General features: G+C 66.8%; 32 protein-coding genes. 13 read left to right on the forward strand and 19 right to left on the reverse strand.

Going from position 1 to position 43,031, the window contains the following annotated elements:
- From tatB to HR086_RS10775, 3 genes are all read right to left on the reverse strand, one after another.
- Positions 1–203 (reverse strand): Sec-independent protein translocase protein TatB (tatB, locus tag HR086_RS10765; protein WP_174465536.1); only part of this gene is annotated, 203 nt, incomplete at its 3' end.
- A 131-nt stretch (positions 204–334) separates the two neighbouring features.
- Complete coding sequence (locus HR086_RS10770; protein ID WP_141644277.1) at positions 335–1,618, reverse strand: MFS transporter; 1,284 nt, start codon at positions 1,616–1,618, stop codon at positions 335–337.
- A gap of 43 nt (positions 1,619–1,661) precedes the next feature.
- Positions 1,662–3,719 (reverse strand): methyl-accepting chemotaxis protein, encoded by a 2,058-nt coding sequence (locus tag HR086_RS10775; protein ID WP_174463241.1) that lies wholly within the window; start codon positions 3,717–3,719, stop codon positions 1,662–1,664.
- A 120-nt stretch (positions 3,720–3,839) separates the two neighbouring features.
- On the opposite strand from HR086_RS10775, the gene HR086_RS10780 reads away from it, so the two are divergent.
- A complete protein-coding gene (locus HR086_RS10780) occupies positions 3,840–4,868 on the forward strand; it encodes a histone deacetylase (protein ID WP_174465537.1) in 1,029 nt (342 codons plus the stop codon).
- Between the two features lie 93 nt (positions 4,869–4,961).
- Positions 4,962–6,791 carry a hypothetical protein gene (locus HR086_RS10785; protein ID WP_174465538.1) on the forward strand — a complete coding sequence of 610 codons (1,830 nt, stop codon included), beginning with the start codon at positions 4,962–4,964 and terminating at the stop codon, positions 6,789–6,791.
- Positions 6,792–6,808: 17 nt separating this feature from the next.
- Here HR086_RS10785 and HR086_RS10790 read toward each other — a convergent pair whose 3' ends face one another.
- Together HR086_RS10790 and HR086_RS10795 are read right to left on the reverse strand one after the other, a co-directional pair.
- Positions 6,809–8,101, reverse strand: a complete 1,293-nt coding sequence (locus HR086_RS10790) for a threonine/serine exporter ThrE family protein (RefSeq protein ID WP_174457535.1) — start codon at positions 8,099–8,101, stop codon at positions 6,809–6,811.
- A gap of 152 nt (positions 8,102–8,253) precedes the next feature.
- Positions 8,254–9,654, reverse strand: coding sequence for a hypothetical protein (locus tag HR086_RS10795; RefSeq protein ID WP_174465539.1), 1,401 nt, complete (start codon positions 9,652–9,654; stop codon positions 8,254–8,256).
- 227 nt (positions 9,655–9,881) lie between these two features.
- Here HR086_RS10795 and HR086_RS10800 point away from each other — a divergent pair, with 227 nt between their 5' ends.
- Entirely contained in the window at positions 9,882–11,384 is a 1,503-nt protein-coding gene (locus tag HR086_RS10800; RefSeq protein ID WP_174465540.1) for an arylsulfatase, read from the forward strand.
- A 50-nt stretch (positions 11,385–11,434) separates the two neighbouring features.
- Here the strand turns inward: HR086_RS10800 and HR086_RS10805 are convergent, their stop codons facing one another.
- Positions 11,435–11,830: a response regulator gene (locus HR086_RS10805; protein ID WP_141644284.1), complete on the reverse strand. Its 396-nt coding sequence runs from the start codon at positions 11,828–11,830 to the stop codon at positions 11,435–11,437.
- 243 nt (positions 11,831–12,073) lie between these two features.
- On the opposite strand from HR086_RS10805, the gene HR086_RS10810 reads away from it, so the two are divergent.
- Both HR086_RS10810 and pyrF read left to right on the forward strand, forming a co-directional pair.
- Positions 12,074–12,835: an SDR family NAD(P)-dependent oxidoreductase gene (locus tag HR086_RS10810; RefSeq protein WP_141644285.1), complete on the forward strand. Its 762-nt coding sequence runs from the start codon at positions 12,074–12,076 to the stop codon at positions 12,833–12,835.
- Positions 12,836–12,863: 28 nt separating this feature from the next.
- Positions 12,864–13,718: an orotidine-5'-phosphate decarboxylase gene (pyrF, locus tag HR086_RS10815; protein ID WP_174465541.1), complete on the forward strand. Its 855-nt coding sequence runs from the start codon at positions 12,864–12,866 to the stop codon at positions 13,716–13,718.
- 141 nt (positions 13,719–13,859) lie between these two features.
- Here pyrF and HR086_RS10820 read toward each other — a convergent pair whose 3' ends face one another.
- Together HR086_RS10820 and HR086_RS10825 are read right to left on the reverse strand one after the other, a co-directional pair.
- Positions 13,860–16,430 carry a penicillin-binding protein 1A gene (locus HR086_RS10820; RefSeq protein WP_141644287.1) on the reverse strand — a complete coding sequence of 857 codons (2,571 nt, stop codon included), beginning with the start codon at positions 16,428–16,430 and terminating at the stop codon, positions 13,860–13,862.
- A gap of 32 nt (positions 16,431–16,462) precedes the next feature.
- Positions 16,463–17,419: an RluA family pseudouridine synthase gene (locus HR086_RS10825; protein WP_141644288.1), complete on the reverse strand. Its 957-nt coding sequence runs from the start codon at positions 17,417–17,419 to the stop codon at positions 16,463–16,465.
- Positions 17,420–17,463: 44 nt separating this feature from the next.
- Here HR086_RS10825 and HR086_RS10830 point away from each other — a divergent pair, with 44 nt between their 5' ends.
- From HR086_RS10830 to HR086_RS10850, 5 genes are all read left to right on the forward strand, one after another.
- Entirely contained in the window at positions 17,464–18,930 is a 1,467-nt protein-coding gene (locus HR086_RS10830) for a pentapeptide repeat-containing protein (protein WP_174457538.1), read from the forward strand.
- A gap of 1,388 nt (positions 18,931–20,318) precedes the next feature.
- Entirely contained in the window at positions 20,319–26,864 is a 6,546-nt protein-coding gene (locus HR086_RS10835; RefSeq protein ID WP_174465542.1) for an RHS repeat-associated core domain-containing protein, read from the forward strand.
- Positions 26,865–26,870: 6 nt separating this feature from the next.
- On the forward strand, positions 26,871–27,197 hold the full coding sequence (locus tag HR086_RS10840; protein WP_174465543.1) for a hypothetical protein: 327 nt from the start codon (positions 26,871–26,873) through the stop codon (positions 27,195–27,197).
- A gap of 180 nt (positions 27,198–27,377) precedes the next feature.
- Positions 27,378–28,013 carry a hypothetical protein gene (locus tag HR086_RS10845; RefSeq protein ID WP_174465544.1) on the forward strand — a complete coding sequence of 212 codons (636 nt, stop codon included), beginning with the start codon at positions 27,378–27,380 and terminating at the stop codon, positions 28,011–28,013.
- A gap of 234 nt (positions 28,014–28,247) precedes the next feature.
- Complete coding sequence (locus tag HR086_RS10850; RefSeq protein WP_174465545.1) at positions 28,248–29,147, forward strand: alpha/beta fold hydrolase; 900 nt, start codon at positions 28,248–28,250, stop codon at positions 29,145–29,147.
- On the opposite strand, the gene HR086_RS10855 is transcribed toward HR086_RS10850, so the two are convergent.
- Positions 29,140–29,805 (reverse strand): hypothetical protein, encoded by a 666-nt coding sequence (locus HR086_RS10855; protein ID WP_174465546.1) that lies wholly within the window; start codon positions 29,803–29,805, stop codon positions 29,140–29,142. The genes HR086_RS10850 and HR086_RS10855 overlap by 8 nt on opposite strands.
- Entirely contained in the window at positions 29,805–31,544 is a 1,740-nt protein-coding gene (locus HR086_RS10860; RefSeq protein WP_174465547.1) for a hypothetical protein, read from the reverse strand. The genes HR086_RS10855 and HR086_RS10860 overlap by 1 nt, the downstream gene beginning before the upstream one ends.
- Before the next feature lie 34 nt (positions 31,545–31,578).
- On the opposite strand from HR086_RS10860, the gene HR086_RS10865 reads away from it, so the two are divergent.
- Entirely contained in the window at positions 31,579–31,911 is a 333-nt protein-coding gene (locus HR086_RS10865; protein WP_174465548.1) for a hypothetical protein, read from the forward strand.
- Here HR086_RS10865 and HR086_RS10870 read toward each other — a convergent pair.
- The 4 genes from HR086_RS10870 to HR086_RS10885 all read right to left on the reverse strand — a co-directional run bounded on the left by HR086_RS10870 (position 31,908) and on the right by HR086_RS10885 (position 35,605).
- On the reverse strand, positions 31,908–32,489 hold the full coding sequence (locus tag HR086_RS10870; RefSeq protein WP_174465549.1) for an MOSC domain-containing protein: 582 nt from the start codon (positions 32,487–32,489) through the stop codon (positions 31,908–31,910). The two genes, HR086_RS10865 and HR086_RS10870, sit on opposite strands and share 4 nt — an antisense overlap.
- 35 nt (positions 32,490–32,524) lie before the next feature.
- Positions 32,525–33,502 carry an MBL fold metallo-hydrolase gene (locus tag HR086_RS10875; RefSeq protein ID WP_174457542.1) on the reverse strand — a complete coding sequence of 326 codons (978 nt, stop codon included), beginning with the start codon at positions 33,500–33,502 and terminating at the stop codon, positions 32,525–32,527.
- 90 nt (positions 33,503–33,592) lie between these two features.
- A complete protein-coding gene (locus tag HR086_RS10880) occupies positions 33,593–34,546 on the reverse strand; it encodes a DMT family transporter (protein ID WP_371817333.1) in 954 nt (317 codons plus the stop codon).
- A 75-nt stretch (positions 34,547–34,621) separates the two neighbouring features.
- The gene (locus HR086_RS10885; RefSeq protein ID WP_174465550.1) at positions 34,622–35,605 is read right to left on the reverse strand and encodes a GNAT family N-acetyltransferase; all 984 of its coding nucleotides are present in this window, start codon (positions 35,603–35,605) and stop codon (positions 34,622–34,624) included.
- Positions 35,606–35,797: 192 nt separating this feature from the next.
- Between HR086_RS10885 and HR086_RS10890 the strand changes: the two genes are divergently transcribed.
- A complete protein-coding gene (locus HR086_RS10890; RefSeq protein WP_141644297.1) occupies positions 35,798–36,358 on the forward strand; it encodes a cytochrome c oxidase assembly factor Coa1 family protein in 561 nt (186 codons plus the stop codon).
- 86 nt (positions 36,359–36,444) lie between these two features.
- Here the strand turns inward: HR086_RS10890 and HR086_RS10895 are convergent, their stop codons facing one another.
- From HR086_RS10895 to fsa, 4 genes are all read right to left on the reverse strand, one after another.
- Positions 36,445–37,410, reverse strand: coding sequence for an electron transfer flavoprotein subunit alpha/FixB family protein (locus HR086_RS10895; protein ID WP_174465551.1), 966 nt, complete (start codon positions 37,408–37,410; stop codon positions 36,445–36,447).
- 28 nt (positions 37,411–37,438) lie between these two features.
- Positions 37,439–38,236, reverse strand: coding sequence for an electron transfer flavoprotein subunit beta/FixA family protein (locus HR086_RS10900; RefSeq protein ID WP_141644299.1), 798 nt, complete (start codon positions 38,234–38,236; stop codon positions 37,439–37,441).
- A 151-nt stretch (positions 38,237–38,387) separates the two neighbouring features.
- Positions 38,388–39,524, reverse strand: a complete 1,137-nt coding sequence (locus tag HR086_RS10905; protein ID WP_174457544.1) for an acyl-CoA dehydrogenase family protein — start codon at positions 39,522–39,524, stop codon at positions 38,388–38,390.
- 156 nt (positions 39,525–39,680) lie between these two features.
- Entirely contained in the window at positions 39,681–40,334 is a 654-nt protein-coding gene (fsa, locus tag HR086_RS10910; protein ID WP_174457545.1) for a fructose-6-phosphate aldolase, read from the reverse strand.
- A gap of 145 nt (positions 40,335–40,479) precedes the next feature.
- On the opposite strand from fsa, the gene HR086_RS10915 reads away from it, so the two are divergent.
- The gene (locus tag HR086_RS10915) at positions 40,480–41,544 is read left to right on the forward strand and encodes an SIS domain-containing protein (protein ID WP_174465552.1); all 1,065 of its coding nucleotides are present in this window, start codon (positions 40,480–40,482) and stop codon (positions 41,542–41,544) included.
- Positions 41,545–41,778: 234 nt separating this feature from the next.
- Here the strand turns inward: HR086_RS10915 and HR086_RS10920 are convergent.
- Positions 41,779–43,031 (reverse strand): hypothetical protein (locus tag HR086_RS10920; protein ID WP_254626277.1); only part of this gene is annotated, 1,253 nt, incomplete at its 5' end.

Consider the following 43,031-nt stretch of genomic DNA (forward strand, 5'->3'; position numbering starts at 1 on the left):
GGCGGGGTGGGGTCGCGGTTCAGCTCGTGGTCCATGGTGTAGAACTCGCGCTCCACCACGTTGCGGACCTCGTCCGTCTGGCGACGGAACTCCCGCATGAACTTGCCGATGGCACGCGCCAGCTCGGGCAGCCGCTGCGGCCCGAGGATGAGCAGCGCGGCCACCGCGATGAGCACCATTTCGCCTGCGCCGATGTTGAACATGTCCTGACGGGCTCCCCGAAGCAGCCCGGTTTATCGCGCCCCGGGCCCCCTGGCGCAACCGCTCGACGCTTCCGGACGTCCGCCCGTCACCGTGGGCGGGGGGCAACCGGGCCCACCACCGGGCCCACACACTACTGGTGTGGGTGTGCCTGGGGCGACAAGGGGACGGCCAGGCCCTGCTCGGCAGGCACCGCCAGCGCCCGGGCCTGCTCCTTCGAGCGGACCTGACGCTCCACCACCCACAACACCGGCGGCAGCAAGAGCGACATGCCCATGGACACCCCGGCCACGAGCCCCATTCCGCCCAGCGTGCCGTCCGGCAGGTCCGTCAGGAGCTGCGCGCTGAGAAAGGCGCCCAGGGCCGCGGCCATGTGCTGGACGGCGGACTGCAACGACATGAAGCGCGCGCGCACCGGGTTGTCCGGCACGCGCGAGGTGAGCGTGTTGTAGGACACGTTGCGCACGCCCATCGCCGTCATGAAGAGCACGAAGAGCAGCGGAATCGGCAGCCACTGGGGGTAGCGCACGAAGCCCACGTAGGTGGCGACCAGCACCAGCAGCGAGCCGGCCGTGCCGACCTTGAAGGCCCCGAGCCTGTCCACCAGCGGCCCCGCCAGTCGCAGGGTGATGAAGCTCACGATGCCGCCGACGAAGTACGGCAGCCACAGCAGGTCGCGCGGGTAGCCCAGGTTCTGCTGGAGGTAGGCGGAGATGTTGGGGATGAGGACGAAGCCCGCCATCATCACCACCGCCGTCATGAGGTAGGACAGCTGCACCTCGCGGCGACCGAGCAGCTCCAGCACGCCCACCGTCTGCACCGGCCCGCGACCGTTCACCAGGTGTCCTCGCACCGGTGGCAGGAAGAAGATGGCGCCCAGCGCCACCAGCAGGCCCAGGCCCGCCACCACGAAGAAGGGCAGACGCCAGCCTCCGTGCTCGGCCAGCTTCAGCGCCATGGGCACCCCCGCCACCGAGGCGATGGAGAAGGCCCCCATCACCGCGCCCAGCGCCCTGCCCCGCCGCTCCACCGGAATCAGGTCCGCGATGATGGACAGGGACAGCGACGTGGCGGGCCCACCGAAGATGCCAGCGACGACGCGCGCCATGAGCAGCGTGGACATGCCCGTGGCCAGTCCTCCGGCCGCCGTGGCGAGGACCAGGCCCAGCATGGACACCGCCAGCGCCTTGCGCCGGTCGAACCTGTCCAGGAAGTAGCCGCCCGCGAGCCCCGCCACGCTGGCCGCCGCCGTGTACGCGCCGCCGATGGTGCCGATGTGAGAGGAGGCGATGCCCAGCCCCTTCGCGAAGTCGGGGCCCAGCGGCATCACCATCACGAAGTCCAGGATGTTGACGAACTGGACCGCGCCAATCAGGAAGACCACCCAGCGCTCGGAAACCTGTCGCTCTGTCGGCATGCCGACCCAGTCCTAAGCCATTCGCGGGCGCAGCGCACGACTCCTACACGCGGAAGCGACGCACCTCGCCCCGGAGGATCTCCGCCTGCCGCTGGAGGTTGTCGATGGCCTCCTCCAGTTGCTTGACGGAGCGTGTCTGGTGCTCGGACACGCCCTTGATGGTCTCCACGGCCTTGAGCACCTGCTCGCTGCCCTTGGTCTGCTCCTTCTGGGCGCGGTTCAGGTGCGTCACCATCTCGTTGATGCTCTCGATGGAGCGGGTGATCTGCTTGCTGCCGTGCGCCTGCTCCTGGCTGCTGCGCTGCACGTGGGCGGTGAGCGCCTTCATCTTCTCCGCGCTCTTCATGATCTGCTCGCCGCCCTTGGCCTGCTCGTTGGAGGCCTTGGAAATCTGCTGCACCGTCTCGCTGATGCGGTGGATGGAGGCCGTCACCTGCTTGCTGCCGCGCGCCTGCTCCACGGTGGCGCGAGCAATGGCCTTCACCATCTGCGTGGACTTCTGGGTGCTGTCGTTGATTTTGCGCAGCGCCCCTTCCGCCTCGCGGCCCAGTTGCACGCCCTCGTCCACGTTGCGCGCGCCCTGGTTCATCACCACCACGGCGTTGCGGCTCTCCTCCTGGATGCTGCGGATGAGCTCGGCGATTTCCTTGGTGGACGCGCCGGTGCGCTCGGCCAGGTCCTTGATTTCCTCGGCCACCACCGCGAAGCCCTTGCCGTGGTCTCCCGCCTGCGCGGCGATGATGGCGGCGTTGAGGGCCAACAGGTTGGTCTGCTCGGCCACGTCGTCGATGACGTTGAGGATGTTGCCAATCTCGGAGATGCGCCGGCCAAGGCTGTCGATGACGTCCGCCGTCGCCCGGCTGGTGTCCTTGATGCGGTCGATGCCGGTGAGCGTCTTGCGCAGCGCCTCCACGCCCGTCTGGGCGTCGTCGAAGACCTGCTCGGACAGACGCGCCGTCTCCTTCGCGTTCGCCTCCACCTGACCGATGGCCGCGTCCATCTGGCTGATGGCCGAGGACGTCTCCTCCGTGGAGGACGACAGCTCCTGGATGTTCTTGGCGACCTCCTTGATGGAGAACGTCATCTCCTCAATCGCGCTGGTGGTCTCCTCCACGCTGGCGGCCATCGCCGTGACGTTCTCCGCCACCTCGTCGTTGGTGGCGGCCATCTCCATGATGGAGGAGCTGCTCTCCTCCGCGCTCTGGTAGAGGACCTCCACGTTCTCCGCGATTCCGCGCAGCGAGGCCATCATCTCCACCATGGAGGAGGACGTCTCCTCCACGCGGGCCTGGACGGTGCTCGCGCCAGAGGACACGGTGGTGCCGGTGCGGTGGATCTGCTCGATGACCCCGGCCACCACGTCCGACACGCCGCGCACCCGGCCCAGCGTGTCGCGCCAGCTCTGGGCGATGCGGTTGAGCGCTTCCGCAAGGAGGCCCAGCTCGTCTCGCGAGCTGATGTCCACGCGACCGGTGAGGTCCGCCTCCGCGAGCCTCCGCGCCATGGTCATCATCGCGTCCAGCGGCACGAGGATGAACGTGCGGGAGATGAAGAAGGCCACGACGAGGAAGAGCGCCAGGCCGATGCCGAACGCCAGCAGCACCACGTGGCGCAGCGAGGTGACGACCTCGTCCAGCGACGAGAAGTTCACCGCCACCAGCACCTGGCCTGGGCCCTCGCGCAGCACCACCGGGCGCACAATCGCCCGGTTGCCATTGTCGAACAGGGCGCCATCCAGGGGCGCGCCGGGACTGCCCTCCAGCCGCTGCCTCAGGTTCTTCAGCAGCCACGCCTCCGCGCCAGGGGGATGGACGGCCTGCATCCGGCCGTCGGCGCCGAGGACGGCGATGAGCGCGAAGTCGTCGTCTCCTCCGTGCAGGGCCTCCAGCAGCGGAGGGAGCACGGAGACGGAGGTGTTGGCCAGATCTCGCGCGGCCTGGAGGGCCTTGTCGTCGCCGTGCTTCGTCAGGCGCGTCTCCAGGAAGTCCTCCACCCGGGCGGGGACGACGAAGAAGAGCGTCCCGAGGATGATAGCGAGCACCACGGCGAAGGAGCCGAGCAGGATGCTGCGCAGGCCGGGTTTCTTGAAGCGCGGAGCCAAGGCGAGGCACTGTAGGAATGGAAACACCGACAGGGCAAGAACCGGGGTGGAGCCCTCGTCCGCCCCTCCGCCCGGCGGGAGCCTGACTTCCCCCCGTCTGGATGCGTAAGGTCATACCCGATGAAGCCCACCCTGCTGCTGACCGACCCCCTCTTCCTCCAGCACGACCCGGGAGAGGGACACCCGGAATCCCCCGCGCGCCTGCAGCGCATCCTCGGGGTGCTCGCGCGCGCGCCGGTGCGGGGCACGGTGATGGCGTCCCCCCGCTCCGCGACGGACGCGGAGCTGATGGCGGTCCACACCCCGGAGCTGCTCACGCGCCTGCGCAAGCTCAGCGGACACCAGGCCCAGATTGACGCGGACACCCACGTCTCTCCGGACAGCGTGGATGCGGCACGGCTTGCGGCGGGCGCCTCGGTGCAGGCCGTGGAGGCCGTCATGGCGGGACAGGCGCGCAACGCCTTCGCGCTGGTGCGTCCTCCCGGACATCACGCGGAGCCGGACCGCGCCATGGGATTCTGCCTGCTGAACAACGCGGCCATCGCGGCGGAGGCGGGGCGACGGCTGGGCGCCGAGCGCGTCCTCGTGCTCGACTGGGACGTCCACCACGGCAACGGCACGCAGGCGGCCTTCTGGGGGCGCCGCGACGTGATGTACCAGTCGGTGCACCAGTTCCCCTACTACCCGGGCACCGGCGCCACGCCCGAAGTGGGCCGGGGCGCGGGTGAGGGCTACACCGTGAACGTGGGCCTGCCGGGCGGCAACTCGGACGCGGACTATGGGATGCTCTTCGAGGAGCTGCTCCTGCCAGTGGCCGAGGCCTACCGTCCCCAGTTGGTGCTGGTGTCGGCGGGCTTCGACCCGCATCAGCACGACCCCATTGGCGGCATGGACGTCACGGAGCGGGGCTTCGCCGCCATGTGCTCCGCGATGCGCGCGCTCGCCGAGCGCGTCTGTGACGGCAAGCTGGTGCTGCTGCTCGAAGGGGGCTACTCGCTGGAGGGCCTGTCGCAGTCCGTGCATGCCTGCATCGAGGTGCTCGCCGGACGCACCGACAGCTTCCCCACGGGCGACGTCCACACGGACGCGAAGGACGCGCTGGCCGCGAGCCGTCAGGTGATGAAGCCGTATTGGAGCGCGGTGTCGTAGTCGGGTGTCGACGTGACGCTGCCCCCGGGTGCGATGCCTGGAAGCGCGCGCGTGGCTACCTCCTGACGGACCCGCCGTGCCCGGGAGGGCTTCATGTCCGTCGAAGCGCCCCGGGCGTCGCGCGCCCCTCCCTGGTTTCGCGCGCGGCGAGGCCGGTGGCGCCTCCTCCTGGGCTGGGGGCTCGTGGTGGTGCTGGCCCTCGAAGGGCTGTTGAACCTGGTGCTCAATGTCGGGCTGGTGCCCGCGCAGCTCGCCAGGGCCACGCCGAGGACGCGGGTGGAGTGGCGCGGAGGCTGGTGGTTGTGGCCCGGGCCCGTGCACCTCCGAGGCTTCTCCGTGTGGCAGCGGGATGCTCGCGTGGAGTGGCGCATCGACGCGGAGACCGTGGAAGCCCACGCGTCCCTCTTCGCGCTCCTGTCCCGGCGGGTCCACGCGCAAGGGGTGCGTGCCCGAGGTGTGAGCGTGCACGCGGAACCCATGCCCGCGCTGGAGACCACGCCCACGAGACGCCGGCACTCGCATCCGTGGGAAATCGAGCTGCGGGACATCGAGCTGGAGGACCTGCGCGAGCTGACGTTGAAGCCGGTGCGCTACGTGGGCCCGGGTCAGGCGAAGGGCTCGGTGCGGCTGGTCACCGGCCAACGACTCACCGTGACGCTCGACACGCTCCACCTGGAGGACGGCGCGCTGGAGCAGGAGGGACGGACCGTGGCGCGCGTGCGGGAGGTGTCGGGCATGCTGGACCTCGATGCCATCCGAGCCGCTCCGGAGGAGCCGCGCCGGGTGGCGAAGTTCGACGGACGGCTGGGCGTGCGCTTGGAGATCCTCGACCTCGCCTGGCTCGGGGCGCTGCTGTCCCGGGAGCATCCTGACCTGCTGTGCGAGGGCGCCGGACAGCTCGACGCGGAGGTGCGCATCCAGGGAGGACACCTGGCCGCGGGCAGTCGCGTGGATGCGAGCGGTGCTCCGCTGGAGCTGCGGGTGGGCCCCGTGCGCGCGCGTGCCCCCTGGAGTGTTCACGGCGAGGTGACGGAGGACGGAGGCACCGGGGCTCACAGCGTGCTGAAGATGCGCTTCGCCCCTGTCCACGTGGAGGGCAAGGCGGGACGCGTGCTCGAGATACCGGAGGTCTCGCTCACGCTGTGGGCGAAGACGGATGCCCCCGACGCGAAGCCCCAGGTGAAGCACGAACTGCACGTGATGCGCAGTCGGCCCGTGGACCTGCGGATGCTCAACGCATGGATGGGGAAGACCTTCCACGTGGAGTCGGGTCACGCCACGCTGGAGGCGTCGGACAGCACGAGCGGACACGAGGACTCACAGCGATTGCGGCTGAACCTCTCTTCGAACCTCGTGGAAGGACGGTGGGCGGGAATCCTCATGCTCGGCAAGGCCTCCGCCGAAATCGACGCGCGGCGTCTGCGCCTGCACGGCAAGAGCCTGGGCCTGGATGGCTCGGCGATTCACCTGAACCACGTCTCAGCGGACGTACCGCACATCACGATTCGCGGATGGAGTGGGCGATTCGACCTGCCCCACGCGCGGTTGACCCTGGAGCCCGTCGAGCTGGAGGCACACTTCTCCGCGCACTTCTCCAACGCGGACCCGTTCGTCGCGCTGCTCACGGCCGAAAAGAAGCTCCCGGGGTTCCTGTCGCCCTTGCTGGAGGCACGGGACTTGAGGGTCACCGGCCAGGCGCGGATGAGCGACGCGGGATTACAGGTACGCGCGCTGCACGCGAAGGCGGACGGGCTCGAACTGGAGGGCCGCCTGGATACGGCACGGGGAACCACGCACGCGCTCATCTACGCGAAGGTGGGAATCCTCTCGGGGGCCATCGAAGTGAAGCCCGGTGACACCCATGTGCAGCTCAAGGATGCACGGCGCTGGTACGAGGAGCGGCTCCCGACGCCCTCTGACTGAGGGAGCACGTGAAGCCGTCACACGTGCCGGGACGACTCCGCCGGCTTCGCGCGCCTGGCGTCTTCCGTGCGCGTCCGGGCGTCATGCGACAGCCCGAGCATGAAGGCGAACATCAGGCCCATCACCAGTTGCAGCGCCACGAGGAGCATCTGGAACACTCGGGCGTCGTCACCCTGCCCCGGCACACCGAGCAGTGCCAGGATGGCCCGCGTGCCGACGAAGCCCGGCGCGAGCTGGAGCAGACCGGGCATGATGATGGTCGACGGGAGTCGCTCCGGCAGTCGACTGTAGAGCTGGCCCGCCACGCCCAGCACGAAGGCGGAGATGAGCGGGCTGCCCTTGTCGCCGAACACGCCCTTGGTGAGTTCCTGAACGCCCCAGGCCAGCAGCACCGCGCCGACAATCCACGGCGTATCGCGCCGCCTCGCGGACATGCAGAGCGTCAGCGCCAGGCCCCCCACGGCGATGATGACCAGCACCACGGCATCAGGGAGCGCGTTCGCATGCATCTGCACCGGAAGCGGCCCGAACAATCTCCAGAGCGTCCCCGCGGCGCCGATGCCCACGGCCAGCATGAGGAAGCGCAGCAGTCCATAGGTGAGCCGTGAAATCCCCGCCTCCACCGACTCGCCCACCAGCTCCGCCGAGCCCAGCGTCACCACCATCGCCGGCACGAGCAGCGTCACGCCCCCGAAGAGGGCGCGCGCCGCATCGAACGTCGGCAGCACGAAGGTCAGACCGAACGCGAGCAGTGTCCCTAGAAACGCGGCGAGGAAGCTCTTCTGCAGGTCCAGTCGCTCGGACTTGAGCGTGCCGAAGTGAATGCCACCCGCGAGCACCCCCACCACGAGCGCCGCCACCAGCTCCCACCAGCCGCCGCCGACACGGGCGGCGACCGCCGCGCCATACACGCCATACGCGAGGTAGACGAGCCACTCGGGGTGCAGCTGATGGGGCGCCATGATGCGGTCCAGCTCGGCGCGGGCCTCGGCCACCGTGCGCTTCCCCCGTGCGATGGACTCCGACAGCAGGAGCAGCGAGGCGGCACGCGTCAGGTTCCAATGCGGATTGAAGGGCAGCCGTTGGAAGTCGACGCGGCGACTCGCGCCCGAGCGCACCTCCGTCAGCGCGAGCGTCTGGAGGGTGAAGACCTCCACCTCCAGCCCCCAGGCCCGCGCCGCCTTCTTCACGCGATTCTCCACGCCGAAGGAAGGCACGTAGGACAGGTGCAGCGCCCGCGCCAGGTCGAGCAGCAAGGCCACGGTCGCGTCCTCGTCGAGCAGCGCCCCGGACTCTGGTGCCTCGCTCATGCGCGCCGCCCTCCTGGCGACCTGCCCTTCCGACGGAAGCCCGTCTCCCTTCGACGAACCCGAACCGCCCGCACCTGGAGGTGGGGACCCGTCAGGCACGCGGAAAGCAGCCCTCCGGGGCAACGCCGTGTCGCGCTCCATGCGAAGCCGCGTCACCGCATCGACGGGGCCTCGTCATCGGCGTCCTCGTCGGGACTCTCGTCCTGCTGCGCCAGCGCGAAGCTCGCGCCGATGATGACGCTGAGCTGGAGGAAGCGGACCTTCTGGCTCGGGGACAGGGGCTGGAGGCCCGCTCGCTGAAGAGCGTCGGCAAGGCGCTCGGTGACCTCCTGGCCCCAGGCCACATTGCCGCCCACCGTGAAGCGGGCGCGGCCCGCCGTGAAGTGCAGTCCGGTGGCGACATGGTAGAGGTCCCAGCCCGCCAGCAGCGCGTTCATGCGAGATGTCGCTGTCACGCCACTGAAGTCCGTGTGCGCGCTCACGTAGGCGCGCAGCCGGGACCCCAGCCGCTGCTCCACGCCCAGCGCCACGTTGACCAGCGGCGCGAGCGCGAAGTCGACGTCCGGGTCGATGACCTCCTGGGAGTCCCGGGGAGAGAACGACGCGGCATCGACCAGCGTGAAGGGCTTCACCCGGGCGAAGCCTTCCGCCGCCAGGTACACGGACGTGCCCCCCAGCGTCCCACTCACGCCGAGCGCCACCGCCCAGCTCGACTGGAACCTCGCGGCGAGCCCCTCCTGGAAGTCGAAGGCGGACGCGGGCGTCGACGACAGCCCGAAGCCCCGCTCCAGCACCGCGCGCTCGAAGCTCGATTCACCCTCCCCCCACAGCGCCACGCTCGGCGTCGTCACGGTGAGGCCCGCGGACATGGACTCCCGCTGGTAGCTCACCCCCAGCTTCGCGAGCAGCCGCACGTGGCGCAGGTGGAAGTCGCGGCCGAGCGTGGACAGCAGCGCGCTTCCTCCGGCGCCCGAGCCCTGCGCCAGCACCTGGATGTTCGTCTCCTGGTCCCTCACCGCCACGAAGGGACTGACGCCCACGCCCACGTGTCTTCCCAGGGGAAAGGACCACGTGAGCCCCGCCCAGTACTCCCCCACGTCCTGGTCCAACCGCACGTCCGCCGCGAGCTGGTCCATGCCTGGCACCCCACCCAGGTCCGTACCCGTGCCCTGCTCGCGAGACTCCAGCGACGCGATGAACCCCTGCCGCGTCAGCAGCGAATAGGCGAGCCGCGACCTGCCCAGGAAGCCCCAGCGCAGCGAACCCGCGATGAGGGAGGGCAGCACGTCGACCCTCGACTCGGTGAGGCCCTCACCGTTGCCCAGGCCGTTCTGGACGGAGAGGCGCGTGGACTCGAAGACGGTTCCCGTCAACTCCAGCTCCGGCGTGCGCAGGAGCGCGAGCGCACCCGGGTTGTAATAGACGGCGCTGATGTCACCCGGGTTCGCGATGAACGCGCCGCCGAGCAGCCACGCCCGGTTGCCGAACTGTCGCGTCCAGTAGTGCGCGTCCTGTGCCCGGGCCAGGGGCGACATCAGGAGAAGCAGCAACAACCCCCACGGCCTGACTCCTGGCATCCATCCACCCGGGACTCGCGGAACGTCGCAAGGTGACCACCGGCCAGCGCCCGTGCCATCGCCCTCCGAACGCAGTCCGGTGTCCACGAGCCACGAAGTCGGGCCGGGCCGTCGCACCGTCGGCCTGTCCCCCCGTCCGCCCCGTCTTGTTCCCCGGGGCCGCCACGCTCACTCCTATTCCACATTCACGTCCGGGGGATTCGATGGCGGCCCAGAAGAAGAAGGAAACGAAGAAGCAACCCAACATCCTCGTCATCTTCGGTGACGATATCGGCTACTGGAACGTCAGTGCCTACAACCTCGGGGTGATGGGGTACCGCACGCCGAACATCGACCGGCTGGCGAAGCAAGGCGCTCTCCTCACCGACTACTACGCGCAGCAGAGCTGCACGGCGGGGCGCGCGGCGTTCATCACCGGCCAGTGTCCGTTCCGCACGGGGCTCACCAAGGTCGGCATGCCGGGCGCCAAGGTCGGCCTGCAGGCCGAGGACCCGACCATCGCGGACCTGCTCAAGGCCCAGGGCTACCGGACCGCGCAGTTCGGCAAGAACCACCTGGGAGACCGCGACGAGTTCCTGCCCACCGTCCACGGCTTCGACCAGTTCTTCGGCAACCTCTACCACCTCAACGCGGAAGAGGAGCCAGAGAACCCCGACTACCCCAAGGACCCGGCCTTCAGGAAGCGCTTCGGTCCGCGCGGTGTGCTGCGGTGCAAGTCGGATGGCAAGGGCGGCCAGAAGGTGGAGGACACGGGCCCGCTCACCAAGAAGCGGATGGAGACGGTGGACGAGGAGTTCCTCTCCGCCGCCATGGACTACCTGGACGACGCGAAGAAGTCCGACCAGCCCTTCTTCATGTGGTTCAACACCACGCGCATGCACGTCCACACGCACCTGAAGCCGGAGTCGCGCGGCAAGACGGGGCTCGGCCTCTACCCGGACGGCATGGTGGAGCATGACGGCATGGTCGGGCAGCTCCTCGACAAGCTCGACTCAATGGGCCTGTCGGAGGACACCATCGTCGTCTACACCACGGACAACGGCGCGATGACGTGCATGTGGCCCGACGGCGGCATGACGCCCTTCCGCGGCGAGAAGGACACCAACTGGGAGGGCGCCTTCCGCGCGCCGTGTGTCGTGCGCTGGCCCGGCGTGATTGAGCCCGGCACGCAGATCAACGAGCTGTTCTCTTCCGAGGACTGGCTGCCCACGTTCCTCGCGGCCGCGGGCGACCCGGACATCGTGGACAAGCTCAAGAGCGGCCATGAGGCAAACGACAAGAGCTTCAAGGTCCACCTGGATGGCTATGACCAGCGGGAGCTGCTGTCCGGCAAGGGGCCCTCCGCGCGCACGGAGTTCTTCTACTTCGGTGACGACGGAGAGCTGGTCGCCGTGCGCCACGGGCGCATGAAGCTCGTCTTCGCGGAGCAGAACGCCAAGGGCATCGAGGCCTGGGGTGAGCCCTTCACCATCCGCCGCGCGCCGCTCGCCTTCGACCTGCGCGCCGACCCGCTGGAGCGCTCGCAGGACGCCGTCGGCTACCAGTCCTGGCTCATCGACCACGCCTTCTACTTCGTGCCCGCGCAGCAGGCCGTGGCCCGGTTCCTCTCGAGCTTCCGAGAGTTCCCGCCGCGTCAGCGGCCGTCGAGCTTCTCCGTGGATCAGGTCGTCGCGAAGCTGGAGAGCGCGCCCTCCGGCATGCACTGAGCGCATGAGCCAGGCCCGCGTCGTCCAGTGCGACGGCGCGCGCCTCCGGCTCACACGGGCTGGGGGTGCTCCTGCTCGGCGAGCACGTAGCGCGAGATGGCGCCGAGCAGCTGCTCCACGTCCACGGGCTTGCGCAGGTAGTCCTCCACGCCGAGCGCGGCCACCTCGCGCGCGCTCACGCCCTGTCCGGAGATGACGACTACCGGGATGGGCGCCAGCGAGGCGTCGGCGAGCTGCCTGTCGCGAAACTCCCAGCCATTGACGTCCGGCATCATCAAGTCCAACAGAATCACGGAGGGGCGCGCGCCATGGCGCAGCAACTCCAAGGCCTCGCGCCCTCCTCGCGCCAGCAGCACGCGATGCCCCTCCAGCTCCAGCACGTCCTTGAAGGCCAGCAGGATGTCGGGGTCGTCGTCTACCGCGAGCACGTAGTTCGAGGGCGTCATGTCCGAGTCTCTCCTCGTGTAGACAAGGTGCGGACGAACAGGCCCCGCGTCATCGCCCTGCTGCCTGGCGAGGCACGCCCGGCGGGGCCAGTGCGTGCACGCTCGTCAACAACGCGGCGCCCCGGTTCCAACCGGACAGACGAGGCCCCGCCCCATCGCCGGGGCCGCCGCGCGGCATGGATTTGTGTCCCAATTCCGCCGCCAACCGTGCGAGAAGCAGCCACGCAGCCAGGAGGAGACACCATGGCGGAGATGAGCTACCGGACGGCGCTGGTGACGGGCGCCTCGAGCGGGCTGGGACGGGGCCTGGCGCTGTGGCTGGCCAAGCGAGGCCTGCGCGTCTTCGCCGCCGGGCGCCGGCTGCCGCAGCTGCAAGCCCTCGCCGCCGAGGCCCAGGCCGCTGGCGCGACGGTGGAGCCGCTGGAGCTGGATGTCACGCGCACGGAGGCCCATCTGGAGCGCCTGCGCGAGCTCGACTCGGAGTGTGGCGGCCTGGACCTGGTCGTGGCCAACGCCGGCGTCGGCGGAGTCACGCACGGCAAGCGCCTGGACTGGGACAAGGTGCGCGCCATCATCGACACCAACGTCACGGGCGCCGCCGCCACGCTGACGGCCGTGCTGCCGCGCATGGTGGAGCGCCGCCGCGGACACGTGGTGGGCATCTCCAGCCTCGCGGCCCACCGGGGGCTGGCGGGCCACGCCGCGTACTCCGCCTCGAAGGCGTTCCTCGCCACGTTCATGGAGAGCCTGCGCGTGGACCTGAGCAGCACCGGCGTGCGCGTCACCTGCATCTACCCGGGCTTCGTGAAGAGCGAGATGACCGCGGACAACCACTTCCCCATGCCCTTCCTGATGGAGACGGACGCGGCCGTGGAGCTGATGGGCACGGCCATCCTGCGCGGCGAGACGGAGCTGTCCTTCCCGTGGCAGTTGGCCCTTCCCTCGCGGCTGGCGAAGGTGCTGCCCAATCCCCTCTTCGACGCCGCCGCCCGTCGGCTGCGCTGACCCTTCCTCTTAGCCAGGAGCTGGAACGATGACGTCCCCTCAATCCTTCGCCCAGCGCTTCGCCCGCCTCGCCGACGAGCGCTCCCCGTTCTGCCTCGGCGTCGACCCGTCGAAGGACCTGCTCGCGCGCTGGGGGCTGCCCGACACCGCGAAGGGCCTCTCCGACTTCTGCGAGCGCATCTTGGATGCGGCCGGTGACAGCGTCGCGGTGGTGAAGCCGCAGAGCGCGTTCTTCGAGCGCCACGGCCCCTCGGGACTCCTGGTGCTCCAGTCGCTGATGTATCGCTTCAAGGATGCGGGGACGCTCACGCTGCTCGACGTGAAGCGCGGTGATATCGGCACCACCATGGACGCCTACGCGGAGACCGTCTTCGGCGCGGGCAGTCCGTACGAGGCGGACGCGGCCACCTTCACCGCGTACCTGGGCCTGGGCGCGCTGGTGAAGACGATTGAGCGGGCGCGGGCGTCCGGTGCCTGTGCGTTCCTCGTCGTGCGCTCCTCCAACCCGGAGGGCACGTCGCTCCAGACGTCCATGGGGGCCGATGGCCGCACCGTGGCGGAGGTGCTCGCGGATGGCCTGCGCGAGCTGAACGAGAAGGCAGGGCCGGGCGAACTGCCCGCTGGCGCGGTGATGGGCGCCACCCTGCCCGCTTCGGACCGGGGCGTCGTGAAGCGGCTGGGCGGCGCGCTGATGCTGACGCCAGGAATCGGTGCGCAGGGCGCGGGCTTCGACGACCTCAAGAGCCTGTTCGCCGGGCGCGAGGCGCAGGTCATCCCCACCGCCACGCGCTCCGTGCTGGAAGCGGGGCCCGATGTCGCCTCCCTCCGAGCGGCCATCCAGCGCCACGTGGAGCCCGCGCGCCGCTTCCGCATGGGCGCCTGACGAGGAAGAGGCGCCCTCCTCGCCGCGCTGACGCGTCGCGGGGATGCCCACTATCAGCACCGCGCGGGAGCCTGAAACGACTCGGGCCCCGCGTCCTCCCGAGGGAGGCGCACGGGGCCCGGAGGTCCACGGCGGTGAGCGCTACTGCGCGCCCATCATGAACTGGTCCACGTCGACAGTGTTCTTGTCGGGCACGGCGTCCTTCGGCTCGGTGCCCTTCTTGAAGAACATCAGCTCGGAGCCCTTCGCGCCGGGGCTCGCAATCTTGCCCGTCTTCTTGTCGATGTGGAGCCGCACCAGGTCCATCGACTGCCACGGGTAGAACTCCGACTGCGGCCGGCCCTCCAGCGCGCGCTTCATGTAGTTGAGCCAGATGGGCAGCGCCGCGCGGCCACCCGTCTCGTAGCGGCCGAGCGGATGCGGGTTCAAGTCGTAGCCCACCCACGCCACCGTCACGAGGTCCCGCGTGTACGCCGCGAACCACGCGTCGAAGGAGTCGTTCGTCGTCCCCGTCTTGCCAGCCGCGGGCTTGCCCAGGCGCGTGGCCGGGCCACCCGTTCCCTGGAGCACCACGCCGCGAAGCAGGTGCGTGAGGATGAAGCCGACCTCCGCGCTCATCACCTGTTCACCGGGCTCGAAGAGGCGCGCGTAGCCGGCGGCCACGCGGTCCTGCAGCGGCGCCCACGCGTCGTCGAACGCGGTGTGGTCCTCCAGCGTGCGGCCAAAGCGGTCCTCCACCTTGCGCACGAAGTACGTGGGCTTCTTGCGGCCGTAGCGGTTGAACGTCGCGTAGGCGTTGGCCAGGTCCACCGGGTACACGCACGAGGAGCCGAGCGCCGCGGAGAAGTCCATGTTCATGGGCGTGGTGATGCCCAGCTTCGTGCTCCACGCCGCCATGTTCTTCACGCCCACCGCGCCGAACGTCTTCACCGCGGGGATGTTCATCGAGTTGACGAGCGCGGTGCGCAAGAGCACGTCGCCCACGAACTCCTCGCTGTAGTTCGCCGGCTTCCAGGACACCTTGTTGTCCGGGTCGTGTTCCACAATCGGCGAGTCGACGATGACGGAGGCCTCCGTCCAGTTCAGCTGCTCCAGCGCCGCCGAGTACACGAAGGGCTTGAACGAGCTGCCCGGCTGACGGCACGCCTGGAAGGCGCGGTTGAACTCGTTGTCGTCGAAGTCGTACCCACCCACCATGGCCGTGAGGTACTGGCGGTGGGGGTCCACGGAGACGAGCGCGCTCTGGGCCTCGGGCGTCTGCTCCAGCCGGAAGAGCTTCACGCCCTCCTCGGGGATGTCCTCGGCCAGCTTCTTGTCCCACTGCTCCTTGTCGTCCGTGAGGTCCTTCTTCGTCACGTGACGCACGACGACGAGGTCGCCCACGGCGATGGCCTTCTTCACCGACGAAATCATCATCGCCGGGTAGTAGCCCTCCGGGTTCACCTTGCGCGCCCAGCGCATGCCGAGCAGCGGCAGCCGCCCCGCATGCGGGCCCACCTGGATGTCCGCGCCCCTGCCGTCCGAGTCAAGCTGCGTGACGGCGGCCACATAGAGCCGGCCCTCGGTGAGGTCCTCCTTGCCCATGTACCTCTTCGCGCGCTCGATGAAGGCCTTGAGCGCCTCCGGCGTGAGCTGCTGCACCGGCCCGCGCCAGCCCTGACGCTTGTCCACGGAGAGCAGGCCATCCATCACCGCGTCCTGCGCGGCGCGCTGGCGCTCGCTGTCCATGGTGGTGAAAATCTTGAGGCCGTCCTTGAGCAGCACGGGGTTGCCGTACCGTTCCACCACGTCCTTGCGCACCTGCTCCACGAAGTACGGGGCGAACTCGTGGAAGACGTCCTCCACGGGGAACACGTTCACCACTTCCGCGTTGGCCGTGTCGTGCTCGGCCTGCGAAATCATCCCCTCCACCAGCATGCGGCGCAGCACGTAGGCGCGGCGCTTGCGAGCGGCGTCCGGACGCAGGAAGGGTGAGTAGCGGCTGGGCGCCTGGGGGAGGCCCGCGATGAGCGTCATCTCCCCGAGCGTCAAATCGCGCACGTCCTTGCGGTAGTAGTTCTCCGCCGCGCTCTGCACGCCGTAGCTGTGGTGCCCGAGGAAGACGTTGTTCAGGTAGAGGTAGAGAATCTCTTCCTTGGTGAGCGACTGCTCCAGCCGCAGGGCGAGGATGGCCTCGCGAATCTTGCGGGTGAGCGTCTTCGCCGTGGCGGACTTGTAGCCCTCGGCGGAGATGAGCACCGCCTTCGCGGTCTGCTGCGTCAGGGTGGAGCCACCCTGGATGCCGCCGGAGCGCAGGCCCAGCTTCGAGCCAATCGTCTTGAAGGCCGCGCGCGAGGTGCCCAGGATGTCCACGCCGAAGTGGTCGAAGAAGCTGGAGTCCTCGCTGGCGATGAACGCCTGCACCAGCCGCTTCGGAATCCGCTCGTAGGGGACGACCTTGCGCCGCTCGTTGTAGAACTCGCCCGCGAGCACCGCGTCGTCCGTGTAGACCTCGGTGACGATGGGCGGCCAGTACTCGTCCACCTTGGGGATGGCCGGCAGTCCGTCCGAGTACACGTAGTAGATGGCCACCAGGCCCACCGCGCCCGCCGTGGCGCCCGTGAGGGCCAGCCACCCACCCAGCTTCAGCAGCACCTTCCACCAGCGCCCGGGGGGAACCCCCTTGAGCACCAGCTTCGAGCGGCTTCGGTCAGTCGTCTTGGAGTCGGACATACGTGTATCGGAACCTCGCGGGCGTCACGGCCTCAGGGCAGCAATGCGGCCCGCTTGAGCACGTCTCGGAGCTCGGGGGGGATGGGGGCTTCCACGGCCACCTTCGCCCCGCCTTCGGGGTGGGGAAATTCGATGCGCTCGGCGTGCAGGAACAACCGCTTGAGCCCCCAGCGCGCCTGCACGTCGCGATTGAAGGCGAAGTCACCGTATTTCTTGTCCCCGACCACGGGGTGGCCAATGGAGGCCAGGTGCCTTCTTATCTGATGGGTGCGCCCGGTCTCGATGGAGCAGGACAGGAGCGCCACCTCGCCCGACTGCTTGACGACCTTCCATCGGGTGAGGGCCTCCTGCATGTTCACCCCGCGACGGGCCTTGGACTCGGCCGTCTGCTGGTGCTCCGACAGGGGCAGGTCGATGACCCCGGACTCCTTGGGCATCTTCCCCTTCACCAGGGTGATGTAGCGCTTCTTGGAGAGGCCATGGGTGAAGACCTCCGTGAAGTGCACCATCGCCGGGCGCCGCTTGGCGACCAGGATGACGCCGGAGGTCTCCCGGTCCAGGCGGTGGGCGGGTGACGCCGTGAAGTCGTTTCGGACGGCCTTGGGTCCCAGATAGGCGCGCACGTAGTCCACCAGCGTGCCGCCGGTGATGCCGCTTCCGGTATGGACGGCCATCCCGCTGGGCTTGTCCACGGCCATCAACCAGTCGTCCTCTCTCAGAATGACCAGCCGGCTGGGGTCCACCGGCGGGGGTGGACGGTCCACTTTCGGACGGTCCTCTCCCCTGAGCGTCTGCTCGTCTCCACGGATGGTGAGCACGTCTCCGTCCGCGAGCAACTGCTCGGGCTGGGCACGTTTCCCGTTCACCCGCACCTTCTTGGTGCGAATCATCTTGAACAGGTGGCTCACGGGGACAGTGGGGAGCCGTTTGCGCAGGAGCTTGTCCAGGCGCATCCCGGCGGTGTCGGTCTCGATTCGGTACTCGATCATTTGTGCTGGCGCGCGGACCAGACCATACGAATAATCCCCGGTCCATGCCGAAAGCCCCCAGTATCGAGAAGCTCCTCCAGAACGGGTCGGCCGAGTGGAACCGACTGCGCAAGGGCGGTCAGGTCCCGACCGAGCACACTGGCGCCACCTTCACGCAACTTTTCTCCGCCAACGCGGACTTGTCGGGCCTCGGGCTCGTCGGCTCCGAGTGGGAGCGGTGCGATCTGTCGAAAATCAACTTCCGGGACACGGACCTGTCGAACGCCTATTTCCACGGCGGACGGCTCCAGGACTGTGACTTCCGGGGGGCCAACCTCGAAGGGGCGACCTTCGAGAAGCTGAAGCTGCTCCGCTGTGACTTCACGGGCGCCAAGGGTCTGGACGACGTGGAGATGGACGATGTGGACATGGACCGGGTGGTCGGTCTGGACGGAGAGGAAGCGCCTCCGCCGCCTCCGCCTCCGGCCCAGGGCATCACCGCGTTCACCCGCGAACAGCGGGAGAAGGCGCTGGGCGTGCAGGCCGCGGCGCTCATGATGGGAGAGCCGGCGGAGGAGCTGCCGCCGTTCAAGCCGCAGGACCCGCCCGGCTCGCTCTTCTTCCGGGGCCTGAAGCGCCTGGCGATGCCGCCGTTGTGGGTGCTGGATGTGCCGGGGTTGCGGCCGCTGGTGCCGCAGCGGATGCCTCCGGGCAGCTCGCTGGAGACGCTCTACCGCGAGGCGGTGAAGACGCGGCTGGAGAACAAGAAGCCGTCGGCGGACCCGGGCGTGGTGGAGAAGGCGCAGAAGGCGCTGCGGATGGGTGCCAAGGACGCGGCCGTGTCGGCCATGTACCTGCGCGAAGTGGGCGTGTTGCCGCTGTTCCGCTTCTCCGCGGCGCAGGTGTTGAAGGCGGCGCTGCGCGAGGAAGTGGACGTGGATGACCTGACGGGGTCCATCGACCCTCGGACGACGGGCGCGCTGTTGGAGCTGCGGCTGACGCACGAGGTGGTGGAGCACCTGCAGGAGGCTCGGCGGCGACTGGCGGCGACGCAGTTGTACACGTCGCTGCTGGAGGCGGGCTTCAACCCGGACAACAACTGGGACGAGGCGCTGGAGTCGAGCGAGGCGGCGCTGGAGCTGGCGCACCTGGCCACGGGCGACAACCGCGACACGCTGTTCGAGGGCTTCCAGGTCTTCTCGGCGCTGCCCGAGGAGGCGCGGTTGCGCCGGCTGGCGTATCTGGCCGAGTCGGTGTCCAACCTGGAGCTGGTCAGCCGGCTGCCGGAGGGGATGGAGCCGGCGTGGCTGCATGGGCCGGAGACGCGTGAGTGCCACGAGCGGGAGATGACCTACGTCCAGTCGCTGAAGGCCGAGGACATCCCGACGAAGGTGGCGGCGCTGGCGAAGGCGGAGCTCGGCGTTCCCGAGGGCTCGGTGCCCGAGGAGAGCGACGGGGATTTGTTCATCCACCTGCGCTGTGACGTGTGTGGCAAGGAGAAGCTCATCGTTCAGTCGCCCGACGCGGAGTGACGGCGAGTTGAACGGTGGGGCCCTCGGGGCCGCTGGAGTCCTCTTCGGGACTCGGCGGCCCCGAGGTGTTTCTGGAGTCCGGCTCGGGATACAGCCCGCGTCACTCGACAAGCACGTTCGCACCGAGTCCGGCAACGTCAGGACGCCCCCGGCCCTCAAGTCCTTCACGGGGCCAGAACCGTGACGTCGCACTTCGGGCCTGTTCACTTCTGAACAGGCCCAGATTAACTCCGCGCGGCGTCACCTTCCCCCAGAACAGGAACTTCCTTGCCATGAGATTTGCGTTCGCGCTCTTGATTCCTCTCATTTCAGTCGCCGAGCCCCCATCTCCAAGCACAACCATGGCCTGCACGGACGGAACAATCAATTACACCACACACGCCAATGGCTGTCGCGAAAAACGGGTTTGCAATGACGGCGCATGGGACTCCGATGGCTGCAGCGGAGTCGTGGCCTGTACGGGATGTGGCGGGAAACAAGGAACCCAGACATGCTCGGACTCGTGCGACGTCAACGGCTGCAATGTAGGAGCGGAAATCTGCAACAACTGCGACGACAACGGGGACGAAATCATCGACAATGCCCCCACAAGTCTCAACTTCTACAGCCTGACGGAGACTTGTAATCCGAACTCCTGCGGCATCGCGGGAACGCGGACCTGCACAGCAACGGGCTGGAATGCGTGTTCCGGCTGCGGTGGCACGGTGGCATGCCAAGGCTGTGACAACAAGACGGGCACCCGTGCGTGTTCTGCGAATTGCTCCGTTGGGGCAGGTTGCAACACAGGCGTCGAGACCTGCAATAACTGCGACGACAACGCAAATGGACAAGTCGACGAGGAAGTGTTTCGAAACACGTGTAGCAGCACTGCCGGATGTGGTGGACGCGAAAAGTGCCTCGGCGGTCAGTTCACATGCCAGTATTACACAGGGACTCGGCGTGCCTGCCTTGAGTTGACGGATTCCTGCCCCCAGTCGACGGCGGAATGCCGTGCAGATGGAAGCTCTGGCCCATGTCAGCCAACGACCGCACGCGCAGAAGACTGCAACTCCTGTGACGACAACCTCGATGGAGTTGTCGACAACCTCCCCGGAGGCGGAGTCGGAAGCATCACCAAGCCATGCAGCAATTCGCTCGGACTCTGCCCCGGAATCAACCAAGTCTGCGAAGTACGCCCGGTCAACAATGGGACCTGGCTGAACAACCGCTGGACCGCCTGCGTCGCCCCCCCTGAGACGTGCAATGGCGAGGACGACGACTGCGACGATGGGATCGACGAGGGTGAGGTCTGCCTCACGGAGAGCTCTCCCGTCTGCCCCCAGTCGCCCTGACAGCGACTCGGGATGTTCCCTGAGACTTTCGACATAGCCATTTTTGAGGCAACCATCTTGAAACAAAAATTCCTCTCACTACTCCTACTGACTATCGCCCTCGGCTCTTGTGGGCCGGACAGTAACAAGAAGTCTCCCCCACCACCCCAACCCACTACGGGCCGCCAGCAACAACCCCTGGCGCTCCCAACGACCGTCATTCTTCCAACGGAAGTCAGCGCGCAAGGCACCGCCATTGGAAGTATCGACAACTCTTCGGGCGCAACGGCAGACGGTGTCGCGACTTATCGCATTCCGCTCTGGACTCCAGCAGGCAGAGCGGGAATCCAGCCGGACCTGTCACTCACCTACAGCAGCGATGAGGGCAATGGACTGATTGGCGTGGGTTGGAGGCTGTCTGGTACCTCCCGCATTACCCGGTGCGGAAGAACCGTCGTGCAAGACGGTGAGGCCTCGCCCATCACCTTCTCGACATCGGATGTCTTCTGCCTCGACGGCCAGCGTCTGGTCGCGGTGCAGGGGGATTACGGCGCGTCGGAAACCGAATACAGGACCGAACTCGAGAGCTTCACCAAAATCCTCTCCCTCGGTGCAGATGAGTATGGGCCCGAGCGCTTCGAGGTCTACCTCAAGGACGGTCGGGTGCTTTCCTACGGGCTTGAGAATGGCTCGAGCCTCATGGGGCGAAGAATCCAGGTTCGCCCCGGGGAAGACACCAACATCGAGACCACGCTCGAACCGGCACTCAACCGCTATGCATGGGCCCTCGCCAAGATCTCAGACCGGGTTGGCAACTTCCTTTCGTTCCACTACACACTGACGTCTCCTCCAGGAGACCACGGCTACGAACACCTCCTGTCGCGAATCGAATACACCGCCTCATCGATTGCGCCGACCACCCCCGCCACTCGCTTCGTCCACGTGAAGTATCAACCCCGTCCGGACACGCGGTCTCAATACGTAGCGGGCCTCAAACTCGTTTCTACCCAGCGTATCGAGTCCATGGAGATGCACGGCCCCAAGCCCTTCTCCGCCGGGCTGCTACGCAGCTACCGGTTCACCTACGCACTGAGCACCCTTCGAGGCAGCAGTGAACTGCGCACCCTCACGGAATGCGATGGGAGCCAGGTCTGCAAGCGGCCCCTGATGTTCTCATATGCGCCGGATCAAACTGTGTTCAGTGAAATCAATACGGGAGCTGCCGACCTGACGGACCTCCCAAACTCTGACGGCAATCGCGACAACTGGTTGCTGCAAACCGCCGACATGAATGGAGATGGGCGCGAAGACCTGATCTATCGGAAGTCCGCGGGCGCACAAGACCCATCCAATGGATACTCGCTCTTCAAGTGGGTGGTGCGCCATGCCCTGCCACAAGGAGTGGGCGTGGGCCCCCCCGTCGACACTGCGCTCCCCACCACGTGTGCGTCCCCACGGCTGGGGGAAAATGGCCGATGGCTCGATCTCAATGGTGACGGCCTCACCGACATCAGCCTTGTTCAGAAATTCGGCTGCGACCCGCAGAGCACACGACAATTCAACAACTACCTGAACAGCAGCACTGGTCTCCAGTTGGTCGACACCGGAAGTGCTAGGGACATGTGGTTCGCGGACCTTGAGGGGGATGGCCTGATGGAATCTCTCCAGGTCGTACCCACTCCTGCTGGCGAGCAGCTCTCCTATAGACCCAATATCAACGGGGTGCTCCAGCCGCTTCTTCCCATCAGCACCTCCTATCTCAACGACAACGTCGCGTTCAGCTTGGACCTCCATGCCACCGGTCGGATGGGACTGCTGATCACCGATAAGGATGTGCCCCCCGGAGGGGGGCTCGGAGTCATGTGGCAGCGCTACTGGGCCGTCGAGAAATCCAACGGGCAGTTCCACAAGCAAGCCACCACTTTGGTTCGAACGGAAGTCAATGACAAGGTCTACTTGTTCGCGGACATCAACGGCGACAAGTTGCCAGATGCCATCCGGTCTCCCACGACAGGTGGAACGGGGCTGGAAACCCTCATCAACACCGGCAATGGCTTCGCGGAGCCAGTGCCCCATACGCTCCCTGCGAATGCAACGTTAGGCCCCTGGAGCCGGGACAACGGCGTCCGAATCGTGGACTTCGACAGGGATGGGCGTGACGATCTGCTCCTGCTGGGGAGCCACCCGCAGCGACCGAGTCCCGTCGTTCTGCTGTCTCGCGACAACTCATTCATCGTTCATCCGCTTGCCATCCCGTTCGGGCGCACGACCCTCTCGGGCTATGTATTGTCACAGACGCTCGATCTTGACGGAGATGGGCGCATTGACATCGCGCAGGTGGTGGATGGAACGTTGCGCATTTACAAGCAACAGAACACCTTGCCCGGCATGCTCGTGCAGGCGGAAAACAGCCTGGGGTCAAAGGTCAACTTCGTCTACAAGCCTCTCACCGATTCAACCGTCTACCAACCTGGTACGAATTGTGGACTTCCTCGGCCATGCGTCAAACGGGGGAAGTGGGTGGTCGCCGAGCATCAAACCGATGCGGGAGAAGGGCATCCCACACGGGCAACGCGATACAGCTACGAGGATGGCCGGATCGATTCAGCCGGGCGTGGATGGCTGGGATTCGCAGCCGTGGTCACGACGAACCTCCAGACTGGCTCCATTCTTCGCACCGAATACGACAATCAAACCAAAGTGGGGACCCTGTACCCCTACATCATGAAGCCGATTCGGATGCGAACCCAGGTCGTCGAAGGGGACTTGCATACGACCATCGAGCAGTTGATGACCTATCAGAACAGCGTACGCGTGGGAGCTGACGGAGTCTCACGCATTACCACCGTATCGCTCGCAGGAGGCCAGGACAGCGAAGTCACCCATTCTCAGTCAGTTCCGGCTTCCTCTGGGTTCACTCGAACGACCACCACCACGCTTCAGCACGACCCCGTCTACGGAAACCTCCTCTCGAAGACACAACAGACCGTCGGTGGTGACTCATCGACAGTGACAGTCGAGTATTCCAATACCGCTTCGACCTGGAGGATAGGACTTCCTACTCGGGTCCAGGAAAGCAACACGGTGGGCGGATTGACCACCACTCGCACCAAGCGAATGGAGTACGCGCCAAGCACCGGGCTTCTCGAGAAAGAAGTCACTGATCCCGACAGCCCGAGCCAGAAGCTCATCGTTCACTACTCAAGAGATTCCGACGGTCTGGTATCCCAGATTGCGCGAGAGGTCGCCGGGCTTCCTTCTCGCACCACCACCTTCACGCATGACCTGGTCGACAGAACGTACCCCGCCTCCGTCACCAACGCAGTCGGGCATACGATTCAGTATGCCTATCATCCGGGACTGGGAGTTCTCGGGGTGACCGTCGACGAGAATGATGTTCGCACGGAATGGCAGTACGACGGGTGGGGACGTGTCCGGAGGGAGAACGGCCCTACCCTCGCGGACACCACTGTGAATTATACCGCGTCCTCAATCGCGGGGCAGGCATTCCAGGTTCACACCCGACAGGACGGCGGAAAGGAAACCTGGACAGGGTATGACCGACTGGGAAGAATCGTCACAGAACGAAGTCTCGCCTTCGCGGCCCAGACCTATACGGATCTATCCAGGGAGTACGATGGATTGGGACGACTGGTACAGGTCAAGTCACCCAATCCTCGAGGGGGCACCAACCCGGTGACCACGATGTTCCAGTACGACAAGTTGGGGCGAACCACCAAGACCCTGAATCCGGATGGTACATCCATCTCGACGAGTTTCACGGCGGCCCCCGAAGGGCTCTGGATTCGTACGGTCGATGAGAAGGGCAATGTCTCACGGGTACTCGTGGACGCAAACAGCCGCACGGTCCGAAGCGAGGATGAGAAAGCCCCAAGCGCTATCCTCGCAACCACTTACGAATACGGCCCCTTCGGAGTGTTGCGCAAAGCGCGGGACAGCGCGAACAATGAGGTACTCTTCGAATACGACTCCTGGGGGCGGCGAACACGCCAAGTAGACCCTGATTCGGGTGAAGATCTCACGACGTTCAATCCCTTTGGTGATGTGGTCCAAACCAGGGATGGAAACGGAACTGTCACACAATTCCAGCACGACGCACACGGCCGAGTCGTGCGGTTCGACAGCACCAAGGACGGACGGTCCACGTTCGAATGGGACCAGGGTGCTCATGCCAAGGGGAGGATGACCACCAGCACCCGCCACGGAGACCTCTCCACCACACTGGACGACATCGTTGTGGGGTATGCCTTTGACAGCCAGGGGAGACCCGAAACGGAAACCTGGAGCATTGAAACCCGGCTCTACACGCTAAGCAGGACCTACGACGCCCATGGGCGCCCGTCGCAGCTCACCTATCCCTCTGTCCAGGGGCAGGCGCTCCGGGTTGAGCATGGGTACTCCTCCTGGAACGGGCAGCTCACCGTCGTCAAGGAGCCAGGCACGTCTGGCACGGTGCATTGGCGCGCCGATGCCGTCACTAAGTTGGGACAGCTCTCACAGGAGACGTTTGGAAATGGAGTGGTCACACGTCGGCTATACGATGTCCTGGGGCGGCTCAAGTTCATCGACAGCAAGCTCCAACCTGCTGGCACCCCCATCCAGGCGCTGGCATATGACTATGAATCGAATGGCAATCTCCGAACTAGGCATGACCGCATCGCCAAGACCTCCGAGAGCTTTGCCTACGATGCGCTCGACCGGATCACACGCTGGTCCGTCACACAAAACTGCAACACCTCGATACTGAGCTACGGATACGACGACCTGGGCAATTTGACCTCGCGTACCGTTGCGCAAGGTACAGGGGTCGGTGGCACCTATACCTATGGTGCGGGGACAGCGGGTCCCCACGCAATCACGGGCTCCGCCGAGGGTACGTACACCTATGATAGTGGAGGCAACCAGCTTGAAGCGCCCGGCCGCTCGGCACAGTTCACGGGCTTCCGACTGCCCTCATCGATAACAGACGGGGTGAAGACGGTGTCGTTCCGGTACGACGCGCTCCAGCGACGTGCTGTGAAGCAAAGCACGGATGGCTCTGTGACCAGCTATGTAGGCGGACTTTACGAAGAGCGCCGGACGCTGGATGGGACAGTTGTCCATGCGTTCCTGGTGCAAGGTGCGGGACGGGCCGTAGCGCAGGTTGTCTGGAAGGCCGTTGCCGGCAATCCGACATTGGAGAAACGGTGGTTCTATCTCCATCAGGACCACCTTGGCTCGCTGGAAAGTCTGACCGATGCTTCTGGCGCCGTCGTGCTCAGGTCGAAACACGAGCCCTTCGGACAACGAAGGCAGCCCGGCAACCTGACGGCACCGGAGACCACTTCGCCCGGAGACATGCGTCTCGGCTTCACGGGACACGAACACGACGACGAACTACGCCTCATCAACATGCGCGGGCGAATGTATGACCCCCAGACGGGGCGATTCCTGAGCCCAGATCCAAGCGTCCAGGCTCCCCTCTTCGGACAGTCATTCAATCGCTACAGCTACGTCCTGAACAACCCTCTGCGGTTCTCGGACCCATCTGGATTCGTCACGTCGGAGCGGGTGACCTACTACGACAGTTGGTACGGTGGCTATGTTTCGCGAGACTTCGCTGCCGGCACCCCTGCATCGTCCTTTTCCCCTGACCTCGGCTGGGGAACCATGGAGGGATTCTTCGCCGCACTTCATGGCCGCAGTCTGGACCCAATCATTCGGACGGAGTCGTCCACTGAAGGCTCTTCCAGCACGTCATACACCAATCGCTCACATGAAGGAAAATCCATGCTAGGGACGATTGTGCGTGAACTACGCTATGGGCCTGCACCTAGCGCCTCTGCGCTCAGTGGGTACCTACTTCTCGTCTACTATCACTGGACTCAATCCTACACTGGGGTGCTCATGGGTGCGACCTATGGAGCAATACCTTTCTCGAATCTTTTGCCTCTCCCCGACGGAATGTCAGACGACGCACGATTTGGCTTCTCGCTAGGACTGGGAGCCGCCAGCGCGGTGGAGTTCCTCACCGGGCTCGCCTCCATCGCTCGCGGAGTGGGTGAATCAGGCACGGCTATGGGCTCCATGCTATTTACTGACGTCGGCATCCTTACCGCACCACTAGCCATTGACGGCGCTGCAGCGATTTACACCGGACGAGTGCTAGTGCTTGATTCGTCCCTAAAGGCCAGCCGGGCATTGAACATATTAGCTGGCGACATCGTAGCACATATGATGAGCGGATCCGGTGGCCCGGGATCGGGCGGAGGTTCAGGATCGTCTGGAATGACCATTGGTGGACGCCCGTGGCGAGCACACAAGGTTGGAGACACCGCGTGCCAAAGCGGTTGCGAAGATGTCGCCACGGAGATCCAGAGAAGAATGGGTGGCGACATCAAAGTCATCACACAACCGCATGGGCATGGATACCTTGGCGGAATGAGAGATCCGGGCGGCATTGAATTCAAAAATCCTGCTGGCCACCAACCGCCCTGGACGTTTCATGTCGTCGTCACCAAGAATGGACGCGTGTATGATGCTTTTACGGGGCCCGCTGGCGAAGCATTCTCAGCATACAAGGCTCGATGGGAATTCGCCGATGTCATCAATTTTGGATTCTAGCGACACATGACCTCTATTTTTGATTTTCTCCGGCAGGTTGAACAGCGCCCATCCATGTATCTCGGATACATGAACAATCAACGAGAGGAACAACTCTCCAGCCTGGAATTCGTCATCATGGGATACACCTGCGCCATTCAACAACACCAACTGGTTGAACCCACTTTGAACTTCCGAGAAGACTTCGGGAACTTCCTACGACAAAAGTATGGATGGAGCATGTCAACTGGGCCTATTGGTGCCGTGCTACGGGAGTACTCGGACAAGGAAACATCATGGAAAGTCTTCTGGACGCATGTTTGGGAGTTTGAGCGCAGCCTTATGGCGCATTGAACTACCCGCTGCCCTTATTCAGTCGCCCGACGCGGAGTGACGGCGAGTTGAAGGGTGGGCCCCTCGGGGCCGCTGGAGTCCTTTTCGGGACTCGGCGGCCCCGTGGTGTTTCTGGGAACCCGGAGCCGACGCACGGCGGCGTGCGTTGACCTCGAAGCGGGCGTGAGTCCACGCTAGGTCATGGTCGACCACGCGCAGGTGACGGCGGCACCGCTGGAGCGGAGTGCTTCGTGGGCCCTCATGGCGCAGGTGCTGCTGACTGGCGCCCTTTTCGCCGCGGTGCCGTATGCGGCGTCGATGGTGCCGTTCGAGCGCATCTACATCGACGGTCCCTACAATGCCCCGCATGCGCAGGACCCGCTGTATCCGGTCCGCACGGCGCTGATTGTCGCCGGACTCGTGATTCCGGTCCTCGCGCTGCCCTTCGCCGTCATTGGCTGGAGGCGGAGGCAAACGCATCCGGGGCCCGCGATGCTTCAGGCGAGTCTGCTGCTCAGTGCCTTCGTCATCGGGTGGCGGAACTATCCCTACTATGCGCTGGGCATCTACCGGGCCTATGTCGGCGAAGCGCGGGTCTACGATTTCGACCCGGTCGGGCTCTATCCATTCCGCGAGGCGGGCGGCGTGCCTTTCCACCTGGGCGTGCTGTTCCTCTACCCCATCGCGGCCGTGGCGGTGCCTCGCATCGGTTATCGGCTCTTCCAGGAGAAGAAGCGGATGACGCGTGCGTTCGCCATCGGCGTGCTGCTCAGCCTCGCCACGACGGTGCTCGCGTTCGCCAGCACACCGGATTACATGCACTGGTTCATGGACTGAGCAGCCGCGCTCGGAGACCGTTCCGCGAAGGCAATCGGCAATCAGGGACCTTGGGGGGTGCCTGGAAGACAGCGGCCGCGCGCCAGCCCGAATGGTCTGGAGGCATCCCTGCGACGAGGCGCGGCAGGTGCTCTTCCGGCGACTCGTGGATGAGCAGCTTGGCTGAGGACGACAGGCCCTCGCGTCCCGACTTCCGCGTTGACGACGCGAGGGCTCGTACGGGGAGGTGTGCTCATGCCGGAGGTCCATCACAGGACGGTGAAGGTGGACGGCATCGACATCTTCTATCGCGAGGCCGGCCCCGAGGACGCCCCCGTGGTGCTGCTACCGCATGGCTATCCGTGCTCGTCGTTCCAGTTCCGGAACCTGTTGCCGGCGCTGGGAGATTCGTGGCGGTTGATTGCGCCGGACCATCCGGGCTTCGGGTACAGCGAGACTCCGGACGCGAGTCGGTTCGACTACACGTTCGACGGATATGCGCGGTACCTGGAGCGGTTCGTGGAGACGCTGGGGCTCACGCGCTACGCGCTGTATCTGCATGACTACGGCTCGCAGTTCGGGTTCCGGCTCGCGTTGAAGGCGCCGGAGCGCGTAGCGGCGCTCGTCATCCAGAACGGCGACATCTACGAGGACGCGTTCGGACCGAAGTACCAACCACTTCGGGAGTACTGGGAGAACCCGACGGCGAAGGGGCGCGAGAATCTCGCCGCGGCGGTGAGCGAAGAGGGCTTCCGGGGCGAGTTCATCGGAGAGATTCCGGAGTCTCTGGTCGACCGTGTGAGCCCGGACCTGTGGACGCTGTCCTGGCTGCTGGTGCAGCGGGAGCTGCGCAAGGAACACTGGGTCCATCTGCTCGCGGATCTGCGAACGACGCTGGCGTGGATGCCGAGGTTCCAGGCGTACCTGCGTGAGTTCCAGCCGCCGACGTTGATTGTGTGGGGGCCACACGACGGCTACATGCCCGAGGAGTCGGCGCGGGCGTACTTGCGAGACCTGCCGGATGCGGAGCTGCATCTGCTCGACGCGGGGCACTGGGCGCTGGAGACGCACCTGGATGAAATCGCGTTCCTCATGCGGCGCTTCCTTCAGCGTGTGCATGCGTCGCGGGCGGAGGGCGCGGCCTACGTCACATGATGCGTCGACGGGCTTCGATGACCTGGTGGGCCCAGGTACCGGCGTCGTGGCCCGCCTGAGGGAAGTCGAAGCGGCCTTCCTCGATGAGCTGGACGAGGCGGTCATCTCGCGCGACCAGGTGCGGAACCTTCCAGGGAAAGCTGAGCACCGCCGAACCTCGCTCCGCGTAGTCCTCGTGGGCGATGAGCGATTCCAGATATCGCGCGTACAGGTCGAAGAAGCGGTCCACATTCGAGGCGAGTGGCAGTGCGTAGCCTTCTTCGTAGGAGTCGACCCAAACCACGGGCTGATATCCCTCGGCATCCGCGAGTCCCGGCACGGTCGCGAAGTAGTGGGCAAGGAACGGGGTTCCCGCGAAGACGACGAAACGCGCGAACAAGTCCCCCTGCCAGCTTGCCCGCAGCTCTCGGTTCCGCTCGGCCACCGCATTGACTGAGTCGTCCCACTGAAGAATCGAAATACCAGCGACATCCGCCGCCAGAATCGCCTTGCTCATCCGGGAATAGACACTCGCGAGCATGGGGTCCAACGGAGTGCCTTCGACCAATGCCCCTGGCGCAGGAGGACGCGAGCTCGCTGGAGGAATGACCTGCCGCAGGCCCAGTCGCTGGCAGACGTCGAGCAATCCGTCGAGTCCCGGCAAGAGCGGCGTTGCCATCACCGACCACCCCATTTGCCCATCGAACCGTAGAGTCGTTCCAGCATCGTCATCACAGCCGTCTCCGCCTCTTCGGGTGTGCGACCTCGGCCGAGAACATCATCGACCCGGTGATACCAGGGCTGGAATTCATGATCGATGATCTCCGCGACCTTCCTGACGTCAGCCGGGGATGCATGGGGACGCGCCCGTCCGAACTGCATCCAGAGCGCATTGATGCGGCGATGGACTGACACCTCGACCACCGCGAGGTTGCTCGCCGCATTGATGTTCTCCGCGGGGAAGAGATGCGCGTACTGGAGCGGCCGCCGATGGTGGACTGGCCATCGCTCGGGGTCGATATCCATGACGCGTTCGAGTCGCGGGTTGAGTGACTTGTAGAAGCGGCGCGCTTGTTCACGAATCGCGGTCTTCTCGCTGGACTCAAGAGGTGTCCCAGCAAGGCGTTCGATGCGGGCCATGAGAGCACGCAGCTCGCTCCGTTCGCCGGTCGTGAGCGCTCGCTCTCCTTCGAGCTGAGCCTTCGTCCACAGTCGCTCGAATGCGCGGCCCTCGCTCTGGGACACCCGGGACAGCATGGTCCGCAGCCAGCCAGTTGCGGCCTCTTTGCCCTGACGCAGAGCCTTCCAAACGACGCCACCACCTCGAACCGCGAGGAAGCCAGCGCCCCTGATGGCGACAGCGCCCACGTACCAGAGCGCCAGTTCCTGCACGCCGCGCTGAGCCAGCCAGGTGAATCCCTCCGCGACACCTTCTCGCCAGCGCCGCACGATGTCCTCGTGCATCGCCCGGTACTCAGCGGCGACCTCCGGTTCGAGCCCCGTCGGCGTCTCGAAGCCGACGACTCGCGCGGACTCCACCCAACCGTCACCCTCTCCCCGACTGTGCTTCAGCCGGATTCCAAACCGCACCGTGCGAGGCCCCATGCCGTCCTGGAAGGCGCGTGTGAGCCGAACCACCTCAAGACCTACTCGTGGCGCTGGCACCAACGGAGAACCACCTGCTCCGCTCCGAATCACCTGGAAGCGGCGCAGTTCCCATCCCGCCACACGACCGTCCTCCAGCACCGCGTCGGCCTCCAGCCAGACCTCGCCCCCATTGGGAACACCGACCCCAGCCAGGAGACGTGTCAGCCCCGATGGGACCTCGTCGGGCACGGTGTCACCAGCCCACTGCACCGGAAGCGTCCTGGCCTCGGGTGGGCGCTCCGCGTGGCGATGGAACGCATAGTCCACCGACCACTTTGACTCGTTCCGGCGCAGAGACAACACCACCTGCCCCGTACGCTCCAGACCGTAGCCAGCGAGCACCTCTCTCAGTGCGTCCCGAGTATCGGCCGCTCCTGCCAGACCTCCTCGATGGTCCACGCGCTCATGCGACTCGTAGCCAGTCCAGGTGAGCGCACCTCGCTCCGACCAGAACGTCAGCGTCAGGCGAGCCCCTATCGAGTCGATGTCGCGAACAGTCGCGCCTACCTGCTTGACGACCCGGGCGACCTCTGCCTCGGCGGCCCGCTGCATCTCGGACCCGTTTTGCTCTGTGACAGCGCCTCGCCCCAGCCAGACGTTGCCACCCGAACCTTCCAAGGTCGTCGCACAGCCCGACACCGCAAGCAGGATGAACAGCAACCTCAACCAGCCCATCGGCACAGCCGAATCCATGAGCCGCCCAACCCTGCAGACACGACTCTCGTTGGTATGCTGACCGCCCCCACGACACCGCATGACAGGCAGCCGCATTCAGTCGCCCTCGGCATGACCTCTAGGGAACTTCATGGCCTCCATCTTCGACATGCTTCGACTCGTCGAGAAATCCCCCGAGATTTACCTCACCTATCTCGAAGAGGAGCGTGGCCTGCAGCTCCGCAGCCTCATGGTCCTCATCGCCGGATATACAGAGGCAGTCAGGGCCCATGGCATCAAAGAGCCGTTCATCGACTTCAATGGCGAGTTCGCCCGATATCTTCGAAGTCGATTCGGATGGAGCACGTCGGGCGGCGCCATCGGGGCCATCATCGGGGAAAGCCCCACCACGGATGTAGCCTGGGAACGGTTCTGGCCCCTCCTCTGGGAATTCGAAAAGAGCCTGAACCTTCCCGCTGACTAAGGCAGCACGTACGTCACCGGCTTCGGCAACATCACGCGGACGTCATCTCCCGCGCGGAGGACACCAGGCCGGTCCACCCAGGCCACCAGGCCCCGGCGCTCCCACGCGGCCTTCACGAAGCGACTCGCCAGCTTCACCCGGTCCGGATGGTGCTCCTCGATGACCTTCCCCGGTCCGATGCACGGCTCGTTCTCCCCTTCCACCGCGAGCACCGCGTCGTCGGGAAAGAACAGCCGCGTCCCTGGCGGCACGTGCGTCAGCCTTGGCACCCCCGTCAGCTCCAGGTTCGCACCCAGCCACGACGCGAGCACCTTCGGCACTCCGAGCGTCTCCGCCACCAACGCCAGCTCCTCCGTCGACACCAGCGAGAGCTGCCGCGTGTTCCGGATGGGCGTCCCCTTCGGGTACCACGGCGTGCGCACGTCCGCCGGCCTCGTGTGCCCCGCGTGCCGGTCCCCTTCGATTCCCTCGAAAGTCACCCGCACCTCGGGCAACTCCCGAGTCACGAAGGTCTTCTTCTCGGTGCACACCAGGACGCGGACCGCACGGCCCACGAGCCGCGGAGAACGGGAAGGCATGGCCCCGTTCTACTCCAGTCCACGCCCTCGCCGCCTCACAGCAGCGACAGTTGCTGCGGCTTGCCTCCCAGCGGCCGGGCATCCACCCCCGCGTCCCGCAGCGCCTGCGCCAGCTCCTCCGCGAAGCCGTGACACGTAATCACCTCGCTCGCCCCTGTCGCCTTCACGTAGGCCATCAGCGATGGGAAGTCCGCGTGGTCCGACACCGGAAACGCCACGTCCGCGCCGTACCGCCGCGCCGCGCCCGGGTCCATCGCCCATCCCGTCAGCACCGCCGTGCCTCGTGGCCACAGATGCGCCAGCGCTCCGCCCCGCGCCTGATGCGGCGGGAAGAACAGCACCTCGCCCGGCTCCACCTTCCCGTGGAAGCACCGCAAGTTTTCAATCGGCACGCCCAGCTCCGCGTAGAGCTGCGCCACCTCGAAAATCGACGAGTGCGCCACCAGCGAGAATCCCTTGCCCGCCAGAAACTTCATCGCCTCCTGGCTCTTGCCCAGCGGATAGCCCAGCACCACCGGCACCGCGTCCCGCTCGAGCTGCCGCCGAATCCACGCCTCCACCTGCCCCCACACCTCGTCGCGCGGCGGGAAGCGGTAGCGCGGATGACCGAAGGTCGACTCGATGACGAGCGTGTCGCACTCCGCCACCTCCGTCGCCTCCGTCGTCAGCGACGGCACCACGTTCAAATCCCCCGTGTAGACGACACGCCGCCCATCCGCGCGGATGACTCGAAGCTGCGCGCTGCCCAGGATGTGCCCCGCCGGCAACAGCTCCAGCACCAACGGTCCCAACTCGAACGGACGGCGATACGGCGCGGCCAGCGGCGCACTCACCGGCCCCAGCCGATGCTCCATGAAGCGCAGCGTCGCCGCCGTGGCGATGGTGCGCTCATGCCTGGCGATGTGGTCCGAATGCCCGTGGCTCACGAAGCTCAGCGGCGACTTGCGCTTCGCATCCAGGGACAGGAGGGTGCCCGTCAGGTGCAACCCGTTTCGACGCAGCTCCACGCTCATGAGAAGGGTCCCGGATATAGCGCGTCCACTCACCCGTGGGCCGCTTCTCTCGCGACCTCCGCCTGTCCGCCCGGGGAGCAGCCCCCGGTGTCAGCCCGTCCCCTGCACTCCCCGTCGCCTTGACTTCCACCACGTCCAGGCCGGCGACCCCAGCTCCGCCACCAGCACCCCCGTCAGGATGAGCCCACCGCCCATCGCCTCCGGCGCGCCCAGCACCTCGTAGCCCAGCACCACCGAGTACATCGACGCGAACACCGGCTCCAACGCGTAGATGACCGCCGCGCGCACCGCCGACGTCCGCGCCTGTGCCCACGTCTGGATGCTGATGGCCAGCGCGCTCGGCAACAGCCCGCACACCAGCACCGCCGTCACCAGCGACGGATTCCACTCCACCTTGCGCGTCACGAAGGGCAGGCACGCCGCCGATAACAGCGCCACGCCCCACAACTGGACCGCCACCATCCCCAGCACGCCCTCCTTCGACGCGTAGCGCTCCGTGAGGGTGATGTGCCCCGCGTACGCCACCGCACAACCCAACGACAGCAGCTCTCCCACGCTCAGCCAGCCGCCCCCCTCGCCCGGCGCGGGCCGCGTGAGCAGGTAGAGCCCCACCGCCGACAACGCCACGCCCATCAGCGCCGCGGGCTTCGGCATCCGCCGGAACACCAACAGCGACAACAGCGGGACGAACAGCACCGCCATCCCGGTGATGAACGCCGAACGCGACGGCGTGGTGAGCGTCAGCCCCCACGTCTGGAGCGCGAAGCCCAGGAACAGGAAGGTGGCCAGCACCGAGCCATGGCGCAGGTTCGTCGGGGAGAACACCTGTCGCCCCGCCAACGCGCTCAGCACCAGCGCGCCCACCCCGAAGCGAAGCGCGAGGAAGGTGAAAGGGTCCGCGAAGCTCAGGGCGTCCTTCACCACCACGAAGGTGACGCCCCAGATGAGGGTGATGAAGAGCAGCGCGCCGTCCGCCTGGAGGCCCTTGAGTCGCTCCAGGCGTGTTGGCCCGCGCCCCATGCTGTCGGGAGTGGAGATGCTCACGGAAGTCCTCACGACGCGAAGGCGCGGCGCGGGTGCTTTTGACTCACCGCGAGCCCTCACGCAACCCCGGCGACTTCAGCGCCCGGAGTCCCGCTCCAGGACCACCAATCGCTTGGAGCGCCCCGCGGCGTCCCAGGCCTCGTTCGTCCGCCGGGTCAGTGCGTCCGATGACCGACGAAAGCCCACCCTCTCGAACGTTCGCAGCGACGCGGCGTTGTCTTCGTCCACATCCGCCTGGACGCTCGGCTCCCCTTGTCGGTGTGCCTCCACCAGCAGACAGGCCAACAGCTGCGTGGCCACGCCCATCCGCCGGGCCTGCGGCGCCACCACCAGCGAACGCACCCAGACGCCCTCCAGCGGCAACCCCTCCTGCCGATACGAATCCACCCAGGCGAAGCCGTGAAGCCTCCCCTTCGCGTCCAGCGCACCCGCCGCCGCGCCCCGGCGCTCGGAGTCCTCCAGCCCCCAACGCTCGCGAAGCTGCCGGCGCAGGAAGCTGGCGGACACCACCAGTCGCTCGCTCGCGAAGAGGAGCAGGGCGTCCTGGTCCTCCGCCCGCAGCAGTCGGACCGCCAGCGGCCCCACCAGGTGGCGCCGCAGCGGTTTCGACCAGCCGGAGAAGAAGAAGTCCCTCACACCCCGATAGACTAGCCGGGTCTCGGGCCTCGCCCACGCGGTCGCCAGGGTCCGCTGGGCCACCCAGAGCGCCGGCCGGAAGGGCCTGGGCAACGGCACCCGCCACCGGCCGCGCCGCAGCGCCACCACCCGGCCGAGCACTTCCCCACCCGAGCGCTCCTCCGCGCCCAGCAGCGTGGCCGTCCTCCAGGGGCTCGTGGACACCACCACCCGCGCCGTCAGCATCCGCGCCTGACGCACCAGCACCACGTCCCCGCGCGACGTCGCGCCAGGCCCACAGCGCAGCACCCTCACCGCGTCACCGACGCGCAGCAGGGGATACAGGTCCTGGCTTACACCTCGCACCCAGAGCTTCTGGCCCGGAGGCAGCGCCTCCAGCACGTCCAGCAGCACCTCGGTGGACGGCGTCTTCCGCGGCGGCACGCGCCACCTCCAGGGAAGTCCGGCCCCACACGAGCCTTCCCCTGTCGCTCGTCCGCCGGAATCTACCCGCTCCCCTCTCCCACACCAACCGACGCGAGGCGACTGGAACCCGGGGCCCTATCCCGCGCGCTCCGGGCTCGCTAAGAGAGGAGCGCCGCCCCGCCGGGAGGTGGCTCAAGGAGGAGTGAGGTCATGGACGCGACGCCCGAGGGCTCGCTGGTGCCACAGCAGGGGTGGTGGAGCCGCAACTGGAAGTGGTTCGTGCCGGTGGGCTGCCTGGGCGTGCTGGCCTCGTGCGGCTGCCTGGGCTTCGCGCTCGTGGGGCTCGGCTACTCGTCGTTGAAGAACATGGACGCCTTCACGGAGGCGGTGGCCATTGCCCGTTCCGACGCGGAGGTGCGCACCGCGCTGGGCTCGCCCATCGACAACGGACTGCCCAAACAGACGTCGGTGCGGACCGTCAACGGCGTGACGCACGCGCGGCTGGCCATTCCCCTCGACGGGCCCCAGGCCGACGGCATGCTGCACGTCGACGCCAAGAAGCAGGGCGAGGGCGAGTGGCGGTACGACACCCTCGCGGTGGAGCTGGAGGACGGCACGCGCATCGACCTGCGCGACGACGCACCCCAAGCGCCCGACGCGTTCCCCGAGGACGAAGGCGCGGAAGAAGCACCCCTGCCACCTCCAACGGAGCCGCCCGCTGGAGACGAGGACGCCCCGGAGCGCGGACGCGACAGCGACATCGAGCTGTAGGCACGAACACCGGAAACGACGAAGGGGCGGCGCGGGGACACTGCCCCACGTCGCCCCTCGCCTTGAGCCCCTTGCGGGCCGGAGTGCTACTTCAGCTTGTGCAGCTCCGTGCGCAGCTCGGGGAGGACCTTGAAGAGGTCCGCGACGATGCCGTAGTCGGCCACCTGGAAGATGGGAGCCTCGGCGTCCTTGTTGATGGCGACGATGGTCTTCGAGCTCTTCATGCCCGCCAGGTGCTGGATGGCGCCGCTGATGCCCGCGGCGATGTACAGCGACGGAGCGACGACCTTGCCCGTCTGGCCGACCTGCAGGTCGTTGGGAACCCAACCCGCGTCACACACCGCGCGGGACGCGCCCACCGCGGCGCCCAGTTCGTCCGCCAGCGCTTCAATCTCCTTGAAGTCGCCCTTGGTGCCACGGCCGCCGGAGATGACGACCTTCGCCTCGGTCAGCTCCGGGCGAGCGCTCTTCACTTCCTTGAACTCGACGAACTTGGTCTTCGACGCTTCGACCTTCGGCGCGAAGGCCTTCACCTCGGCGGCGCCCTCGCCCGTACCGGCGGCGGCGAACTCCGTGGCGCGCACGGTGAACACCTTCACCGGCGTGGTGAGCTTCACCTCGGCGAACACGTTGCCGGCCCACATGGGACGGTTGAAGGTGATGTCCGCGCCCGAGCCGTTCAGGCCGGTGATGTCCGTGGCCATGGCGGCCTTCAGACGCGCGGCGAGGCGGGGCAGCAGGTCCTTGCCCTGGGCGGTGGACGCCATGCCCACGTAGTCCGCCTTCAGCTCGGTGGCGAGCGTGGCGAGAACGGGGGCGTAGGTCTCCGCGAGGTAGTGCTCCAGCTCCGCGGCGGCGCCCACATGGACGGCCTTGGCGCCGGTGCCCTTGAGTTCGTCGGCGACCTTCGCGGGGTCCTTGCCGATGAGGGCGATGTGCAGCTCCGCGCCGGCCTTGTCGGCCAGCTGCTTGCCCGCGGTGATGGCGTTGAGAGAGGCCTTGCGAAGGTGCCCGTCCGGCTGCTGCTCGGCGACGATGAGAACGATTGGCATGGGAGTGTCTCCGTATCTTCCGAGAGGGTTAGACGACCTTCGCCTCGTTGCGCAGCTTGTCCACCAGCGTGGCCACGTCCGGCACCTTGATGCCGGCCTTGCGCGCGGGCGGGGACGAAAGCTTCACGATCTGGATCTTCGGGGCGACATCCACGCCCAGCTTCTCCGGCGTCAGCTCCTCGATGGGCTTGCTCTTCGCCTTCATGATGCCCGGGAGGCTGGCGTAGCGCGGCGTGTTGAGGCGCAGGTCCGTCGTCACGACGGCGGGCAGCTGGCACTCCAGCGTCGCCAGCCCGTTGTCGACCTCGCGAATCACTCGCACGGCCTTGCCGTCCGCGGTCAGCGTCACGGCGGGGACCTTGTTCTTCTCCTGCTCGCTCTCCATCGACTCCACCTTGGAGGCGAACGTGGCCTGACCCCAGCCCAGGAACTCGGCCAGGTACTGGCCCACCTGGTTCTGGTCGTCGTCGATGGACTGCTTGCCCAGGATGACGAGGTCCGGCTTCTCCTTCTCCGTCACCTTCTGGAGCAGGGCGGCGATGCCGAACTGGTCCAACGGACCGGTGTGGTTCACCCACACGGCGCGGTGAGCCCCCATGGCCAGGGCGTGCCGGAGCTGCTCCTGCACTTCCTTGCCACCGATGGACACCACCACCACTTCACCCTGGTGCTTGGCGACGAGCCGGAGACCTTCCTCCACGCCAATCTCGTCGAAGGGGTTGATCTTGTACTTGAGCCCCTCCTGCACGATGCCCGAGCCGTCGGGCTTCACCTTGATTTTGGACTCGGGGTCTTCCACGCGCTTGGCGGTGACGAGGATCTTCACGGCTGGGCTTCTCCTTGCGGGAGGCGTTTATGAAGGCTGGAAAACAGTCCGTGCGGTCCGCATTGACGCGACGCGCGAACGGTCTGGGTTAATAGGCATCCGGGTGTCACGGCGGCAATGGGAAACGGCCGCCGGACACAGTTCTGCTTTTCTACCTGAACAGTTCCTTCGCGATGACGAGCCGCTGGACCTGACTGGTGCCCTCGTAGACCTGGATGAGCTTGGCGTCTCTCATCAGCTTCTCGACGGGGTACTCCTTGATGTAGCCGTAGCCGCCGTAGACCTGGACCGCGTCGGTGGCGACCTTCATGGCCATGTCCGCGGCGAAGGACTTGGCGTAGCTGGACTGCAGGGTGTTGCGCTGCCCCTGGTCCAACAGCCACGCGCTCTCGTAGGTGAGCATGCGGGCCGCGTGGGTGTTCATGGCCATGTCGGCGATCATGAACTGGATGGCCTGGTGCTCGATGATGGGCTTGCCGAACGTCTTGCGCTGCGAGGCGTACTCCATGGAGTGCTCGAGCGCGGCGCGGGCGATGCCCACGGAGAACATGGCGGTGAGCGGGCGACTGTTGTCCAGGGTCGCCATGGCGATGGCGAAGCCCTGGCCCTCTTCACCGATGCGGTTCTTCACCGGGACGCGCACGTCCTCGAACGTCAGCGACACGGTGTCGCTGGCGCGCTGGCCCATCTTGTTCTCGTGCTTGCTGACGGTCAGCCCCGCGGGGCGACCTTCCACGACGAAGCAGGTGATGCCCTTGTGCTTCTTCGTCTTGTCCACCGTGGCGAACACCGTGTACTGCTCGGCGTGGCCACCGTTGGTGATGAAGCACTTGGCGCCGTTGATGACGTACTCGTCACCCTCACGGCGCGCCGTCGTCTGCATGTTGGCGACGTCGCTGCCGGCCTCCGGCTCGGTGAGACAGAAGGAGGAGAACTTCAGCCGCTCGGCGAAGTGGCTCAAGAGGCGCTTCTTCTGGTCCTCGGAGCCGTGGAGGATGATGGGGAGGTTGGCCAGGTCGTTGGCGATGATGGACGTGGCCACGCCCGCACAGCCCCAGCTCAGCTCCTCCGCCACAATCGTCTGGTCCAGGTGCGACAGGCCCACGCCGCCGTACTCCGCGGGGGCCGCCATGTTGAGCAGGCCCAGCTCGAACGCCGTGGCGAGAAGGTCCCGGGGGAAGGTGGCCGTCTCGTCGTAGTGCGCCGCCTTGGGGCGAACCACCTCGCGGGCATACTTGCGCGCCGCCTGCTGGAGCGCGCGCTGGTCCTCGGTGAGCTGGAATTCCATGAGATTCCTCGGGGTGCGTCGACGTGTTGATTCGGAAGTCAACGAATACATGCCGCGCCGCGAAATCTCCAGCCCAACCCGCCTGGGAAAGTGGAGCCCAGGGGGGCGGGCGACACCCCGGGGGCCACGAAGGCCCTCCGGGGACCCAGGGTGCGTCTACTTCTTCGCCTTGGGGACCTTTTCCCAATCCGCGAGGAACTTCTTGATGCCCGCGTCGGTGAGCGGGTGGTTCGCCAGCTGGGTGATGACGCTGTAGGGCAGCGTGGCGACATGCGCGCCCATGCGGGCGGACTGGAGCACGTGCACGGGGTTGCGCACGCTGGCGACCAGCACCTGCGTGTCGAAATCGTAGTTCTGGTAGATCTCCAAGATGTTGGAGATGAGCTCCATGCCGTCCTGGGAGATGTCGTCCAGCCGTCCGACGAAGGGCGACACGTAGGTGGCGCCGGCCTTGGCGCACAGCAGGGCCTGGTTGGCGGAGAAGATGAGGGTGACGTTGGTGCGGATGCCCTCGGCGGTCAGCGCCTTGACGGCCTTCACGCCCTCGACGCCCATGGGAATCTTCACGACGACGTTGTCGTGAATCTTCGCCAGCACGCGGCCCTCGGCGATGAGCCCGTCGGCGTCCAGGGACACGGCCTCCGCGCTGATGGGGCCGTCGACGATGGAGCAGATCTCCCGGATGGTCTCTTCCAGCCCGCGGCCGACCTTGGCCAACAGGGACGGGTTCGTGGTGACGCCGTCCACGCAGCCCATGGCGTGGGCCTTGCGGATTTCCTCGACGTCCGCGCTGTCGATGAAGAACTTCATCTCGTCACTCTCCTGGGTGGCCCGGTGAAGGGCTGGAAAAGGAATCGGCCTGGGGGGCCGGGCGAGCAGGCGCGTAACCGATGCCCCCCCACGCGTCAAGGGTGGCCACGGTGGTGTCCGGCAGGTACAAGGCGAAGCCGACGCCATGGCCCGCTCCCCTCGCTCCGCCGTCAAGAAGCCCCGTCTGCGCGCCCTCCCCGGCCGCTCCACGCCAGCCCCTTCGTCCGAGCCCGAGCCGGACGACGAGGCGCTGCTCGCATGCGCACGCGATGTGCTGGAGGCGGAGGCGAACGCCATCCTCGGCGTGACGACGCGGCTGGGCGCGCCCTTCCTCAAGGCCGTGCGGCTGGTGCGCGCGTGCGCGGGCCAGGTGATTGTCACGGGCATGGGCAAGGCGGGCCACATCGGCCAGAAGCTCTCCGCCACGCTGGCCTCCACCGGCATCCGCTCCGTCTTCCTGCACCCCGCGGAGGCCGTGCATGGGGACCTGGGGCGCGTGGCGCGCGGAGACGTCATCCTCGCCCTGTCCAACAGCGGCTCCACCGAGGAGCTGCTGCGACTGATGCCCGCCTTCAAGCGCATGGCCACGCCGGTCATCGCGCTGACGGGGGATGCGCAAAGTCCCCTGGCGAAGGGCTCGGACGTGGTGCTGGACATCGGCCGCATCGCGGAGGCGTGTCCCATGGGCATGGTGCCCACCGCGTCCACCGCCGCGCTGCACGCCTTGGGCGACGCGCTCACCATGGCGGTGATGCGCTCGCGCCCCTTCGGCACGGATGAATACGCGCTCCTGCATCCCGGTGGGAAGCTGGGCCGCTCCGTGCAGCGCGTCTTCGAGCTGATGCGCACCGGACCGGCCAACCCGCTGGTGCGCGACATCGCCCCGCTGTCGGAGGTCGTCGGGGTGATGACGAAGACGCCGGGGCGTCCGGGAGCCGCGTGCGTGGTGGACCGAAGGGGACGGCTGGTGGGCATTTTCACGGACGGCGACTTGCGCCGCCGCGTGGAGCAGGGCCTCACCGACTTCGCCATCCCCGTGCGCGACATCATGGGGAAGCAGCCGCGGTGCGTGACGCCGGACACCCTGGTCATCGCCGCCACCGCGCAGATGCGCGAGCTGCGCGTGGACCAACTCCCCGTGGTCGACGTCGAGGGCCGCGCCGTGGGCCTGCTCGACGTACAGGACCTGCTCGCCGCGAAGTTCGTCTGAGCACTCGGGCGGCGCGTGGCTGCTTCCGGGTGGCTCACTCCGACGGAGGCTCCCGCGCGCCGGACTCGACGTCGTGCCACGGAGCAGACGAGCGACTCGGAGCATCGGGCGGCGGCTTCCCAGTGGCTCACTCCGACGGAGGCTCCCAGCGCGCCGGACTCGATGGCGTGCCACGGAGCAGACGGGGGACTCTGAGCATCGGGCGTCGCGTGACGCCCGTGCTCGATTTGGCACCTACTGCGTGAGCTTCGCCTGGAGCCCCGCCTTGTTGGCGTAGTCCGGCGCGTCCGTGGCCAGCTTCTCCCACAGGGCCTTGGCGCCCTTGTCGTCGCCCTTGGCCTTGAGGGTGTCGCCCAGCTTCTCCACCGACGCCGGGTCCGTCTGCACCGCCACGCCCCACACGCGTGCGGCCATGGGACGTCCCAGGCCCGTCAGCGCCCAGGCCATGCCCGCCTTCGCGCGGCCATTCTCCGGCTGGAAGGGCACCACGCGCGTGTAGTTGCCGAGCGCTTCCTGGAAGCGCCCCTTCGACAGGTGCTCCTCGCCCTCGTCCACCAGCTTCGCCAGGCCCTGCTCCAGCTCCGGCGTGCGCTCGGTGTTCTGCACCGCGTCCACCATCTCCCGCGTCAGCGGGCGCGGCGCGTCCGGCCCCTGCGCCGCCGGAGCCTGCGCCAACCGGATGCGACGGTCCTCGGCACGCGACGCGAGCAGCTTCGCCCGGCCCCCCGCCTTCACCGTCTCATCCACCAGCGTCACCAGCCGCTTCGCCGCCGCCGCGCGGGATGAGGCCGGATTCATCGCCTGCACCGCCTCGAAGCCCTCGCGCGCCTGCTTCAGCGCCGTCAGGTCCTCGCCCTTCGTCTCGAACAACACCGCCGAGCGACCGTAGAGCGCCTCCTCGTGCCGGGGCTCCACCTCCAGCACCGCGCCGTACGCCACCAGCGCGCCCGCCGCGTTTCCCGACAGGAAGAGCGCATTGGCGCGCATCACGCCCGTCTCCAGCACGGGCTCCAACGCCGCGCGAGCACACGCCGCCGCACCCGCCACGTCGCCCTTCTTCGCGCGCTCCTGCGCCACCGCACCCATCGCCTCCAGCGCCTGCCCGGGCGTGAAGCCACAGCCCGCCGCCTCCGCCGTGGCCAGCGCCGCCTTGCCCAGCTTCTTGCGCTGCGCGAGGAACACGTCGCGCACCGGCTTCGCGCGCTCGTCCGCCTGGAGCAGGTACGTGCCCGCCTCCGCGTTGCGGCCGTTCAGGTAGTACAGGCGCCCCAGCGACGCCGCGATTTCAAAGGTCTTCTCCCGCCCCTGCAGCCCCTCCGTCGAGTCGAGCTGTCGCAGCAGCTCCTCCGCGGACGGCGGCGCCTTGCCGGTGCCGGACAACGGAGGATGACCCGAGGGCAGCTCCCCCGAGGGCGCCGCGGTGGGCGACGCGCCACCTTCCACGGCCGGATGGCCTTCGGGAAGCGCTCCTCCCGAGGGAGCGGACG

It is taken from the genome of Myxococcus sp. CA039A (genome assembly GCF_013336645.1).
Taxonomy (GTDB): domain Bacteria; phylum Myxococcota; class Myxococcia; order Myxococcales; family Myxococcaceae; genus Myxococcus; species Myxococcus llanfairpwllgwyngyllgogerychwyrndrobwllllantysiliogogogochensis.

What these genes read in the sequence shown, in the direction of transcription:
- HR086_RS10810 (WP_141644285.1), top strand. Translation starts at nt 12,074, where the DNA reads ATGGCGGAGATGAGCTACCGGACGGCGCTGGTGACGGGCGCCTCGAGC.
- HR086_RS10860 (WP_174465547.1), bottom strand. Translation starts at nt 31,544, where the DNA reads ATGCGGCTGCCTGTCATGCGGTGTCGTGGGGGCGGTCAGCATACCAAC.
- HR086_RS10780 (WP_174465537.1), top strand. Translation starts at nt 3,840, where the DNA reads ATGAAGCCCACCCTGCTGCTGACCGACCCCCTCTTCCTCCAGCACGAC.
- HR086_RS10905 (WP_174457544.1), bottom strand. Translation starts at nt 39,524, where the DNA reads ATGGAATTCCAGCTCACCGAGGACCAGCGCGCGCTCCAGCAGGCGGCG.
- HR086_RS10875 (WP_174457542.1), bottom strand. Translation starts at nt 33,502, where the DNA reads ATGAGCGTGGAGCTGCGTCGAAACGGGTTGCACCTGACGGGCACCCTC.
- HR086_RS10820 (WP_141644287.1), bottom strand. Translation starts at nt 16,430, where the DNA reads ATGTCCGACTCCAAGACGACTGACCGAAGCCGCTCGAAGCTGGTGCTC.
- HR086_RS10830 (WP_174457538.1), top strand. Translation starts at nt 17,464, where the DNA reads ATGCCGAAAGCCCCCAGTATCGAGAAGCTCCTCCAGAACGGGTCGGCC.
- HR086_RS10785 (WP_174465538.1), top strand. Translation starts at nt 4,962, where the DNA reads ATGTCCGTCGAAGCGCCCCGGGCGTCGCGCGCCCCTCCCTGGTTTCGC.
- HR086_RS10890 (WP_141644297.1), top strand. Translation starts at nt 35,798, where the DNA reads ATGGACGCGACGCCCGAGGGCTCGCTGGTGCCACAGCAGGGGTGGTGG.
- fsa (WP_174457545.1), bottom strand. Translation starts at nt 40,334, where the DNA reads ATGAAGTTCTTCATCGACAGCGCGGACGTCGAGGAAATCCGCAAGGCC.
- pyrF (WP_174465541.1), top strand. Translation starts at nt 12,864, where the DNA reads ATGACGTCCCCTCAATCCTTCGCCCAGCGCTTCGCCCGCCTCGCCGAC.
- HR086_RS10825 (WP_141644288.1), bottom strand. Translation starts at nt 17,419, where the DNA reads ATGATCGAGTACCGAATCGAGACCGACACCGCCGGGATGCGCCTGGAC.
- HR086_RS10855 (WP_174465546.1), bottom strand. Translation starts at nt 29,805, where the DNA reads ATGGCAACGCCGCTCTTGCCGGGACTCGACGGATTGCTCGACGTCTGC.
- HR086_RS10790 (WP_174457535.1), bottom strand. Translation starts at nt 8,101, where the DNA reads ATGAGCGAGGCACCAGAGTCCGGGGCGCTGCTCGACGAGGACGCGACC.
- HR086_RS10865 (WP_174465548.1), top strand. Translation starts at nt 31,579, where the DNA reads ATGGCCTCCATCTTCGACATGCTTCGACTCGTCGAGAAATCCCCCGAG.
- HR086_RS10840 (WP_174465543.1), top strand. Translation starts at nt 26,871, where the DNA reads ATGACCTCTATTTTTGATTTTCTCCGGCAGGTTGAACAGCGCCCATCC.
- HR086_RS10805 (WP_141644284.1), bottom strand. Translation starts at nt 11,830, where the DNA reads ATGACGCCCTCGAACTACGTGCTCGCGGTAGACGACGACCCCGACATC.
- HR086_RS10870 (WP_174465549.1), bottom strand. Translation starts at nt 32,489, where the DNA reads ATGCCTTCCCGTTCTCCGCGGCTCGTGGGCCGTGCGGTCCGCGTCCTG.
- HR086_RS10770 (WP_141644277.1), bottom strand. Translation starts at nt 1,618, where the DNA reads ATGCCGACAGAGCGACAGGTTTCCGAGCGCTGGGTGGTCTTCCTGATT.
- HR086_RS10845 (WP_174465544.1), top strand. Translation starts at nt 27,378, where the DNA reads ATGGTCGACCACGCGCAGGTGACGGCGGCACCGCTGGAGCGGAGTGCT.
- HR086_RS10850 (WP_174465545.1), top strand. Translation starts at nt 28,248, where the DNA reads ATGCCGGAGGTCCATCACAGGACGGTGAAGGTGGACGGCATCGACATC.
- HR086_RS10915 (WP_174465552.1), top strand. Translation starts at nt 40,480, where the DNA reads ATGGCCCGCTCCCCTCGCTCCGCCGTCAAGAAGCCCCGTCTGCGCGCC.
- HR086_RS10800 (WP_174465540.1), top strand. Translation starts at nt 9,882, where the DNA reads ATGGCGGCCCAGAAGAAGAAGGAAACGAAGAAGCAACCCAACATCCTC.
- HR086_RS10895 (WP_174465551.1), bottom strand. Translation starts at nt 37,410, where the DNA reads ATGCCAATCGTTCTCATCGTCGCCGAGCAGCAGCCGGACGGGCACCTT.